Raw genomic sequence first — 57671 nt, 5'->3', positions numbered from 1 at the left:
ACCTGATCGTTATTTAGATGGTGTTCGTAGTTTTACATTTGGTGCCGGTTATGTACCGCGTAAGGACTTGCTCCTTGAAGCATTCTATACATTTGATGCGAAAGGCACTAATAAACGAGATACTTTATATGGTAGTGAAAGCTTTAAGTTAGGCGATTATACACGAATTCAAGGGACCTATAGGTTCTAATGCTCAGTCTGTAAACAGGCAGAAAGGTTACAAATATGGAAAATTTAAATTATGTCATTCACTTATTTCATAGTGGTGGGTATGTAATGTATCCATTGTTACTCTTGTCTTTCATGGTTATCGCTATAGCTGCAGAACGTGCTTTCTTCTATCGTAAGTATGCAGGCAAAACATTTGTTGTAACTCATGCAGTAAATGAATTTGCAAAACTACAACATTGGGATGAAATCGATAAAGTCATTAAAGAGAACCCTTCTATTGCAAGTCGTATTGCGGAAGCAGGTTTAAAAAATGATTCTAGCGAAGAAGCAATGAAGACAGCCTTTGCTGATCAAATGGGGGTTGATGCAGTTGGCTTCCGAAAATATATGGACTACTTAAGTGCAACAGTTACAATCTCTCCATTATTGGGATTGCTTGGTACGGTAACAGGTATGATAGGTTCTTTCAGTATCCTTGACTCCGGTGCCGGTGCATCTGCCATTACTGGTGGTGTAGGTGAGGCTCTTATCGCTACAGCATCTGGTTTATGTGTAGCCATAATGGCGTTTATCGTATACACAATCTTTAGTCATCGTTTGGATTCCATTATTAACCAAATTGAAAATATGTGTGTAAATATTGTTACAGCTAAACGAGAAGGGTGGAAATAGTTATGAACTTGCAAAGCTTTCGTATGAAAACTAAGCCGGAATTCATGATTATTCCAATGATTGATATCATTTTCTTCTTGTTGGTATTCTTCATGATGAACAGCTTGCAAACAGTGGCTCAAAAAGCCTTGTCTGTACAATTACCACAGGCTACTAGTGCTTCTGCACCGGCTCAATTACCAGTGGTTCTAACATTAGATGCAGAGGGTCATATTACGATTGATAACAAGCCAATGAGCATTGACGATGCTGAGGCAATGGTAAAACAACGTATCCAAGAAAACCCTAATGCTAGTGTTATCTTACAAGCTGATAAACGAGCGGCTCATGGTCAAGTAGTAGCAATCATGGACATGTTAAAACAATCTGGCGTTAAACGCTTAGCTATTGCAGCTGAACAGAAAGGATAACTATGGGACTAGGCATATCATGGAAAAAAGCAGCCATTATATCCGCCGTAGTTCATCTTATTGCTCTCTTTATTGCTGTAATCTTTTTTGTAGTGGTTCCAGCCATTCAAGAAATGGATACCTATGAAATCGACCTCACACAAAGTGTGCTCGATGATGGTGGCAGTGGACATGCTGGTGGTGGCGGAGGCAACAGAGCCGATCTGTTCCCTAAACCATTGTCAGCAGATGAAGTAGCGGCAAGAACAAAGGCTGTTGTAGCAAATGTTGAACCATCTACCGCAACAGATATTCCTGATGCAGTAGATGTGGCAGCTAAAGCAAGCGAAAATAAAGGCAATACATCCGGTGATAATTCCGCTGTTGGTGGCACAGGCCCTGGATCTGGTGGCGGATCTGGTGGTGGTCATGGTACCGGCGAAGGCACTGGTGTTGGTGATGGTAGAGGCCATGGTACTGGTACAGGTGATGGTACCGGTGAAGGTGATGGTCATGGTACAGGTAAAGCAGCGTTCAATGTAGAGGGCTTTTATGCAGCTGTAGATAGCCAAAAACAAATTCCTTATGCGGCTATTAAGCGTAAAATGAACGTAGATGTTACAATTAATGTAATGGCTAAATTAGATACTAATGGTAATTTAATAGACGTATATCCAACTAGTGGTGGGGATGAGATATTTGTAGAAGCGGCTCTTGATGCAGTGCGACGAGCGACTCCGTATCCAAATGAAACAGGGGATATACAACCAGTAGAAGTTCCTGTACACTTTGTAGTACAGGCCGATGGCGAAGATGAAGAAGAATAAATATATCTAAGTAATAAAGGAGATAAATATGAAATCTATTATTTTATATTCTTCCCTTACGGGAAATACTAAAAGTGTAGCGGAAGCAATGGCTTCCGTTATGCCTGAGGGAACACCTTGCGTTTCTGTAAAAGATGCACCTGAAAATTTAGCTGATTATGATACGGTATTCGTAGGTTTTTGGGTGGATCGCGGTACAGCGAATAAAGAAGCGGCAAAATTGATTGAAACTTTAAAAAATCCTAATGTGGTATTCTTTGCCACACTAGGGATGTATGCTGATTCTGATCATGCACGTGAAAGTATCGAGAAAGCATCTGAATTGTTGCCTAACAAAGAAGCTCTTGTAGATGGCTTCGTATGCCAAGGTAAAATCGATCCTAAAGTAATCGAAATGATGTATAAAATGTTCCCACCTGGATCTGCACATGGTCAAAGCCCAGAACGCGATGCACTACATAAAGCGGCGGAAACTCATCCAGATGAACAAGACTTTGCAAATGCAAAAGAATTTACTAAATCTGTACTTGCAAAGTTACAAGCCTAATTTCTGAAAGGGGATTGGAGTATGAGTTTAGCAAGTTTTTTTGAATCCATTCCGGAGAAACAACGAAATCTACAATTAGGTTTTAAATGTGATAATCCGATGAGTGGTGCATTCCCTCATAAACGGGTTGTTCATGCAGGCCTTAATGGTACGCTCGTTTCACCGAAAGAAACACAATCTGTTTGGGATACATTGATGAATGGTGTTCCTAAAAAGGGTGAAATGCAATGCGCTTACATTCATATTCCGTTTTGTAAGACAAAATGCACATATTGTGGCTTCTTCCAAAACGGTACGAGTCAAAGTGTTGAAGACCAATATATTGATGGTTTAATTAGTGAATTAAAGATCGCAAGTGAACGTCCGAGATTAAAAGATGGTTTGATCCATGCCGTGTTTATCGGCGGTGGCACACCAACATCTTTATCACCGACAAACTCTGAAAGATTGCTCAAAGCCATTAAAGAGTACTTGCCATTGGCAAACGATTATGAGCTTACCTTAGAGGGTCGTATTCACGATTTGATTCCTGAAAATCTTGAAGTTTGGATGGCAAACGGCGTTAACCGTATGTCCATCGGCGTACAATCTTTCAACACAGAAGTGCGTCAAATGGTAGGTCGTTTAGATACAAAAGAAACCGTATTAGAACGGCTAGCTGCTTTAAAAGCTTATGGTCAATGCTCTGTTGTTATTGACTTAATCTATGGTTTGCCTGGTCAAACTATGGAGGTGTGGGAACAAGATTTAGCTGATTTGGTAAGTTCTGGCGTTGATGGTGCAGACCTATATCAATTAAATGTATTTGATGGTAGTGATCTCAATAAAGACATTGAAAATGGGAAAGTTCCTGCTGCAGCAACAACAGCGATGCAAGGGGATATGTTCGAGTTCGGTCGACAATACCTAGATGCGCGATCTTATCGCCGATTGAGTGCCGCACATTGGAGTGCTAATAATCGTGAGCGTAGCCTATATAACACTCTAGCTAAATCGGGTGTCCCAATGTTCCCATTTGGTAGTGGTGCAGGTGGTAACGTCGATGGCTATGGCATGATGTTACATCGCGCATTAAAACCATATGAAGATATGGTAAGCCGTGGTGAAAAACCGTTTATGGCACTAATGAAACAAAGTGAATTACAACCTATCGTTAATCAAGTAGTAAGCCAACTAGAACAAGGTTTCCTCAATATTATGAGCTTAGTAAAGATGGATTCAAGATTAGATGAATTGAACTGGCTCTATAAATTATGGGAAGAACGAGGCCTTGTTGTTTATAATGGTTTACTTTACAAATTGACTGCAGCCGGTGAGTTCTGGACTGTAAATCTTACACAAAGTACATTAGAAGCTGTTGAATATATCTTGACTGGTAAGAACTCCTTCGCTGTAGAAGCAGTAGCGGCTCAGGATACAAAAACAACTTCTAAAGAGAATCCTAATCAACAAGTACGTGGCATTGGTCAAGGAAAAGCGAATATCTCTGTGCCAACGGATGAGGATTCTGAGACACAACGTAAAGAGGCTCTTATTACTAAGGCGAAAGCTGAAATTTCCAAGAGCGGTGCTTCTGGTGAGTCTGCAGAACGAATGGTGCAAGCTATGTACAATTTGAGCGCTGACGAAATTGAATATATGATGGAACGTATGATGTCCTAAACTATTATGTTACACCTCAATTCTAACAACCTCTCCCAATAACCAACATATAATATACAAGACATATTACGTGACATATACGTGCTCTTTGTAGTACAAAGTAACCCCAGCCTTTGGTCTGGGGTTTACTTTTTATAGCGTGAAAGGTATTCTGTAGATATAAGACTAAAAGGGCTTTAAACAGTATAAGAATAGATATACAAACCTATAAGGCTATAAAAACTGATTACTGTTAAAATCATAAATTGATAAGAAAGATATTGAATTTATAAGATATAAAGTAATATTGTTATATAGCTAATTGTAGGCTTAGGGGGGTAGTATGAGTACATTTCCTCAAAAAGAAATAGATATATTAGGTATCGGAGCTAGCACATTAGACCGCTTCATCGTTGTGGATCATTACCCAACGGGACGTGAGGTGCAGCAAGTTTTATCATCTACCACCGATGGTGGTGGACCTGTAGCCACAGCATTAGCCGTTGCAGGGAAATATGGTACACGTACGGCCATGATTGATAGTATCGGTGACGATATGGTGGGGCGTCATATTTTAGATGATTTCAAAAAATATAATGTTAATACCGATGCTATCCACATTGAAAAGGGTGAAAAAAGTGGTGTTGCTACAATCCTCGTAAAGCATAGTACTGGCGAGCGTGCCGTATTTTTTGAACGTTCTACTGCGCCAGAGCCAGTATTTTTAGATACTCATAAGCAATTAATTAAAGAAGCTTTCATTTTACATGTTAACGGACGTCATCGACAACTCATGTGTTCTGCCATGGCGTTAGCACAAGAGGTTGGTACTATTATATCCCTCGATGGAGGTGCACAGCGCTACGATGAAGAGATGAAATCTATTACAGAGGCAAGTCATATTGTTATTGTTGCTCGTGATTATGCTGAAAAGTATACGGGCACTACTGATTTAGAAGTGGCCTGCCATATCATTCATGACCGTGGCGCACTTATTGCAGGGGTTACGGATGGCGCTAATGGTAGTTATTTCGTATGGCCTGATGGAACTTTCTATCGCTGCCAAGCATTTCCTCAAGAACATGTAGTTGATACAACGGGGGCTGGAGATAGTTTTCATGGTGCATTTCTTTCAAAGCTTGTTACATTATTGAGTGAGTTAGCCCCGGTGGAAGGGTTAAAGACCTCTACATATGGTATAGATTTATTACAACATTGTGGACATTCTGATCTAGAAAAGGCTGCTATTTTTGCGTCCGCTGTAGCAGCTTTAAATACGCAAGGGATTGGTGGTCGTAGCGCTTTACCAAGTTTACAAGTTGTAAATAAGTTAATGGGATTGGAGTAAATCAGTATGTGGCACGATATTTCCCATTCTCATGTACAACGGTACATGCAACAAAATCCATATCGATTATTAGCGTTTAGCTTTCTAGGCGTCATGATTATAGGTACCCTATTGCTTATGTTACCGATGGCGAGTGCTCAGGGGCAAACGACGGCTCTTGTAGATGCCGCTTTTACAGCCGTATCTTGTGTTTCGGTAACAGGGCTGGCCACTGTAGATACTTATTATCATTGGTCTTTATTTGGTAAGCTTGTAATGGTTATCCTTATTCAGTTAGGTGGTTTAGGCATTGTATCTTTCACAACCATAATTGCTTTGCTTTTAGGTAAACGAGTAGGCCTTAAAAATCGTGTGCTTTTGTCCGAGGATGTCGGACAGGATGGTATGACTGGATTACTACATATTACGAAAAAGTTAATGCTTTATACCTTTGCTATTGAAATTGTAGGAGGCATAATCTATACGATTCAGCTATATCCTTATATTGGACAGGCTGCATTATATACAGGTATCATGCAAGCTATTTCCACCTTTTGTAACGCTGGATTTGTATTTTTTGATAATGATCTACCGTATGCTATGGTAGGGGACATATTATTTAATATCAATACGGCCGTGCTAATTGTGATCGGTGGTTTTGGCTATTTAGCGGCCTTTGACATATGGTCACACCGTAAGGTGAGACGATTTGTTGACTTAAAACTTCACACTAAGATTATGTTAGTAGGCACAGCGATTCTTATCTTATTAGGAACTATCATTTTTTTAGGTGTGGAATGGTCAAATCCAAAAACCTTTGGGTCATTACCGATTTGGAATAAAATAATGGCCTCTTTATTTCAAGCGATTACGCCGCGTACAGCTGGGATTGCAACGGTTGACTATAATGCATTACATCCAATTACCTTGTTTGTTACTATTATTCTCATGTTTATTGGTGCTGGCCCAAACTCTACCGGTGGAGGCGTTAAAATTAGCACCGTAGCAGTAACTATACTTGCATCGCGTACCTTGTTTAATAACCGTCCAGATACGGAGATTTTTGAACGTCGTATTTCATTAGTAACCGTGCTTAAAGCCAACGGGATTATATTTTTATCGCTCCTTCTTATTTTAATAGCCACATGTTATCTGGCCTGGGATGAGCCTTATGATTTTATCCGATTGTTATTTGAGGTTACGTCTGCCTTTGGGACTGTAGGCCTTACGACGGGAATTACGCCTGATTTATCTGAAAGCAGTAAATGGGTGCTGATGCTTGTTATGTTTACCGGTCGTGTCGGTGTTATGACCGTTATTGGTACATGGGCTCTTAGGACATCACCAACGAAGCCAATTGGGTATGCAGAAGAGAATGTATTGTTGTAATTGAGTAGAATAGTTAGCCTATCAGGAGATATAGCATGAAATATAAAACCATTGCTGTCATTGGTCTTGGACAATTTGGTACGACCATCGCCAAGATGTTAGCCTCTATGAATCATGAGGTTTTAGGTGTAGATATTAATCCAGAAATTGTACAAAAGGTTTCCCCCTATGTAACACATGCTATCGTAGCAGATACTACTGATGAAGAGGCTATTAAAGCCTTAGCTTTGAGCCAATTTGATATAGTTATTGTTGCTATTGGGGATAATATCCAGGCAAATCTTATGACTTCGATGTTATTGAAAGAAATGAAAATGCCTCATGTGGTTTCGAAAGCTGAAAATGCACTCCAAGGTAAGATGCTCAAGAAGATGGGGGTAGATATGGTTATCTATCCAGAATACGATGTGGCACAACGGTTAGCTCAATCGTTGACACGAGAACATGTAATGGATTATTTACAGCTATCTAAAAGCATTAGCCTTATTGAAGTTGATATGCCAAAATTTTTGGTAGGCACTTGCTTAAAAGATTCTAATCTGCGTGAGAAATATAATCTTAATGCTGTAGGGATTAGACGTGGGGAGGATTTAGAAGTCCCTCCTAATCCGTTTACGATTCTTTCAGCAGAGGAAAAATTATTAGTTATAGGGAATAATTCTGATTTAGATGCATTAACAGTGTAGTAAGTATACGAAAGAGATATAAATATATCGAAAAAATATGATATAATAAGATAGAATTCAGTATAGGCCATACGTATTCGTATGGCCTTTTAATATAGAAATGAAGGTTATTATGACAGAGGAACAATATATAACGGCGCTGACCAATAACCCACATGGGATTCGAAATATTCCAAATCCTACAGAAGCTATGCAACTTACATGTGTGGGACAAAACGGCATGCTGTTACAATATATTAAAGAACCTACTCAAAAGGTTATTGAAACGGCGCTTTCACAAGCACCACGAGCTATACAATTCGTTGAAAATCCTACAGAAGAATTGTTAAAAGCCTTAGTGGAAAAAGATTGGGCGGTTTTAGAATATATCAACAATCCGTCTGATACATTAATAAAAAGTGCGTTAGCTCAATCAGGTTGGGCTATTCGCTATATTGCGAACCCATCTGAAGAATTGCAATTAGAAGCGGTGAAGGCGAATTATGATGCCTTACAATATATCAAGGCCCCAAGCGAGGCTGTGCAGTTACAAGCCGTGCAAGAGAGTTACTTAGCCTTGCGCTACATTGATGAGCCTAGCGTAGCTGTACTAGAAGCAGCAGTAAAGCAAGATCCACAGGCAATGCGTCAGATTACAAATCTCACTAAGGACTTGGCTTTGCATTTATTTAAGGTAAGTGCGGCTATCGTCGGTTATATACCTAATACATTGGGCGTTACGGTAGACGAAATCAAAGATATAATTCTAGATGCCATTTCTAGGGATACCGTTGATGAAGACTATGTACGCGAGTTAATCAATAATAAAGCTATCGGTGGACGTCAATCCAAATGGCCTATTGATATATTGTCACTTATTGATAGGTATGGTACTAGAAGTGTTAAGAAAATTGCAGTAGGCGAATATTTGAGATATTAGAACGGAGATACAATGAACTTTATAGATACAATGGCAAGCGTTGAGTTAGTGCTTGCTGCTAATCAAGTGCCCTTGCTCGTCGGTGAGACGGGTATAGGTAAAACCTCTCTCGCAGCGCGCGTTGCAGAGGTACATAATTGGGAATTAGTAACTATCGATGGAAACCTTTTAAAAGAAGGTGAAATCGGTGGCTTGCCTACCGTAGAAACGGTGACTCATACGGATGGTCATGGCAATACACGGGATGTGAAAACTACAGTATACGCTGTGCATCATACATTGGAACATGTGGCACAAGCCGTAGATAAAGGGCGCCAAGTATTGTTGTTTATCGACGAAATTAACCGTGCAGAACATGCAGTTCAACAAGAGTTGATGAACCTTATTCTAAACCGTGAAATTAATGGCTTTTCTTTAAGTGATCAAGTGCGCATCATCGCCGCTATGAACCCTGAGGATTCCTTTGATTACCAAACCATCGATATGGATCCGGCACAACAAAACCGATTCGTATGGCTTTATATGAATGCTGATTATATGCAATGGATTGACTGGGCTATTGGTGCTGGTATTGAAGAAAAGGTTATTGAATTTATTTCTTCCTATCCAGAATATTTAAATCAACGTCACGAAGACGATATCGATGCCACACCTCGTTCCTTTGAACGCGTGTCCGGTCTATATAGAATCTATAAGAATCAAGAGGGCACAAGCTATAGTCGCGACGTATTTATGAATGTTATCCGCGGTAACGTAGGTAAACTCATTGCGGAGGCTTTTGTAAACTTTATCGAGTCTGACCAAGAACCTCTTATTACTTTTGATGATGTATTAACAGCGGTTCAAAAACCAGGTGCTATTATGTCTATGGCTGAGCAGGTTAAAGGTGAAAGCCCAACTCGCCTTTATGTAGCAGCAAAAAATATGTTGCATCGTTTAAATCGCAATAGCAATGCGCAGGAAGTATATCACTTTGTGGAGTTTTTAACTTTGTATCCAGGGGATTTGCGCGTAGCGGTTATGAAAGATCTTCGTAACACGTATGGGCGTGTTTACGCTTATGCTATTGAAGATGACCTTTTTGTAGATACTTTTTTTGACGCGCAAAAATAATTTTATGTCCGTAGTTAACCAAATCGAAGCTATCTATATAGATAATCAACTGTAGTAAATTATTAGTTATGAGGTTAATTGATATATAGCATGTGACATATATTAAATTTGTTTTCTAAAGAAAAGGGGGTGTAAATATGCAACGAAACTTAGATAAGGATGATATACGTGATGCTTCGGATTTGCTGACTCATATCGATGGTTGGGAAAAGACGGGTTCTTATGATGCGGAAGCTATCGAGGCTCTTGATCGATGGCATGCGAAACGAGAGCGCATACATCGCGAAGCAGAGGCTTTGTATACGCAAATATACGCATCCTATGAGGCATATGTAGATAGCTATGAAGAACAACATCATAGCATGGCGCCTGAACGTATAGCGGCTGATCTTATGAACCATAATATGTCGGATAGCCATATAGGTACTATCGGTCGTGCTCTTGAAGACGTACAAGTGGAGGGGACAGACCTTTCCGTTATGCAGCAAGCGATAATGACACCTGCCTATGAGCAACGGTTGTGGAACATATTACATGATGTAAATAGTCTGCTCCTTGAAGAGGACCAATTCTTTGGTTACTTTTACTTACAAATGACTCATCGCATTCGCTTTGATATGGCCAGTGCTTTTGGTATTAATCTTAAACAGGGCGGATATGTATTATATGTAAATCCCTTTATCTTGTTACGCCAATCGCCTGATGTGATAAAGGATGGTATTAAGCGTGAAGTTCTTCATATCATTTCTGCTCATTTGATGCGGGTAAAAGCACTGAGCCAAGGCTTTCACAAAACAGCAGTCCATATGGCTATGGACATGGTCGTAAATGATTACCTTGAACATGTAGACCGTGATGCCGTAACGGTAGCCAATGTAAATGCGCGCTTTGGTTTGTTATTAAAGCGTTTTCGTACCATTGAATACTATGCGAAGGCTATTGATAAGGTCATGAAAGAAAAACCAGATCTCTTTGTGCCCATCGATAATGCAGATACAGCGGTTGCTATGGAGTTTGATCCTCAAACTAGCCATGATATTTGGGATGAATCTGATTCTATTGATACAGATACGATGGACCAAATCACGGAGCGCTATATCAATGAAGCATCAAAGGGGGATATGGAAGGCTATGTGAAAAGTCTTATCGATACATTCCAAAAAACGCGACGCGCTTTGCCGTGGTATTTTTATCTCAAAAAGCTGATGGGCAAGGTAGCGAGTGGATACAAAAAAACGACGATGCGTCGTAATCGTCGTCAGCCTGAGCGTTTGGAATTGGCTGGTACATTGCGCCAACATAAGGCAAATGTATGGGTAGCTCTCGACATGAGTGGTAGTATAACTGATGTAGAGTTTACGAATGCCTTAGAGCAAGTGTTACAAATCGTGCATGCTTATAACCATCGCATTACCGTTGTAGAATGTGATAATGAGGTGCGCCGCACCTATTCGATGGAATCCGTGAAAGATGTGAAGCCGCGCCTTGATGTGCGTGGTGCAACAGCCTTTACCCCTGTATTCTCTCTGGCTAATCAAAACCGTGTAGATTTACTTGTATACTTTACAGATGGCAAAGGGGAAGAGCGACTACGAGAGGCGCCAAGAGGCTATAAGGTGCTGTGGGTGTTGACCGGTGAGAACCCACAACTATCTTTGCATACCCCATACGGCCTGGTTCGTGAACTCGGCTATGTTGGTATTGATGAAACTCAAGATATTGATGAGTTTGTACGCATGGCTAACCGTGGGGGCTTTTCTATGGCAAATCAAGAGATTTAGTCTATTAGAATGCAATTTTTTATGGGTTTGATCTTGAACCAAGACGATATACAAAAATGACGCAATCCTTTGGATTGCGTCATTTTTAGGTCTGTAGATTTTGTATTAGCTATTAAGCTCAATAGAGGAACCTGGATCGATAATGAGTGCTGTTTGGTTATACTTGCCCTCTACTAGGCTTGTAAATACACCTGGTTCGCGGTCGATAACAGGCCATGTTTTGTAGTGAATTGGAATGGAAATACGTGCTTTTACATAAGAAGCAGCAAGAGCTGCATCTTCAACCCCCATTGTGTAATTATCACCGATAGGAAGAAGGGCGTAATCAATTTCACCAAAACGATTTAATAATTTCATATCGCTAAAGAGTGCTGTATCACCAGCGAAGTATAGGATATCTCCGTAGAAATCTACGATACAACCTGCAGCGTGACCGCCAGGGATACCAGAGCCGTGAAAGGCAGGAACCATTCGAACAGAACCGAATTCAAAGTCGAACTTGCCACCTAAATGCATGGCGTGTGTACGACAACCGGCAGCTGCCGCTTTACCCGCCACCTCAGCAGTGGAGATAACGAGTGCATCATTTGCTTTGGCAATAAAATCTGTGTCTCCATAGTGATCATCATGACCATGACTGACAAAGATATATTGGCATTTGATGTCTTCTTTTTTAGCGATATCCCATGTATTACCGGTCAAGAATGGGTCGAAAATCATGGATACATCGCCACGTGTGAGCATAAAGCAAGCGTGACCAAAATAAGTTAGTTTTGTTTTCATAGGAACACTTCCTTCCTTGTACATACAATTCTTAATTCTATTGTATAATATAATAAATGAAAATAAAACTATTGGTGATAATTTATACATAATTAGTAAGGATGTATTATGGATTTAACACATTTTGATCAAGATGGAAATGCTTGGATGGTAGATGTATCAGATAAGGATATTACAACTCGTACTGCCGTGGCAGAAGGCTTTATTGCTATTAATGATGCCATTTATGAGCGCATCGAGGCGAGAACAATAAAAAAAGGGGATGTTCTTAGTGTGGCTCAATTAGCAGCTATTATGGGTGTGAAACAGACGAGTAATCTAATTCCCCTTTGTCATCCATTGGCATTAACTAAGGTAGAGGTGCATTGTACTCTTGTTGATGGTGAAAGTCCTGCCTGTACAGATGCTACACATAATCGTGCTGTTAAGGTTCGGGCTACCGTAAAAACGACAGGAAAGACAGGTGTTGAAATGGAAGCACTTACAGCGGTTCAAGTAGGACTTTTAACAGTCTACGATATGTGCAAAGCTATTGACAAGGGTATGATTATAGGACCTACATACCTCGTTGAAAAAGAGGGCGGTAAAAGCGGACATTTTGTACGGTAATGTATCAAATAAATCAGTCACGATGCTTTCATGATAAATTAGTATATTGGAAATAATAATCTTTGTGAGCTTGAGCTAAAAAATATGCTTACAAAATAATTAAAATGTGTATTAAGAACGAGAATGTTATGAGGGCCTGCACATGAATAAGTTACGATCGAAATTATTTATTGCGATGATGTCAGCTATGCTATTGGTAACCGCAGCTGGATGTGGGAAGGATAATCCTATTAACAATATCACTGCCTCTATGAGTGAAGATGAGGCACAACGCGGCAAAGGTATTAATGGTGATTTAAAAGATCCAGTTTATACCTATGATGCCATTGTGAATGGTGCACCGGGTGTAGTTCATCCTCGTAAAACCCCTTATGGATTTTACTCTCAAAAAGGGACTGAAGATGAATATGCGGTTTGGAAGAGTCTTGTAGAAAAACAGTTTAAAGATGTTAAACCAGTTTCTGAGGACGCATCGGAAGCTGAGATTAATCGATTATTTAATCAAATCCTCTATGTATCTGCTTATGATTATGAGCCTATAGATGATTTGGATCGATATTCCTATTTCGTGTTCCAAAAGGATAAAATTCATCCATTTACAAAGCAACCGATTAAGGAAAATACACAATTGAATCTTGAGATTGTGTTGGATGCCAGCGGATCCATGGTCAATGAGATACAAGGTAAAAGCATGATGGATATCGCCAAAAATTCAATTAATGAAATTTTAACGACACTGCCGGATAATGCTAATGTAGGATTGCGCGTATTTGGTCACTTAGGTGATAATACGGCGGAAAAACGAGTGGAATCTTGCGGCGCTAATGAATTGTTACAACCAATAACAAAGCTTGACCGTGAAAAAATAAAATCTGTAATGTCTCCGATTCAACCGACCGGTTGGACATCCGTTGCCAAATCCATTGAAAAAGGCACCGCTGATTTAAGCCAATTTACCGGTGAGAAGGATGTTAATATTCTATACATCATAACCGATGGTATCGAGACTTGCGACGGTGATCCTGTGGCTATGGCGGAAAAATTAAAAGGCGGCAAAACCAACGTAATATTAGGTATTATAGGGTTTAATGTCGATGCGAATCAAGATGCATTATTGAGACAAATTGCTCAAGCTGGTGGTGGCTATTATGCCTCTGCTAATGAAGCCAACACTTTGACCGCTGAATTATATCGCATTCATGAATTGGCAAATGCCAAATATGAGTGGGAAACTTTAAATGTTACAGCAATTAATATGCTTAAAACTAGTCATGGAACTGGACGTCTGTTTAATAGCTTCTTAAAAGGGCAGGCGCTTTCTGAAAAAGTAAATATTGATCAAACTATTTCTGTTTTAATGAGGGATGAAGCAAAGATTATTAAACCATTTGGTAAGGTACACCAAGCATTGAGAAATAAAGCGGAAGAACGCAAAAAGACTATAGAAGCTCTTTTAAAAGATAAAATAACTGAAGTTGAAAAAGCAGATGCTGAATACATCAAGTCTGTAGAGGCAAGAAGAGGTGAAATTGTTGCTTATATGCCATCAACAAGTCGAGTAGATAAATTTAGCCGTTACTATGTTCCACGAGAAGATCGACCTGGTACGACGGAAGGGCAACAAAAAGATGGTCAAAAATTAGAAGAGGATAGACAACCTAAGAAATAAATATATGAGCCTTCTGTGTTACAATTAAGTTAAACACAGAAGGCTTATTTTTGTGTAAAATGACTGATAAAGTTATTAGCGAAACTATATTTTAATCAAGAAGTATCAACTTTTTATTCAGTAGTTTACTTCTAATGGTATAATAAATTGTTAGAAGAAACTTTTTTCTTCATCTATAGTGATAATATAAAGAGGCTTACAGTGGAAATTGTATTATATGAACCGGAGATTCCCGGCAATACAGGCAATATTGCACGCTTATGTGCGGCCAATCATATGACCTTACATCTTATCAAGCCCCTTGGCTTTTCCATCGATGATAAACATGTAAAGCGAGCCGGTCTTGATTATTGGCATTTGGTAGATGTGCAAGTACATGAAAATATTCAAGAACTATTTGAGAAATATCCTGATCGTAGATATTTCTACGCCACTACCAAGGCAAAGCATACACATTCTGAGGTTAAATACGAGATTGGTGATATGCTTGTTTTTGGCCCTGAAACAAGAGGATTGCCTGAAAGTTTATTAGATGGTAAAGAGGATACATGCATTCGTATACCCATGGTAGATGAAGCACGTTCTCTGAACCTTTCTAATGCGGTGGCAATCATAGCTTATGAAGGTATGCGCCAACTTGATTATCCAGACCTTAAGGCTGAAGGCAATTGGATTCAATCAAAATAAATAGACTTTTACAATTGAGGAATATATTATACTTATGTGTTAGGAGACCTACCAAATCTATATGACCGGTAGCGATTTTAACGGTGTTGTTTGGAGGAGGATATTATGAACTACGATAAAGCTCATGATTTAGCTCACGCAATGCGTGAATCCGAAGAGTACAAAGAGTTAATGGCTGCTCAGGAAGCAGTGAAAGCAGATGCAGTAGCAACGGGGTTGGTTCGCACATTTATGGCACAACAAATGCAATGGGAATATGCTAAGTTGTCTGGTGCTCCAGAAGCGGACGAGTTGCAAAAGAAACAAGAGGAATTGATGCCTCAAATTCAAGAAAATGCTGCAGCGGCTGCTTATTTGCAAGCGCAAATGCGTTGGAGCCAGATTTCTAATGATATTTACAAAATCATTAGCGAACCAATCACTGAGGGGATGAAAGTGTTAGATCATGGCGAACAACAACCACAACATTAAGGTATTACAAACAGCTTTATTAGAAAAATTACCAAGTACACGTGTACGTGAGCAGGAGCTCCTTTGTCATCATACGACATTCAAAATTGGAGGACCTGCAGACTTATTTATTGAACCTACTACGATGGCAGAACTTAGTTTTACGCTTCGTACCATTCACGAATTAGATGTGCCTGTAACTATTATTGGTTGTGGATCTAATATTTTGGTGAAAGACGGAGGAATTCGTGGTGCTGTTGTATCAGTTCGACATATGACTCAAATCATGGACTGTAATGAAAACACATTGTGCATTGGTTCCGGATATATGTTAAAAGATGCTTCTGAATTTGCTTGGCAGAATAGTTTATCTGGTCTTGAATTTGCCATTGGTATTCCAGGTACACTTGGTGGTGCCGTATTTATGAATGCAGGTGCTTATGATGGGGAAATGAGCCACGTAGTTACTGCAGTGAGAGCCGTAGATTTCCAAGGAAATATTAAAGAGTATGATGCATCTCACCTGGACTTTGCTTATCGTCATAGTGTATTCCACGATAATCATGAGGTTATTGGAGAAGTCATTATGACACTCAAACCAGGTGATAAGGATACCATTAAGGCTCGCATGGATGAGTTGACCGAAAAGCGCGAATCTAAACAGCCTTTAGAGTATGCTAGTGCAGGTTCAACCTTTAAACGCCCACCAGGGTACTTTGCAGGTACATTGATTGAACAAACAGGACTAAAGGGGTTGTCTGTAGGTGATGCGCAAGTGTCCCACAAACATGCAGGCTTTGTCATTAATACAGGTAGTGCTAGTGCAAAGGACGTACTTGATTTGATTGCAGAAGTACAGCGTCGTGTGTACGATAGACATGGCGTACACCTTGAGCCCGAAGTACGAATGATTGGTGAAGACTAATATCAACTAAATACTAATATAAGATTTCTTATGTAACGTTACTCTTTTTAGGGATGATGGATTCATAAGAAATCTTTTTTTATGTCCATTATAAGCGTATGATATTTATATAGTTAGTCTATATTTGGGAGGCGATGATATGAATACTTTGTTGGCCCCAGAGATTCATGATAAAGCACTAGCATGTGGGTATGACGATTGTGGTATAGTATCTCTTGATGCACTTGATTTTTATAAAGAACGAATGATAAAGCGTTTAGAAGATGTACCTGAAAGTAAAAAGGTATATGCACATAGTAATGCCTTTTTAACATTGAAAGAAAACTATCCTTGGGCACAATCTATAGTGGTTTGTACTGAATATTTTGGAGCGTATAAGTTTCCTGCTTCGCTTCAAAAGCGATATGCAAAAGGCTTACTACTATCGTTAGCTAATATCCCTGATGGGGTCGAAGTCAAACAAAGGCGATCTTTTGAAACATGGTTCAATGATAAGAACATCCAATTTATTGGTGGTGAAACAGCAAAGCCTACTGGTGTTGTTCCTTTGCGCCCTGCTTCTGTAGCGGCAGGACTTGGAATTTATAGAAAAAACAATTTCTTTTATGGACCTAAAGGCTCTAATTATGAATTGGTAGCCTATTTAATTGATCAGCCTTGTGAGTATATTCGTCATCTAGAGATACCACCATGTCCAGAGACTTGCGATTTATGTCAGCAAAAGTGTAAAACGAAGTCTCTATCTGCACCTTTTACAATGAATCCATTAACCTGTGTATCTTATATCAATACCTTTGGTGATGGTAAATTGCCAGAAGGTGTGACAGAGGATATGTTGGAAGAGTGGATATTAGGTTGTGATAATTGCCAAGACTGCTGTCCGTTTAATAAAAATCATGATTGGAGTATAGGTAAAGATTATCCTGGGCTTGATGCATTAGAACTTATACTACAGCCAGAATATATTTTGAAAGCCTCTGATAAGGAGATTATAGAAAAGTTGATTCCTAAATTCTGTTTCCATTTAACAGATAAACAAATTCCGTTGTTGCGTAAATCTGCTAAGCGGGCGATAGAGCATAAATAGGTTGTGTCTTAAGATGAGTCAAAAGTATAATCGAATGTTGAAATTGCCATGATTAGAATAGGTGTACTGTTTTGACTTTTTTCTATAGACTGCGTTATAATTAACTGTTGCCAATTTTGGGGAATATACTTGCATAGCCTGTTTTATCGAGGCTATGTGATATAGAATATACTGAAAGAATTAAAGGGAGGATCTTATGATTCGCGAAAATCTTCGTAATGTAGCGATTATCGCCCACGTTGACCATGGTAAAACTACTTTGGTGGACGCGTTATTAAAACAAAGCCATGTGTTCCGTGAAAATGAAAAAGTAGCAGAACGCGTAATGGACTCCAACGACTTGGAACGTGAACGCGGTATTACTATTTTGTCTAAAAACACTGCTGTAATGCATGATGGTATTAAAATCAACATCGTTGATACTCCAGGCCATGCTGACTTCGGCGGCGAAGTGGAACGCGTACTTAACATGGTTGATGGCGTATTGCTTCTCGTAGATGCTTACGAAGGTCCAATGCCTCAAACTAAATACGTTTTGCGTAAAGCCTTAGAACAAAAATTAAAACCAATCGTAGTTATCAATAAAATCGACCGTCCTGACCAACGCGTTAAAGAGGTTGAAGATGAAGTTCTTGAATTATTCATGGAACTTGAAGCTGATGATGATCAACTCGACTTCCCTGTAGTATACGCATCTGCTCGTTCAGGTGTGTCCAAAACTAATTGGGATGATGAAGCTGTAAACATGGAGCCGTTATTCAAAACATTGATCGATGAAATTCCTGCACCACAAGGTGATATGGAAGGTCCTCTTCAATTTATGGTAACTACACTTGATTACGATAACTTCATCGGTAAAATCGCCGTAGGTCGTATCGTTCGCGGTAAAATGAAAACCAACCAACAAGTGGCTATCATGAATGGTGAAAGTACTCGTAAAGCGAAAATCGGTCGTGTGTACACATACAATGGCTTAAACCGTGTTGAAACTGATGAAGCTGAAATGGGTGATATCATTGCATTTGCTGGTATTGACGATATCAACATCGGCGAAACAGTAGCAGATGCTGAAAATCCTGAAGCATTACCATCCATCTCCATCGACGAACCAACATTGTCCATGGTATTCTCCGTAAATAACTCTCCATTCGCAGGCCGTGAAGGTGAATTTGTTACATCCCGTCACTTGCGTGATCGTTTGTTCCGCGAAGTAGAAACTAACGTATCCATGAAAGTAGAAGAAACTGATTCTGCAGATGCGTTCAAAGTATCTGGTCGTGGCGAATTGCATTTGGCAGTATTGATTGAAACTATGCGTCGTGAAGGCTACGAATTACAAGTAGGTAAACCTCGCGTAATCTTCAAAACTATTAACGACCAATTGTGTGAACCACTTGAAGCATTGACTATCGACGTGCCTCAAGAATTCATGGGAACCGTAATGGAAAACCTTGGTCAACGTAAAGCTGAGTTGACTAATATGGTTGAATTAGCTGGTTACCTTCGCATGGAATTCGTAGTTCCTGCTCGTGGTTTGATTGGTTTCCGTGCCCAATTCTTAACAGCTACAAAAGGTAATGGTATCATGAACCATGTATTCCATGGTTATGCACCATATAAAGGTGAAATTCCTTCCCGTACACGTGGTGCTTTGGTAGCATTCGAAAATGGCGAAACTACTCCATATGGTTTGAACTCTGTTCAAGACCGTGGTACATTGTTCGTTGGCCCTAACCAAGACGTGTATGCAGGCCAAGTTATCGGTGAAAATACACGTGAACTTGATATGGATGTTAACCCATGTAAGAAAAAACATGTTACCAACATGCGTTCTAGCTCCTCTGATGAAGCGGTACGCTTGACTCCACCTCGTATCTTCTCCTTGGAACAAGCTCTTGAGTGGATCAACGATGACGAACTTGTTGAAGTAACACCTGAAAGTATTCGTATGCGTAAAACAATCCTTGATCGTAACGCACGTGCGAAAGCAGCAAAGAATAAAAAATAATATCTCATGCAGATATATTAAGGCGCTCCTTAGGGGGCGCCTTTTTTATCTAATCTATAAGTTGTTATCTAACATATTCCTGCGAATTATATCTCCATGAAAATAGATGATAATTTTATCATTTATGATTAATGGGTATAAAAATATGTTAATATACTAAATACGCATAATAACTTGCTGATAGGGGTATTGGTATATACGAAATATTTGTAACGCTGTATAATAATATTAAGTTTGTTGAAATAAGTTATTGATTATGGAGGTTCTTATGAATAAGAAAATCTTAGCTTCTTTATTTGCAGTGGGTTTGGCTGCAGGTTGTGTGTGTTCTTCCGTTGATGCGCATGGCGTATTCTTTGCTAACCGCTTAGATGAAAAAGCGCTAGTACTTGGCGAAGGCCCTGTTGATGATGCGTATAGCCCAGAAATGGTAAAAAGTATCATTGGTTTAGATAACAATGGCATGGTAATTCCTGTACAAGTTATTAAACATGAAAAAAATGTAGTAGTTGTACCAAATGATAAATTGGGTATTACAGTAACTGACTTTGACTATGGCTACTGGACAAAAGACAAAGATGGTAAAACTGTTCATAAACCAATCTCTGAAGTACCAGGTGCTCAAAAAAGTACACATGCCATTAAATATGACGTTCACTACTGGAATGCAGAAGCAAAACCTTTCAATAATAAAGATGCTTTCATTCAAATCATTCCATCTGTTAACCCATTAACTCTTAGAAAAGGTGATACATATGAAATCCAAGTCTTGAAAGACGGTAAACCATATGCAAATGCACCTCTTATTAAAGACGTAATTAATGATCTTACTAACGAAAGCCAAGCAGATGCTAATGGTAAAGCAACTGTTACTGTAAGTGCTAATGGCCTTAACGTAGTAGGCGTTGAAGTGGGCTTCCCAACTCAAACTAAAGGTGAGCAAAATAAATACTTCAGTGCATTGTCCTTCATCATCAATCCTGAATAATATAGGATATACTATTTACTAAGTGTGTGAAATAAAAAGACCTCCTAAGTTGGACTTAGGGGGTCTTTTTATAATTTTAGGGTGTACGTATAAATGCGTTCTGTGAGAGCCTCGTATTGGGTGAGGTAAGAAAGAGAGATTTTTATGAAATTACAACGAAATGTATCGGCTGTGATGGCTGCATTTGTATTAACTGGAATGACCTGCTCTGTATTTGCTACAGAAATTAATGCCACAAGCGATAAAGCGGAGGAATTGCTTGGCTTAACAATGGGGTCACCGGTACAAACACAACCAGAAGTTAAGCATATAGAAGATACCTTGACGGTTAATGTGCATGGTAAAAGCTTAACAGATACAGGTAAAACTAAAAATGTATCAGGTATTTATAATGGATTTGGATCACAATTGACGGTGGATAAAGATTTGATTGTACGCCTTAAAAATGATGCACCAGCCTCAAAAAGGGAACTCGGTCATTACTATATGAGCGCTGTGTATGCTGGTTACGGTGGTAAAGTGCCAAGACTCAGCAAGGACAATCCTGATAGAGATTATGGAGATACTAATATTCACGTCAAAGGCAATGTAGATATCGATGCTATCGGTGTCGGTTTACAAGCTAATCAACGTGGTCATATTATTGTTGATGGTGGTGGACGTATCATCACGCATCCTTTAGAAACTTCTGATACTTACTCTGTGGTGGCAGAAGAGGGTGATGTATACGTTAATACTGGCTCTGATGGTAAACATCCGGGTTCTAAAGAATTGGTCGCTGTTGGGAATGTAGGGTTAATTAATAAGGATTATGGTCGTGATCCAAATCATAACGAAATGCCAACGAATATAGCATTAGCTTTTACAACACCTAATTCTAAACTTACGGGTGCTGTATTAAATGAATATGCCGAAAGCAATAAGAACCCTCATAATTCTGGTGCTGATATTTACTTACAAAATGGAGGAACTTGGAATAATGAATGGATTGGTATGGAGCGTCCTACCCCTAAAAAAGAACGTCCATCTGGGGATAATGCAGCATATCTATATAAGGGTAGTAAGGTTCGTAACCTTGTAGGTGGTGTTAATCCAACGGCAGCTGGTAATATTCATCCTATCGATGCACGTCCTATTACGATTCAGAACTATAGCGGCTATGTGAATGCTATTTATAAATCTGGAGTACCTGCTAGTGAAGATGGAAAAGGGCAAATTGTAGTTGAACATGCAGCAGACAATAGCCATATTACCGTTCAAGGTGAACATTCCGGTAATACCATTGATGAGGCAAGTTATAAAAAGGAAATACAAGCCTTAGCCAATAAATTACAATATACGGGCAATGATAAGAAACTGAGCACAACAGTTCAAATTAATGAAGGTATTACTAGTCCTGGTGCTGTTGCAGAACTAGGTGCAGATCATTTTGACTCACAGGGGCGTCTTGTTGTAAATGATACAACAAAGATTAATCGTGCTAGTGAATCATCCTTAGTGAGTGGTTCAAAATCTGCTCTTACATCGACCGCTATGGCATGGAAGAGTAATACCAATGATTTACAACGCCGTTTAGGAGATCTTCGTCTAGCTAATACAAATCAAGGTGTATGGGCGAAATATATAGGCGGTAAATCTAAAATCACAGACGGTGCTGATGCACATATGACGTATAATGGCGTACAAGTTGGCTACGATCATAAAGTATCTAATGGTTGGATTTTTGGTGGTGCTATTGATTACAGTACTTCTAGTAATTCATACGTTAATGGTAGTGGGGACGGTAAACTTGGTGGTATTGCCTTATATGGTACAAAACATCATGTCGATGGTCGTTATTTAGATATCATTGCACGTGGTAATAGATTATCCAATGATTATAAGCTCTACTCCGTAGGTGGACAACGTGTGAACGGTAATTACCATACATATGGCACATCCTTAAGCGCTGAATATGGTAAACGTATTAAGAAGGAAAATGGCTTCTACATCGATCCTAGTGTAGAATTTATTGTAGGCCGTTTGAATGGTGTATCCTATGATGCGTCTGTTGTGGGTGGTGGTTCTATGCATGTGAAAGCTGATGCTGTGAACTCTGCTGTAGGCAGACTTGGTATTGGCATTGGAAAAGAAACAGAAAAATCCAATATCTTCGTTAAATTAGCGTTAGCGCATGAATTCTCTGGTAAGGCAAATACAACATATTCCGCACCAGGCAATCCAACAGTACAAACAACAGTAGATTTGAAGGATACATGGCTTGATGCTGAAATTGGTGGGTCTTGGAGTGTCCGTCCTAGTACATATCTATATGGTACATTCACTAAAAACTTTGGTGCTATCGTAGAAAATACATGGCGCATTGATGCTGGGATACGGCATAATTTTTAATTGAATATTGCATTAATGGTCCTTATAGCGTATGCTGTAAGGACCATTAGTATATAAGGAGTTTTTTATGATTAAGTTTCTATTCATTAGGAGTTATAATGGTTAATATTTTATTCATCTGTCATGGCAATATTTGCCGTTCTACGATGGCAGAGTTTTATATGAAGCATATTGTTGAGCAGGCTGGACTAAGTGATTCTATTTATATTGAGTCTGCAGCTACATCTCGTGAGGAGATAGGGAACGACACTCATTATGGGACTAAACAGAAATTAGATGAAATGGGTATTCCCTATACTCGTCGTAAGGCACGTCAAGTGATGATGGAAGATTATTATAACTTTGATTATCTCATCATTATGGATGAAAATAATGCGCGTAATTTAAAGCGTATTATTGGGGATGACGTAGATGCTAAGGTTTACAAGGCAATGTCTTTTGTTGGTGAAAGCCGTGATGTAAAGGACCCTTGGTATACGGGAAACTTTGACGAAACCTATGATGATGTCAGTCGTAGTTGTGATGCTCTACTAGCAGTGCTTAAAGAGAAACTTTAAGCGAAATATATATACTGATAGGTCCTCAATGGTAGCTGAAATTTTAATCTACATTGAGGGCTTTTTTATAAGCCTATCTGCCTCATATACTTTATACTATCGAAGCATAGCGTAATATGGTATAATTTTTAGGTATTCATGCGCCTATAGCTCAGGGGATAGAGCGCCGGTCTCCGGAACCGGGTGCGCAGGTTCGAATCCTGCTAGGCGCACCAAATAAAAGGCTTCTCGAAATTTCGAGAAGCCTTTTTGTATGTCTATAATTAGTCTATAGGACAGAGAATTATATATTCGAATATCATAATTTAGCGTACTTTAGTGTTTTAACTTTACTATCTATATTTATTACACTGAATTCCTCTAGATCTAAATTCATTCATGAGTAGGTCTATTGATTTATCAATGATTTCTTCATTTGTTATATATACCATCTTTTTGTAATAGACAGTACCATCAAATTCTATCCAACGACTTGTCTTACCATTTAGTTTGCAAATCTTCATTCTGCCTGCCCAGCTTCCCATACTACGGAATTTTTTTCCCTTGGAGAAACGCACTTCTCGAATATCTTTTAATTTATAGGTTCTTTTTACTAATCCAATGCCTATAGAAACTTGATCATCCTTAAAGTAAAGAAGTTTATAACGCTCTTCAGGAGGCATCGATCTAATTATAGATAGGTTATAAGTAGCAAAAACTACAGTAATAGCTACTAATGTAAACATTAGGATTATCATATATTTTCCCATACTATTAAGTCCTCCTTATCGCTATTATAATAAATATAAGTAATGTATGGAATCATTTTTATAATCAAATTGCTAATAAATAGTAGAAGGACAAGATTATTTTGAAGGATAAGAATATGTAGAAACAGTAGATAGAATGCCAGTATATCGAGTAATGATTGAAGATTAATAGGATTATGTTGCTTCATGATTGAAATTTCACACTCCTTATATAGTTGGTATGATATAATGTCCTCAAAATTTACATTGTTATTTGATGTAGATCTGGAGGTGTTTTTATGCTTTCAACACTTTTATTTTTATTAATTGTATTCTTAATTTACCTATTCATTAAACAATATAACTTGTTGCAAAACTTGTCTGGAGAAATCAGAGAGACTCGTACTAATATTATGGCTTTCTATGAGAAAAAGGTGTCTATCATAAATGAGTTTATTAACCTTGTAAATGAGCTAGATGGTTATGAAAAATTAACTCCTTTAAAATTGTCCAATACCTTTGTAGAGATGGCTCGTGAAACATCCAAAGCGGTAGAAAATATTACTGCCTTAGTAAATCAATTTCCGGATTTGAAGGCCCATACTCAATATGCTGAATTCCAGGAATCTCTTAGAGAAAATGATATATTGATCTCAAATAAGCGTGAAGTTTATAACTATCAAGTGAAACAATACAATAGTACTTTGGCACAAATTCCAATGGTATTTGCTGCATCATTATTGGGCTTTAAAGAAGCGCCGTTTTTTGAGCCAAATAGAGAAGGTGCGTTTTCTGAGTTCAGTGGTGCTGATTCTAAAGCTATTAAAGATCTAGCTAAAAAAGGTTGCAATAAATTAAAGGAAACTGCTGAAAAAGTTAGTGAGACCTTACAAAAGAAAGAACAAGAGGCACAAGCTAAGAGAGAAGAACGCATTAGACAAGAGCGTGAAGTTGCTTCTAATAATGAAAATGTAACGGCTGAAGAAAACAATGACCAAGAAATAGCAAAAGCTGAAGATACTTCTGAATCAGAAGCATCAAAAACTGGTGATAGTTCTACAGCTTTAGAGAAGCAAGAAGAAAAATAGTTATATAGAATAGATGTATACAAGCAGGTAGAATTTAATTCTGTTAGTAATAAAATATGAGATAAAAAAACTCCACTTTTTTAAGTGGAGTTTTTCCGTATATGACGTATGAACGTATTTTTGCTACTGAGTTAGTTTTAGATATGGATAATTCGTTTATTGATGTGAAATTATATATTCAATAATATCGAAATAACATAATAAATGTGATTTGGGTAACACATTTTGTTTTGAGAATGATGTACAATAAGGACAGCTATATGAAAATCTGAACATCCTAGCCGGAACACTAGGACATATAGGGGAGCGTTAAATTACGTAGTGAATTTAACTAAGTGAATATTACTTATATATGTATCTATAGCCCATCCATTTAGGGATGTGGCTATTTAGAGGGGATAATATGACAAATAAAATAAAAGAGCTTACCGTCAACGAAGTTTGGCGTGATGAGCAAGACGCATGGAACCATCGTTCTGAGTACTTTGTAGAAATGCACAATCGCGAGGATCGCAAGGCACAGGTCACTGATTTTTTAGCCTTCTTAAAGGATGAAAATTTATTACCTGCAGCGAATGGTCGTACACTTGATGTAGGCTGTGGTGTTTGTGATTATGCATTGGGCTTAGCTCGTGAAGGCTATAAAGCGACTGGTATTGATTTATCTGATGGTATGATTCGTGGTGCTAAACAATTGGCAGAGTCAGAAAGTTTAGACCTTAGCTTATATATCGGCCCTTGGTCTGATGAAACTCGTCAAGAACTAGGTTGGGATAAAAGTTTTGACTTGGCCTATAGTATCTTCTGCCCAATTATGTTTGATGTAGAAAATATTCGCGCCATGCATGATGCAAGTAAGGATAAATGCTTGTGGATTGCATTCAGCGAACGCAGTGACGAAATGGTAGATATGCTATCTGAACATTTCTTTGGTCGTGATTCTTTTCCGTGGGATGGTAAGATGAAAGAGTGTTTAGATGCAATCCATGAGATGGGGCATAATGTGAAAGTAACTTACAAAACGGTTCCTGAAACAGAGGTTATGTCTCTTGAAAAGGCAGTTAATTATTTTACCATGCGACTTCATAATAATGGATGGGGAGACATGGAAGACATGAAAGAAGAGATTAGAAATCTCATTGAACCACTAGCTATTGATGGAGAAATCCATAATAAGACCGTTGATAAGGTGGCATGGGTTTCTTGGTCTGTGAAATAGGAGAAAAACATGACAGTTGATGAGAAACGTAAGTTAGAATTAAAAACTATGTACCAAATTATTGGCATCTATTGTCATAATAAGCACCATACCCCTAAAGGGCAACTTTGTGAGGAGTGTCAGAAAGTTTGGCAGTATGCAGAACATCGTATAGATGTATGTCCTCATATGGAAAGCAAAACCTTCTGTAGCGTATGTAAAACGCATTGCTATGCTTCTACATATCGTGAAAAAATACGAGAAATCATGCGCTATGGTGGACCTAGAATGTTGTTTGTATCACCAATCCAAGTCATTAAACATATGTATTTTGAATGGAAAGATAAAAAAAGAGGCTAGCATTGCTAGCCTCTTTCTTAATGGTTTTATCATATTTTCATGTAATACTATGTTACGCGATTGCTTTGTCCAATACCGCTTTAATTAAAGCTTTTGTTTGGTCATAGCTTTCACCAGGTTGAGCCTCGTATTGTTTGTCGAGGTCGAACCATAAATTTGGATAGTATTCATATGGGTGAGTTTTGAAGAGCTCATGAGCGTCTTGATCTTCAACCCAGTTGATGTGAATATCTGCGTATGCAGGGTTTTCTGCAACGAGTTCATCGATAGCACGGAATGCATTTGCGCAATAAGGGCAACCGTTCAAGTGGAAACCTAAGATTTCTTTCATGTTACACAGTCCTTTCCAGATAGAATCTACAGATATTTCTATAATTTGAGATTTTATACATACTCATGTACCACAACATATGGTACACTACTGAGTATAACATATCTATATGAGATATTCAATTTTTTAGATATATCTAACGAGAATATTGAGAATGCAATATGCATGTATTACATAGATAAGGAGAGACCTATGATTTCAGGCGCACAGTATTTGGTAAAAGCCCTTCAAGAGGAGCAGGTAGAGTTTTTATTTAACTATCCTGGGGCCGCAACCATCGACATCATGGATGAATTATATAAACAAGATCAGGTAAAGGTTATCTTGCCTCGTCATGAGCAAGCATTGGCTCATGCTGCAGATGGATATGCCCGCAGTACTGGTAAAGTAGGGGTGTGTATGGTAACCTCTGGACCTGGTGCTACAAATCTTGTGACTGGTATTGCTACAGCTTATGCAGATAGTGTGCCTCTCGTTTGTATCACTGGTCAAGTTGATTTAGGTCTCATGGGCAATGATGCTTTTCAAGAGGTAGATACTGTTGGCATCGTGCGCAATATTTGTAAATATGCCGTTACTGTTCGCGACCGTAAAGATTTAGGTCGTATTTTGAAAGAAGCTTTTTACATTGCTCGCACAGGTCGTCCAGGTCCTGTTGTAGTAGATATTCCTAAGAATATTCAGAAGGCTATGGGGTCTGATGAGTATCCTACAGAGGTTAATATTCGCGGTTACAAACCAAATACCACTGTTCACGTAGGTCAAGTTAAAAAGGCCTGTTCTATTATTAGTAAAGCTAAAAGGCCTCTATTCCTATTAGGCGGTGGGGTAAGCATTAGTGGTGCCAACGACCTTATGATGGAGTTGGTTGAAAAAACAGGGATACCTGTTGTAACAACCTTGATGGGGAAAGGTGCTATTGACAGCCGTCATCCATTGTATCTTGGTAATGTAGGGATTCACGGTGGCTATGCTCCTAATGTAGCTATAACTGACTGTGACGTGATGATTTCTATTGGTACGCGCTTTAATGATCGTATTACGGGGAAACTAAGTACCTTTGCACAAAATTGTAAGATTATCCATATTGATGTAGATGCGGCATCTATTTTTAAAAATATTAAGGTTGATATTCCAATCGTAGCAGATGCTAAATTGGCTATCGAAAAAATCTTAGAATATATTGAACCTCACGATCTTGGCGAATGGCCAAAACAATTACAGCAACTTAAGGCAGAGCGCCCTGTCACTCAAACTGACGAAGAGGGGTTAACACCTCAAACTGTTATCGAGTACATCAATCATCACTATGAACATCCTATCGTTACAACCGATGTAGGTCAAAATCAATTGTGGACTACCCAGTTCCTTGATGTGAAAGGGCAATATCAAATGTTGACGTCTGGTGGCTTAGGGACTATGGGCTATGGTTTCCCTGCTGCATTAGGGGCGCAAATGGGAAATCCAGATAAGCGTGTTTTTGCCATCTGTGGTGATGGTGGCGTGCAAATGAATATCCAAGAGTTTGCCACTGCTATGCACTACCGTTTGCCTGTGACGTTAATTATTTTAAATAATGGCTTCCTCGGAAATGTACGCCAATGGCAGCAATTATTTTACGATAAACGATATGCATGCACGAATTTATTGATGGATGAAAGTGCCCTAGTAACACGTGATATAATCGATAATGATGAGTTTGAATATGTACCGGATTTTGTGAAATTGGCGGAAGCTTATGGCGCAAAGGCAATGCGTATTACTAAGGTAGAGGACATCGAAAAAGGGTTCCAATTGGCAGATACTTTCAAAAATGGTCCAACCCTACTTGAGTTCATCATTCCAACGGAGCTCAATGTGTTGCCAATGGTACCAGCAGGTAAGTCTTTAAGTGATATGTTGTTGAAGGATAAAAAATAGGAGGGGCTATGGAAGTACAAATGAAAAAACGCTGTATTTCAGCGTATGTAGAAAACCAAATTGGTGTACTAGCTAAGATTTCAGGCCTCTTCGCAGGCAAAAATTATAATCTTGACACATTGACGGTAGGGGAAACTGAAGACCCTACTATGTCTCGCATGACTATTGATCTTACTTGTGATGATTTGACGTACGAACAAATTATTAAGCAACTAAATCGCAGTGTGGAGGTTATTAAAGTTATCGACTTTACTGACATGCGAATTACGAAAAAAGAATTACTATTTATCAAGGTCAATAGCTGTAAAGAAGCGGACAAACAAGAAATTTTCCGCATTGCCCAAACCTTTGATCTATTAGTTGTGGATTATAATCGTAAATCTGTACTAGTACAATGTGTAAAGACCGTATCTAAAAATAATGACATGATTGCCTTATTTAAAGATATGTTCGTCAATCGTATTGAAGTTGTACGCGGTGGTAGCGTAGCTATCGAAGCATTATCTACACCTGATAGATAAGGTGTGTACTCAAGCACTTTAAAAGCGATTTAGGTCTATTCAAATATATAATACATGTATTTGAATAGACCTATTTTTTGTGGCTTAAAGCGTGTACAACTTAATATGATATAATATGTATATCGAGCATTATTGATATAGAGACCTTGGTTGTATGCCAAAGTCTTTTTATATAGGAGGTACTATGAGCTTATTAGATGATATTTTAGCCCATAATCGAGAATATGTAGAAGATCAAAATACAGGTTATGTAGATACAGATACAAAGTGTAGTAAAATGCCTAGTCGTGAAATGGCAATTGTTACATGTATGGATACACGTCTTGTTAACTTCTTAGAAGATTCCATGGATATTGGGCGCGGTGAAGCGAAAATCGTAAAGACTGCAGGCAACTGTATTACAGGTCCCTTTGATGGCGTTGTACGTAGTTTACTTGTTTGTATTTATGAGCTAGGCGTTAACGAAATTTTTATCATTGGTCATCACGAATGTGGTATGGCAAAAACTACGGCAAAAGATCTAACAGAAAAAATGTTGGCTCGTGGTATTGCACCAGAAGCGATTCATATGGTCCGTAAAGAAATGGAACGCTGGGCGGATGGGTTTATACATCCAGCGGAAAATGTAGAGGATACAGTGGACGAATTGCGCATGAATCCTTTGATTCCAAAAGACGTGCCAATTCACGGACTTATCTTCCATCCTAGAACGGGCGAAATCGAAGTCATTGTTAATGGCTACACTCAAATGAAACAATTTTACGAAAAATAATATTGGGACTATATGAATAAAAAAAGATTAATTACATCTATATTAGCTATTGTTGTCTTAGTAGGCGTATCTGTAGGCGGCTATGCCTATAAAGATGCCATACAAAGTCGAATAGCTAGGACGGCCGCTGTAGTGAGTGGGCAAGAGATTAAGCCCTTACTTGACTCTGAAATCCGTTATATTCGGCAAATCGTAGCTCAAGATAACAGTACGAGCCGTACCATAATGTGGCAATCAGATAGCAGTGAAAGTGATGCGGTAATAGAGTATCGCCTAGCAGGTTCTGAAACTACTCAAACGATAGGGACAACGGATAAAGTTTTTACCGATGACGGTAGCACTACTTATATTCATGAGGCTACATTGACAGGTCTAACGCCTAATACAAAATATGAATATCGTGTTGGTTATAGTAATGATCGTCGCAGTGATTGGTATTCATTGGAAACTGCAGGCGCTAAAGAATATGATGTTCTCATCTATCCAGATTCGCAGTCTGGCGATTACTCTGAGTGGGAACGAATCGTAAAAGATTCAGCAAAACGCAATCCGAATACAGCCTTGTATATTAGCATGGGGGATCTTGTAGATAATGGCGAACAAGCCTATCAATGGCGCACTTGGTTAAATTCCATCAGACCATTGAGTGCTAATGTGCCGTTAGCAACGACCTTAGGCAATCACGAGATGTATACATTAGATTGGAAAATGCGTGAACCGCGTGCATATCTAAATTATTTTGATGTACCACCTAATGGAAACGAAACCTTTAATCGACGTTATTATTCCTATGATTTTGGCGATGTGCATTACGTTGTATTAGATACGATGTTGTATGAAAGTAATCATGAGGATAATCATGATACTCATCATCCTGATTTGTACGATGTAGAGGTTCAGTGGCTACGTCAAGATTTAGCAGCTAATACTAAAAAGTGGACTGTAGTCCTCATGCATCGTGATCCATTCCAATATGCCTTTGACCGACCAGGTGCTAGTCGAGATGTAGGTTTCGATGATGAGGGAGTACTATTTATGCCTATCTTCGATGAGTTTAACGTGGACTTAGTATTATCTGCTCATTTACATACATATCGCAACCGCGGTCATGTACGAAACTTTGATCGAAATCCAACTGGTCCATTATATATCCTTACAGGGATAGCTGGTGATGCACGACGTCCTAAGTGGAAGCAACATCCCTTAGATGTATATGTAGCACCTCAGCCTGAAACGAATAATTATATGTCTATGACCGTAACACCAAATAAGCTGATTATAAAATCATTCTTACCTGATGGTACCCAGATCGACGAATCAGTCATTGAAAAATAAGAGAAAGACACCTCCTTTGGGCGGTGTCTTTTTTGTCTAATAAAAAGCATTAAGCCTTTATGAGTAAAGTTAATGTACAATATAACAAATAAAAATACGAAAAATACGTATAAAAACTTGCTTATTATAAAATGTAGTATTATAATACGTATATAGGTTATAAAAATACGCTAAATATGTATAAAGTATGCATATAGTGTATAAAGGAGATAGAGTAATGAATGCATTACAAGACTTAATAAAAACATATGCCTCCCAATATAAAGAAAAGGTTGTGGAATGGCGTCGACATATTCATAGCCATCCAGAATTGTCGGGTGAAGAAAAAAATACATCTTTATTTATTCAAAAGGTATTTGGTGAACTAGGAATCTCTTTTGTAAACGATGTTTCTGATTATGCTGTAATCGGTAAGATAGAAGGTGCTCATACAGGCCCTGTTATTGCATTGCGTGCCGATATGGATGCCTTACCCATACATGAGATAACAGGATTGCCCTTTGCTTCACAAAATGAAGGCGTTATGCATGCCTGTGGTCATGATAGCCACATGGCAATTTTACTTGGTGCAGCAGCGATTTTACAGTCTATTAAAGATCAATTGCACGGCACCGTAAAGCTTGTATTCCAACCTTCCGAAGAGGAAGCGTTATTCCCAGGAGCACAAGGTATTGTAGATAGCGGTATCCTTGATGACGTAGATGAAATATATGGACTTCATGTATGGCCACAATTACCCATTGGCACTATAGGTCTAAAAAAAGGTAATTTGATGGCTGCATCAGACCACTTCCTTGTACATATTAAGGGCAAATCAACCCATGGTGCGGAGCCTCACAATGGGGTTGATGCTATTGTGGCCGCAGCGAACTGGATTGTAACTGTGGAGTCCATGGTCGCTCGCGAAACGAATCCTATGGAAAATCTTGTATGTACCATAGGTGTTATAAATGGCGGTGATCGATACAATGTGGGCTGTGGCGATGTATATCTAGAAGGAACATGTCGTACCTATGCACCTGAAAAACGGGATTATATTGAGCGACGTTTAGGGGAAAGCTTACAGGCCCTCGATGTGATGTTTAAAACGGAAAGCACTTTGGATTATAAAAGGGGTCATGGTGCTACTATCAATAATCTAGAAGCCATTGATTATGCCACATCCATTGTAGAGAAATATCTTGGTAAAGATGCAGTGGTACATCCTGAGTTCCCATCTATGGCAGCAGAAGACTTCTCCGCCTATCTTCATAAAATCAAAGGTGCGTTCCTTTGGTTAGGCACTGGCTTTGAAGGCAATCCGGCTTTGCATAATGCAGCTTTCACCATCGATGAAAGTATCCTTGAACCAGGTATCACAATGATGGCAGCGTTGGCCGCCGAATTTTTACAAGAAAAAATAGTTTGAAATAAGAGGTTATCATGAAAAGTTTACAACATACATCATTTAAAACAATGCTTCAATATACACCAGAGGAAATTAAATACTTCTTGAAGTTAGCCGCAAAATTAAAAGCTGATAAAAAAGCAGGTAAAGAAATTAAAACATTAGAAGGTAAAAACTTTGTTCTAATTTTTGAAAAAGACTCCACACGGACACGTTGTGCCTTTGAAGTCGGGGCTGCTGATCAAGGGGCTTTTACAACATATCTTGGTCCTACAGGTTCTCAAATGAATAAGAAAGAATCCTTAAAGGATACGGCTCGTGTTCTTGGTTCCATGTATGATGCTATCGAGTTTAGAGGATTTGACCAAGAGGACGTAGATACATTGGCGGAATACTCTGGTGTACCAGTTTGGAATGGACTTACCGATATGGATCATCCTACACAAACATTAGCCAATTTTTTAACACTTCAAGAGAATATCGACAAACCATTGAATGAAATTTCCTTTGCTTATGTTGGACATGGTCAATCAAATATGTGCAATGCTTTGATGAGCGGTGCCGTTAAAATGGGGATGGATTTCAGACTTATTGGTCCTAAACAATACTGGCCAGCTGGTCCATTCTACGAAGAGTGCTTAAAGGTGTCTAAAGAAACAGGTGCTACTATTACTTGTACAGATGATGTAGCTGAAGGTGTTAAAGGCTTAGATGTCATTTACACTGGTGTGTGGGTAACGATGGGCGATACTTACGATATGTGGGAGGAACGTATCAATACATTTAAACCGTTCCAAGTAAATGCGGAAATGATGGCATTAACAGGTAATCCCAATACTAAGTTCTGTCACTGTTTACCTGCGTTCCACAACACAGAAACACAAGTAGGTAAAGATATTTATGAACGGTTTGGCATGAATGGCATTGAGGTGACCGAAGAGGTATTCGAAGGGCCAAACTCATTGGCGTTCCAAGAAGCAGAAAATCGTCTTCATACTATTAAGGCGGTTATGGTTGCCACATTTAGTGACTATCCATTGAAGTAAGTTCATCTCCCTAGAAGGTGATGAATCGTATAGTTGGTTTTCTATTTATACTGGTTCAAGGGATGTATAAATAAGTGTGAGTTACCAATAGGTGAGAATTGAGGTTTATTATGACACCCCACAGAGTATTTATTGTTGGTCATGAAGGCACAACGGGTCTTAGAATTCATGAACGATTATCCGATCGAAAAGATATAGAACTCTTAGCGACTACTGATGAGGACCGCAAAAATGTAGAGGCCATTAAAGTGGTTGCAAAAAAGGCAGACATCGTATTTCTCTGCTTACCTGATGCGGCATCTAAAGACATTATGGCGGTTATCGGTGACTTGCCGTGTAAGGTAATCGATACATCTACTGCTTTTAGAACTGATTCTGATTGGGCCTATGGTTTCCCAGAGCTTGGTACTAATTATAAGACAGCTATTGCTACTAAAAAACATATTGCAAATCCTGGATGCCATGCAAGTGGTATGATAGCTTGCATAGCACCTCTTGTAAAAGCAGGGCTTGTGCCAGCGGATTATCCTTTCACCATTACATCCTTAACAGGCTATAGCGGTGGTGGTAAGAAGATGATTGGTCAATATGAAAGTAGTCCTAAGGACTATTTCCTTTATGCTCCTCGTCAATATGGGCTTGGGCAAGAACATAAACATTTACCTGAAGTACAACATGTATGCGGCCTTAGTGAAGCTCCAATTTTCATGCCAATCGTTGATGATTACTATTCTGGGATGGAGGTTACAGTAGGTATTCATAGTCGTTTATGTCATAAACCTGTTTGCATTGATAGGGTGCAACAAGTATTAGAAGACTTTTACAAACATAGTACGATTATTACGGTCGCACCATTTACTGAAAATAGTAATACTGGCATGTTAAACGCTAATCAATTGAGCAATACGGACAGCATGAAAATCTATGTGACTGGTAACGATGAACGCATTATGGTTCACGCTATATTCGATAATTTAGGTAAAGGTGCATCTGGTGCAGCTGTTCAATGCATGAATATCGCATTAGGTTTGCCAGAAGAGACTGGATTGGTATTGGGGTAGAGGTAATACTATGAAGGACGTAACAAATGCAATGCGGGCGCAGATACTAACTGCGGCCGTTCCATATATAAAACAATATACCGATCAGTATGTTGTCGTTAAATACGGCGGCAATGCTATGATTGATGAAGAGTTAAAAAAATCTGTTATGAAGGACCTACTGCTACTCCAATTGGTAGGCGTAAAAGTAGTTCTCGTTCATGGTGGAGGGCCAGCTATTAATAGTACCTTAGAGGCGATGCAAATTGAGTCTCATTTTTCTAATGGCTTGCGCGTTACCGACGAAGCGACGATGGATGTCGTACAAATGGTGCTAGCCGGCAAGGTGAATAAAGGTCTCGTGGCGGATTTAACGGATCTTGGTGGTAAGGCTGTTGGCCTCTGTGGTGTGGATGGCAATATGATTCAAGTTCATAAGCAAAACGAAGAACTTGGTTATGTAGGTTATATTGATACTATTGATACGAGCATTATTCATGATGTAATTAGCTGTGGCTATATTCCAGTTATTTCTTCTATTGGCATGGGAGCCGATGGCAAGACATATAATATTAATGCTGATACGGTAGCTGCAAAGATTGCGGGCGCTCTCAAGGCGGAAACCATGGTGGCTATGACCAATATTGATGGTGTACTGCGAGATGTGCATGATCCAGATTCTTTAATTCCTAAAATTACAATGGCTGAGGCGGCTCAGTTAAAAGCCGATGGTATTATTGCAGGAGGTATGATTCCAAAGGTGGATTGCTGCTTAGAGGCCATAGAAGCAGGGGCACAAAAGGTATTTATCATCAATGGCGAGATTCCACATGCTATTCTTATCGAGTTATTAACCGATGAAGGCCTTGGCACCATGTTTATTGCTTAATATAGTAGACATAATACGGTAATCATCTACTAGTTATCTTTTATATAGATAGACGACGGCAAGGCCGTACGTTTGGAGGATATAATGAGTAATACAATCGATTTTGAAAAACAAGATAAAGAATATATAGCCAATACGTATGGTCGGTTTAACGTATGCTTTGAAAAAGGGAAGGGTTCCCTTTTGTGGGACGTAGATGGTAAAGAGTACATCGACCTCGGCTCTGGTATTGGCGTAACCGCTTTTGGTGTTGACGATGATGAGTGGACTGAGGCTGTTACTAAGCAGTCTCATGCGTTGAATCATATTTCTAATTTATACTATTCTTTGCCACAAATTGAACTAGCGAAACAGCTCTGCTCAAAAACGGGGATGAAAAAGGTGTTTTTCTCTAACTCTGGTGCGGAGTCTAACGAATGTGCTATTAAGGCAGCGCGTAAATACAGCCATGACAAATACGGCAAAGGTCGTCATGTAATCGTTACCCTAGTCAATAGTTTCCACGGTCGTACTATTACCACCTTGTCTGCGACAGGACAAGATGTATTCCATCAACATTTCTTCCCATTTACGGAAGGTTTTATTTATACCCCTGCCAATGATATTGATGCGGCTTTGAAAGTCCTTGCTAATCCAGCTGTTTGTGCCATCATGATGGAACCTATCCAAGGTGAAGGTGGTGTTATGCCATTAGATAAGGAGTTTGTCCAAGCGGTAACAAAATATGCGCATGAACATGATCAACTGGTACTCATCGATGAGGTACAAACTGGTAATGGTCGTACCGGTAGTCTATATGCATACCAACAATTTGGCATTGAACCAGATGTGGTATCTACTGCAAAAGGCTTGGCGGGAGGGCTACCAATGGGTGCAATCTTATTTAATGAAAAAATGCAATACGTTTTAAATGCTGGCGCCCACGCTACTACCTTTGGGGGAAATCCAATCTGCGCGGCTGCAGGGAACACTATTATTAGCCGGTTAACTCCTGAATTTCTCGATTCTGTAAAAGTAAAAGGGGAATACGTAAAGGCTACCTTAACTGGTAAACCTGGTGTCATTGGTGTTAGCGGTATGGGCCTCATGCTCGGTATTGAAACTACGGTTGATGCTAAAGCTGTTATAGCTAAATGCCTTGAAAAAGGTGTTGTATGCTTATCTGCTAAAAATAAGGTACGACTTTTACCAGCCCTTAATATTCCACAAGAACAATTAGAAAAAGCTATTGCTATTTTAGCTGACGTGATTGAAGAATTAGCGGCACAGTAAGATTTTGTTTAACTTTCATAAATATTGTTTACTATAGTTATGTAACATTGAACTATGGAAATAAACCGATGATTATATAGACTTTACTCCGTATTCGTGTTACCCTAAAAGAAACAGTCTATATTGGAGGAGTAAATATGAATACAGAATCCTTACGTAATGAAGTATTGGTTCCAGCGGTAGCAAAAACGTTGGACATTGCAGCTAAAGCAAAACCTACAAAAGAAGAACTTATCACAACGGCGAAAATCACCGCTGCTGTGACAGTTGCAACAGCTGTTGTATCCTTAGCGGTACAAGCAGTATTGCGCAACCGATAAGAAACTAAGAAAACGACATGGCGTTGCCTGTCGTTTTCTTTTACATTTATCCTGTTATTCCCCTAAATAAGGGGTTTTTCTTGGTGCAAGCAGGTTGTGTATTTATAAATTCGTAGACTGTATAATCGTTATATATTAGCGATGCATATTAATATGCAATTGATATACTGATATTAGAGGAGGCGATACGATGCATAGTCGCGATTTAATAGAGCAATATAAAGGCTACGTTCAAGATTGGCGTAGATATTTTCATAAACATCCAGAGCTTAGTAATGAAGAGTTTGAGACGACGAAGACCTTGGCTAAAGAGCTAGAATCTATGGGCGTAGAGGTTCATGTAGATACAGAACGTGGTATCGGCTTAATCGGCATTATCCATGGTGCTAAGCCTGGAAAGGCTATCGCGTTGCGCGCCGACATCGATGCACTGCCTGTTCATGAACATAATACAGTGGATTATAAATCTGAAGTAGAGGGTAAAATGCATGCTTGTGGTCATGATGGACATATGGCTATTTTGCTTGGTGCGGCTAAGATGTTAATGTCTATGAAAGACTGTATTGAAGGCGATGTGTATTTAGCATTCCAACCTGCGGAAGAAACTGGAGCAGGGGCTCCGGATTTTATTAAGTTTGGTGATTGGTATGATAAGGTAGATGCTATCTTTGGCGGGCATGTGTGGATCGATTTGCCAGCGGGCCTCATGTCTGTTGAGGAAGGCCCTCGTATGGCTGCAAGTAGCCAAATTACTATTAACGTAACAGGCAAACAAGGTCATGGTGCGCAGCCTCACCAAGCAGTCGACGCTATCGTGGTGGCTAGTGCCATCGTTATGAATTTACAAACCGTGGTTTCTCGCAATGTAAGTGCCCTTGATTCCGTAGTTGTTACGATTGGTAATATTCATTCTGGATCCGAATGGAATGTCATTCCAGGGGAAGCTTCCATGGGCGGTACAGTTCGCTTCTTTGATCCAAACCAAGAACAATACATTATAGATTCCATTCGTCGCATTGTGGAACACACTGCAGAGGCTTATGGTGCTACGGGTACATTAGAATATGTAAAAAAAGTGCCTCCTACTATTAATGATCCTGAATCCAGTGAACTTGCAGAACGTGTTGTTATTGATACATTGGGGAAAGACAAGCTTTTTAAGATGCGTAAAGTCATGCCAGGAGAAGACTTTGCTTGGTATTTACGAGATAAACCAGGCTGCTTTGCCTTTATTGGTATTCAAAACCCTAAAGTAGAAGCTACATACGATCATCATAATAATAGATTTAATATGGATGACTCTGTACTCTCTGCGGCGTCAGCAGTATATGCGGAATATGCTATACAGTGGTTGAAAGAGCATAAATAGAATTAATTTTAAAAATGAATTTTAACTTATTAAATGTAAAACTTAATGAGTTAATAATGTTTTATTAAGTAAATAACTCTTTTCAGGATGTCTAAAAAGACTTTATCTTAATTTCTCTAAGATAGAGTCTTTTTATGGTACAATGAAATTAATAAAAGAGGTGTTTTTTACTTATATTGTTTGTTGTAGTAGTTTTGTTAAAAGGATGCATTATGGAATAATTACAACCTATGTTATCCATATCAAATCATATAATTTGTTGCTCGTTCGTTATTAATATAGTGATTGTAGTTGATATTGGGGTTCTCTAATTATCTAAACGATAAGGTTATATTTTAACAATTTAGATGGAGAGGGGTTGATAGTATGTTTAAACGTTTTTTGCTTTTACTTGTTATGATGGCATCTTTTACTATGCCAGCAGAGGCTATTAGTCTTCAAGAATTACAGTCATTACCTAATTTTAAGTTAGTAACTTATGAGGAATATCCTTTAGAATCGAGTAATCATGTAGATAAGTTTTATTCATTTATTAATTTGGATTCGATTCATATTGTTGAGTATAATCCTCCAAAGTATGTATTGCAGGGGACCTCGTACATGGTATTTGATTACGAAAATAGTCCTTTTATCAGAGAGACTGAAATGACAGTTTATTATGATATCAATTATTCTCTAGCTAGCTTGATTCATTCTAATCGTGAGAAACAACAAAATTCATCGTTAGTTGATGTAATTTCGGCTGCTGAAAATCAATCTGGAATTGTTGCAAAGTTAAAATCCAGTGGTAAATACAAATTGAATGGAGAAAAGTGGCATATTGAAAACCGTTCTATTTTCACAGATGCGGAATGGATGGGACCAGTTGGCCGAAGCCGATATGATGAAAATACCTATAATAATGCAGATGCACTATTTAAGGCCATATATCTTCAAAATTTTGATGATATTCTAGTACCGTGAGGTGGACTATGAGACGCATATTTTTACTTTTACTATGGGTGTTACCATTCCTTATTTTGCCAATATCTAGTCACGCTATATCTCAAACTGAATTAAGAGATTCTTCTAAATATGTGCAGTTTAAGTCTATAAATGATTCTCGGACGTACTATGTTGATATGGAGTCTATTACTCCTATATCGGCTCCTGAAGGGCATAGACGTATTAATGTTATATTATATGCACTATCAGATAGGGCAGATTATATTACTACTATTAACATGGAATATGACTATCGACTAGAACGCTCTTTAGGTCAGCTCATCAGTCGACATGATGTATTACGTCATCAGGGGAGCAATAAGCCACTTATTTCCGTATGGCGTGATAAACGAGATAATATAGGTATTACTTGTCGTATTATCAATGTAAAGAGATACACTCTTTCGGGTGAAAGCCTTGTAGAACCATATGAAAAAAATGATGAATATGAAGATCTTGTTGAACTTAGATTTAAAGGTAGTCAATATAGCATACTCAATACAATGTATAAACAAGTGTACGGAATTAATTTTGATGATGAAATGTCGTCAAAACGACTTTGACAATTTTAATTTAATTTTAGATTTATATACCCCTCTTTACATTGTTCGTAAAGAGGGGTATTATATCTTTCATATCATATTTATAGTTAAAATGGTTTCCTGCAGGAATGCAAGTTAACGCACTCTAGCAGATACAAAGGACCTTTCTTCGCCGGACGGTTCTAGAAGCCAGAAAGGATGTAATGAACGATCAAGTTTCTATTTCAACAGCAAATATTCGTGGTGCTTTTGGGGCATTCTTTATCCCTGGTATGTACACAGCTTTATGGGCTGGTTTCGTACCATATTTAAAAGCAAAGCTTAGTATTGGTGAAGATGTATTAGGCTCCATGATTTTGTTGCTCGGTGTAGGTTCTTGTTTATCCATGGCTATAGCAGGTAAGCTTGTAGAAAGCTTTGGGTGTAAGAGAGTCGTTTTGTTAGCAAGCTTTATGGGTATGGTATCTCTTGCCATCGTTACTATGTGTCCTACTATTGCTACAACAACAGTAGCCCTGTTCTTTTTTGGTATTGGTGTAGGCCTTAGTGGTGCTTCTGCTAATTTACAAGCTATCCTAACGGAAAAGGTGAGCAAAAAACATTTGATGGGTGCCTATCACGGTGGCTGGAGCTTAGGTGGTTTTGCTGGTGCCGGTGTTTTACTTGTGCTTTTAAAAATCTTATCTTTTTCTGTTAATGAAAGTATTTGGGGGCTACTCATCGTATTATTTATTGCGATGGTCATAGTTAGCCAATTTATGTTGACCTTTGGTAGTGATCCAAATGCAAAGATTACTAAAAAGTCTAAAAGCCCATTGTCCTTCCATCCAATCGCTCTTATTTTTGGTCTATTGTCCTTTGTGTCTTACTTGGTAGAAGGTGCTGTAGGGGACTGGAGTGCATTATATTTATTTGAAGATAAAGGGATTGTTATTGAAGAGGCTGTTATGGGTGTAATGCTCTTTAATGGTACTATGTGCATAGGCCGTTTGCTTGGTAATAGATTAGGTAAACACTTAACATCTAAGCAAGTTGTTGTTGGTGGCTACTTACTTGGCTCTATTGCGATGGGGCTGATCGTATTCTTACCAGGACATGCCTCCATGTATACTTACTTATTATTGGGTATTTCATTAGCTATGATAGTACCAAACTTATTCTCTGCGATGGGGGAACAAAATGTTATTCCTATGACACAAGCGGTCGCAACATCCACAATGCTCGGTTATATGGGTATTTTGATGGGACCTGCCTTAATTGGTTTCATTGCGCACGGTACAAGTCTTACAGTAGCATTTATCGTATTGACTACATTGCTTGTTGTAAGTGCAGGTATTGGTAAATACGCATACCATTTAATGAGTAAAGACTGTGGTCTTAGCGAAGAAGAAATGTAATATATAATTATTAATTGAAAGAGCTATGATTCTAAGAATTGTAGCTCTTTCAATTAATAAAATAAAGCCACAGGTCAAAGACCTGTGGCTTTTACATGTATCGTTTATATTAGCGATCGCCGTTGAAGATAGAATTTTTAACAAGCACATAGTCTACTTTGCGGATTGCTTGTAGAGTTGTACCGCCAGCGTAAGAGATAGCGGATTGTAAATCTTGTTCCATTTCAGTTAATGTATCAAAGATAGAACCTTTGGAGTCGATGAAGATTTTTTTGCCTTCTACGTTTTTGCGCTCACCTTTTTGGAACTCAGAAGCGGAACCAAAGTATTCTTTTACAGCTTTGCCGTCAACGATTTTTTCTTCCCCTGGGGATTCTTCATGACCAGCAAATAGGGAGCCAATCATAACCATAGTAGCGCCAAAGCGAATAGATTTGGCGATGTCACCATGGTCACGGATACCACCGTCAGCTATGATAGGCTTAGTAGCTGCTTTTGCACACCAACGAACTGCAGCCAATTGCCAACCGCCAGTACCAAAGCCAGTTTTTAATTTAGTGATACATACTTTACCAGGACCGATACCTACTTTCGTAGCATCAGCACCAGCATTTTCAAGTTCACGAACTGCTTCTGGAGTACCAACATTACCAGCGATAATGAAAGTTTCAGGCAAGTTCTTTTTAATGTATTGAATCATTTCGATGACTGCATTGGAATGACCATGTGCAATATCAATAGTGATATATTCTGGGGTTAAGTTTGCTTTCTTGAATTCATCAACTAAGGCAAATTCTTCAGCTTTTACGCCGATAGAAATAGAAGAATATAAGTTAAGGTCGTGCATGCGTTTTACAAAGTCCATACGACGTTCTGGTTGGAAACGATGCATGATATAGAAATACCCTTCACGAGCTAATTTTTCAGCCAACTCTTCGTCGATGATAGTTTGCATATTAGCAGGTACTACTGGCAAGCGGAATGTGCGTTTACCTAATTTTACATGTGTATCACATTCGCTACGACTGGAGACAATACATTTATTAGGAATTAATTGCACGTCTTCATAATCAAAGATGTTAGTTGTATTAATCATAGTTTCTATATCTCCTTCGAGTATTACATATTGAACCTGTACCATTATACAAGAGACTCATAAAATTTTCAATACGTTCCGAATATTTTGTTTGGTGTAAGGGATAAACTGTAGTACAATACAAGTAGATTGTGTAAATAATATATTCATTTATAGATATATGGTAAAAGGAGGTTGATTAATGTGGAACAGTCTAAAATCCGTATGCTTGCTGAAGCTGGCGTAGCAATTGCCATTGCTCAAGTGTTGTCATTTATTACGATTTTCCATATGCCACAGGGGGGCTCTATTAAGGCGGCAGCATTGGTACCACTCATGATTTATGCGTATCGTTGGGGCGGAACACGAGGTATCTTCGCAGGTGTTGTATATGGTATATTACACTTTATTTTAGGCTTTAAATCATCTGTTCATTATTTAAGTATTATATTAGACTACCTGGTTGCTTACGGTGCTATTGGCGTTTGTGGTTATTTTAAAGATTCTCTTTCTGGTCTTATCGCTGGATCCATCGTAGGTATTGTATTGCGTTGGGGAGCATCTGTTACGAGCGGTGCTGTAGTCTTTGCTAGCTATGCTCCACAAGGGCAGAATCCTTGGGTTTATTCCATGATTTATAATGCATCCTATATGGTGCCAGATGGCCTTTTAAATATTGCAGTTTTACTATTCATCTATCAAGGTGTCAAACGAGGTTTACAACGTCGTGGATAAATTAGGTTTAATTATTTTGGCTGGAGGACTCAGTACTAGAATGGGGCAACCTAAAGCTTTGTTGCCTTGGATTAATGGTGAAAGTCTTATATCTCATGCACTTCGTAAGGGATTAGATGCAGATGTTCAAGATATTCTTATCTCTATCGGTGATGACGAGCAATTAGGACTTGCTATCCAGACTCATATTATAGATACATTATCGAACGATGAGAAAAATAAGGTTTCTATTGTTCGGGATTCTGTTGGGCGATGCGGACCTTTAGGCGGGCTGTATAGTACTCTAGCTGTTGGCACTAGTTCTGCTTATGCGGTAATGGCAGTAGATATGCCATTCATGGAAATGGATTTGTATTATGATTGGCTCTATCAAGTAGATCATAATGATTGGAATGCCATTGTCCCATATAGTGAAAGTGGTAAATCTGAGCCGATGGCGGGTATTTATAGGCCATATATTGCGTCCTTAATTCAATCTATTCTTGTTGGCGAAAATGTATCGTTGCATCATGCCCTCGATGTTATTGGTCATGTAGAATCTATTGATGCTACTGATTTTAGTTGGGAGCTAAGCAATATTAATCGATTTGAAGACTATCAATGGGCGCGAGCTTTAGCGGAAAATGAATTCCGCCGTGTACCTTTAATTAGTGTGGTCGCATCGAAACGTAAAACAGGTAAGACTACTGTTGTAACGCGCCTTGTGTATGAGTTACAAAATATCGGTTTATCGGTTGGTGTAGTAAAAAGCGATAAGCATGGCTTTCAGATGGATCATGAAGGAACAGATACAGACCTTGCCTATAAAGCTGGAGCTGATGCGGTTGCAATTGCAGGGCCTACTGAAACAGCGATTCGTATACGTACGAAAGAACAATCCAACTTGTATGAAATATCACAGTTTATGCCTGTAGATATAGTTATACTAGAAACGAGATCCCAAGGGATTGCCCCAATTATAGAGGTTACTCAAGAGGGATATACGGAAGAGCTGATCTCGGACCCAATGGACCGAGTGGCGACGATAGAAATTGGCAAATTGGATCAAGACGTACCTGAATTGGTACGCCACATACAGAAAATGATGAGGAGTTTAAATGGCCGTCGTTACTGTTGAGAAGGCTCTCCAATTATGGGATGAGGCCTTACAAACGCAAGTTCATAAAGTTGAAACGATTGCAGTTAAAGCTGCGAAGGGATACGTACTAGCAGAGGATATTATTGCGCCAACGGATGTACCTGCTTTTTCAAAATCTGCAATGGATGGGTATGCTATCGCCTATGAAGAAGGTCGTAATGAATATATCGTTGACGGCATCATTGGAGCTGGTGTTGTATGGAAACAGCCTGTAAAGCCTGGCCATGCAGTACGGATTATGACTGGTGCACCAGTACCAGATACATGTGATACCGTTATCATGCAGGAACAAGTAGTAGGCACAGGTGAACCGCATACATCGATTACAATTCAAGGTAAATATCGTTGTGGTGATCATATTATTCCACAAGGTGAAGAGTGTAATGTCGGTACTATTGTGATTCCGCACGGTACAGAGGTAACATCTACAGTACAAACCATTTTGACGGGACTTGGCATTATTGAGATCTCTGTTAATGCCATGCCTCGTGTATTAGTTCTTACCTCTGGTCATGAGGTTATTGAACCTGGTGAAAGCTTAACGCCTGGTAAAATTTACAACTCCAATCGAGCTATGATTTGTGGACTCTTAGAGGACTTAGGTTTTCACAAGATAACACATTATCATGTAAGTGATGCTCCAGAGGCGTTAGACTCTGAAATCAATCATGTTTTAAAACTTAGTGAAGAAGCAGATGTTATAATCAGTTCTGGTGGTGTATCGGTAGGTCTTTTTGATACGATGCCTCTTATTTATGAAAAATTGGGGGCAGAATCTATCTATGCCCGTATTCAAATGCGACCGGGTGCAGCATCCTATGGTGCGGTTACCCCGAAAGGTCAGATTATCTTTGGCTTGTCCGGTAATCCAGGGGCTGCTTTTAATGGATGGCATTTAATCGTAGCGCCTACCTTGAAGCGTTATAAAGGGTTGGCTAATTGGACGACTCCAGTGGTGGCTTGTGTAATGGATACAGAAATCTTCAAACGTAATGCCTTTGATCGCTATGTACAAGGAAAAGTGGTGTTCGGCGGTGGTGTACCACGCTTTGTGGCTAACCGTCATTTTAATAGTAGTAGCATGTTAGGGCTATATACTGTGAATGCGTTGGCATGTATTCCACGAGGAACTCATGAAGTACATCCTGGTGATACATTAAATGTGTATCTATTAGGCTTGCTGCCTGCAGTTTAGACCCTTTTGATTTTTAGACCCTTACTCTAAGGCATTAGATTTTTTAGAGTTATAGCGTTTTAGAGTTTTAGATACAAATATACTAGTTAAAAAACTATAATATTTATGCTAACCATAATGTAAAAAAGACGAGGTTTCTTAGGAGGCCTCGTCTTTGCGTTTATTCAAAACATTTCGTTTATCCAAAAATAATTTTAATTTTGTTACCAAAGATACTGAAATTAAATCTCAATTAAATTATAATAAAATTAAGGGAAGGATATTTTTTAGTTATATCAATTGGTTTTGATAAAATTGTTTTAATCTACTTTTTATTTACTTTTACTATTATATAGCTATATAAGGAGTGATTTCTATGAGTAAGACTTTCACAAAAAATATCCCAGTAAACGAAATTTTACATCTAGGTGAGCACCTAGAGTATAAAGAGGGGCAAGTGATTAGTATTACAATTGCTCAAAATGAGCGACTCAGCATTACACTATTTGCACTGCCTAAGGGGGAAGAAATCTCTACGCATGTAACGGTCGGGGATGCGATTGTACAAGTTCTCGATGGAGAAGCACATATCGTTGTTGGTGATACAGAGCATAATGTGAAGGCTGGTGAAACCTTGATCATGCCGTCTGAAGTGCCTCATAGTTTGGATGCACGAGAAAGTTTTAAGATGCTGTTGACCGTAGTTAAATAAATATATCATAATAAATGCATCCCTTGGATTAGGAAGGGATGCATTTTTATATGCTTTGAAAAATGAAACCGTTAAGATGTGCCTCATAATTAGTTGTACTCGGGAGAATGCTAGATGGATTACTTTCATTATACCTATAAACACAATCATATAGATTTCAATAGTGATATATATAAGGTTAGTACATATCATTACAACTGGCACAGTGGCGTTGAAGTCTTGATCTTGTTAAAGGGCAGAATTGACATGAGTTGTAATAGTGAGGTTTTTACAATGGAACCTCTTGATACCATTATTATTTCCCCTCAAGTGGGTCATGCTACGTTGGCGTTGGAAGAAGATACGACAGCTCTTGTTATTCATGTCGGAAAGGATTTCTTTCAGCAGTTTGATCCTAACTTTGGAATGTATCAATTTGTATTACGTTCTGATGAAAGTAATCGGTACAACTCTTTCTTTACCACATTGCGTCATCATGCGGCTATGATGATGTTATTGATGGTGAATGGTGAAAGTCCTACTAATCGATTAGATGTGGAGTATCATTATTTATCTTTAGTTAGCGATATATATAAAGAAATTAATAAGGTTAAATCTATTCATGTACATACAAAGCCTGTCGATATAACAGTAGCCACCTTCGATAAAATGATTGCTTATATAGATGAGAATTATCAGCAAAAAATTGAATTAGAAAATCTTGCAAAAATAGGTGGCTATAATGTGAACTATACATCACAATTTTTTAAACGCCAATTAGGTGTCTCCTTCCTTGAATATGTATTACGATTAAGATTGAGGGAGGCTACAGTTCGTTTAGTTAATTCTAATGATGCAGTTGCACATATTGCAAGTAGCTGTGGTTTTGCGGATATTAAAGCTTTTAATGTAGCTTTTAAAAAACATTTCCATACCACGCCATCTGAATATCGTAAGCAAGCAAACGAAATAGGACGTAAAACAAAATTACATGATTGGAAGGAAATTATATCAACACAAGAACAGGATATTATAGAGATACTACAATCTTGTTTACCATATCAAGATGATTCTACTAATAAGATTAGATTAGAAGTGGCTAATCAAAAGTTAAATGACGTTAGAGAACAACTTGAGATGGTTGTAAAAAAATTACAAGATTAACTGATATTGTTATATACCATTGTAACTGATTATAGTTGCATATTTTTGAGATTAAATTTGAGCGGATATACAATCATTAGGTTTAGGTGATTTTGTATATTTGTTAATCCTATTAAAATATATGGTGAAAGAGCACTACGATCCGATGGTAGTGCTCTTTTTTTGTACAATCATATAGGTGAAATTGTATTTTTTTTATGGGTTAAAAGAGAATAATTAAGGAAATTTTGTATGTGTTTAACAGACTTTTACCATTGAAAATGAACTTGTAAATTGGATAGTTATATCCTAAAAAAAGAGTACAATGAAATCATCGAAAGGAGCTAAGGTTTCGAAACATAAATAATCACGTCTTAAATAATGAAGTCCATTTGGAGGTTTACGATGAGTACGAAGGAACAACAAGTACAAGAAATGACTAATAAGATAGCTAATTTCATTTCTTATATGGCAAAGGTATTGCCTGATGATGTACAAGAAAAGATTCATGAATTAGCACAGGATGAAAAAAATCCTATGGCCAAATCTATTTATGAAACAATGCAATATAATATGGATTTAGCAGCTCAGCTTAATCGTCCTTCTTGTCAAGATACAGGTGTCTTACAATTTTGGGTAAAGGTTGGATCTAATTATCCCTTAATAGGCGAATTAGAAGATATTCTAAGGGAAGCAACTTATAAGGCTACACAAGAGGCTCCATTACGATTGAACTGTGTAGAAACTTTTGATGAGTTTAATACTGGTAAAAATATTGGCCTCACTGCACCTTATATTCACTGGGATATCATTCCTGGTCGCGATGATGTAGAAATCTTCCCTTATATGGCTGGTGGCGGGTGTTCCTTGCCAGGGTCAGGTAAAACATTGATGCCAGGCGAAGGCTATGAAGGTGTTGCTAAGTTTGTTCTTGATTTGATGACAAGCTATGGATTGAATGCGTGTCCTCCACTATTGGTAGGTGTAGGGATTGCTACAACTATTGATACCGCTGCGGGATTATCTAAAAAGGCATTAATGCGTCCTGTATCTTCAAAAGCACCTAATGAAAAAGCGGCTTACATGGAACAATTATTAGAGGATGGCATAAATAAAATTGGTATTGGACCTCAAGGTATGGGTGGGGATAAAACTGTATTAGGTGTGAATATTGAACATGGTACACGTCATCCATCTGTTATTTCTTGTGCTGTTAGTGTAGGTTGTTGGAATCATCGCCGCGGCGATCTCGTCTTTGACAAGGATGGTAATTGCACAGTTAAATCTCATAAAGGAGTGACATTATAATGGCTAAGAAAATATTAACTACACCAATTCAAAAATCTGATTTAGAAGGCATTAAGCCAGGTGATGTGATTTATTTGACTGGGCATATTACAACTAGTCGTGATATGGGCCATCGTCGTGTGGTAGAAGAAGGTAAAACGCTACCAGTTGATGTTAAAGATGGGGCTATACTTCATGCAGGACCAATTATTCGCACTATAAGCGATAATGAATTTGAAGTTGTATCTGTAGGTCCTACTACATCTATGCGTATGGAAAAATTCGAATATGAATTTGTTAAAAAGACGGGGGTACGTCTCATTGTAGGTAAAGGCGGTATGGGTCCTGAAACAGCACGTGCCTGCAAAGATTTTGGTGCACTACACTGTGTATTCCCTGCAGGCAATGCCGTACTTGCAGCTACAGAAGTCGAAAAAGTAGAATCTGCTAATTGGCGTGAATTAGGTATGTGTGAGACTTTGTGGACTTTTAAGGTTAAAGAATTCGGTCCGCTTATCGTATCCATTGATGCAAACGGCAATAACTACTTTGAAAATAAAAAAGTAGAATACAATGCGAAAAAAGAAGAAGTGTTAGAAGAAATCTATAAATATGTAGGCTTCATTAAATAATTGCATTGTGACATGTAACTAAATAGGAGGATTATACGGATTTTGTACAATCCTCCTTTTTTGTACCCTTTTTTAGGTATATTACACGTATTGGGAGGTATATATGGATACGAGTGTAATGATAACTCTTGGCTTCTTGGTATTTGCCATCGTCATGTTTGCGTGGGAGAAAATCCCTTTGTCTATTACCGCTATGGTTGTAGCGGTAGGCCTACACTTAAGTGGGGTATTATCCGCTAAAGAAGCGTTCGCAGGTTTTGTGGATCCAAACGTCTTACTATTTATGGGCATGTTTGTAATTGGTGAAGCTTTCTTTGCAACAGGTGTCGCTGTAGGTGTAGGTAATGTAGTTCATAAGTTTGCTAAAACTGAAACATCCTTGCTCGTTGCAGTTATGATGATTACAGGTGTTTTATCTGGCTTCTTATCTAATACTGGTACAGCTGCTGTACTGATTCCTGTAATTATCGGTATTTGTAAAAAGAGTGGTTTTAAACAAACTAAGTTATTGATGCCTCTCGTATTTGCGGCAGCCATGGGTGGTAATATCTCACTTATCGGTGCTCCTGGTAACATGATTGCTCAAGCAGGATTACAACAAGCAGGCTTAGGTTCTTTTAATTTCTTTGATTATGGTTTAGTAGGCTTACCAATCCTTATCGTAGGTACTATATTCTATGCTACAATTGGTAAACGTTTCTTACCAGATGCTCCAAGCCACCAACCAGATGGTGCTTTTGAAGGTAATGATGATTATAGTCATGTGCCATCTTGGAAGAAATGGACTGCTGCGATTATATTGATTCTGACAGTCGTTGCTATGATTTTTGAAAAACAATTAGGTGTAAAACTTTATGTAAGTGCTTGGATAGGTGCGCTTGTTTTAGTAGCTACTAATGTTATTAGCAAAACGGCAGCTGTTAAATCTATCGACATGAAAACAATTATGCTATTTGCTGGTTCTATGGCTCTCGGTGATGCAATGGTAAAAACTGGTACTGGTAGTGTAATTGCTGACATTATCGTTAATAGTCTTGGTGCAAGCCCATCTCCAATCGTTGTGTTAGTAGTAATTTTTGTGCTTGGTGTGTTTATGACAAACTTTATGTCTAATACAGCTACTTGTGCTTTACTAGTTCCTATCGGTCTTAGCCTAGCATCTCAACTTGGCTTCGATCCTAAAGCAGTTCTTGCAGCTATCGTAATTGCAAGCTCCTTGGCATATGCAACACCAATTGGTATGCCTGCCAACACTATGGTATACAACATAGCTGGCTATAGCTTCATGGATTATGTGAAAGCTGGTTTACCACTTATCGTTGTATCTAGTATCGTAGCACTTATTTTACTTCCAATCCTATTCCCATTCTAATAAGATAAGTATTTGGTATATATTGAAAGCCCTGATGTATATTTACGTCAGGGCCTTTTCTTGCTTACCTGCATATATTGTGCTTGTTTTGTTATATATTAGATAGATTACTAAATTTGTTAGACATAAGTATTAGACATTAGAGAAACTTTCACATATAATAGAGTAATGTAAGTGTACAAATATACATTCACAGTAGACATATATTACAAAATGTATACGTCTATCTAATAATTGTTATATAGGTTTATGTGGCCATGGTGCCGAGGAGGCTTTATGTTAAGCGATATTGAGATTGCCCAACAGAATACAATGGAGAAGATTCAGGTTATTGCTGATAAATGTGGTTTAACACCTGATGATATTGAACAATATGGTCATTATAAAGCGAAAATTTCTTTTGATGCCATTCGCCGTTTAGAATCCAAGCCAGATGGTAAGTTGGTGCTAGTCACAGCGATTACGCCAACACCAGCTGGGGAAGGTAAGTCTACAACGAGCATTGGTCTCGTACAAGGCTTACAAAAAATTGGTAAAAATGCTATCGCTACATTACGTGAGCCATCCTTAGGACCTGTTTTTGGGATTAAAGGTGGAGCAGCAGGTGGTGGTTATGCTCAAGTTGTACCTATGGATGATATCAATCTTCACTTTACAGGTGATATGCATGCTATTACAGCGGCTAATAATTTATTATCCGCTATGATCGATAATCACATCCATCAAGGCAATGAATTGCAAATTGATTTGCGTCAATTATCATGGACTCGTGTTCTAGATATGAATGACCGTGCTCTTCGCAATGTTACAGTTGCACTCGGTGGCAAAGTATGTGGATTCCCTCGGGAAGATCATTTTATGATTACTGTTGCTTCTGAAATCATGGCTATTCTTTGCCTCGCTAAGGATTTAGAAGATTTGAAAGCACGGTTTGGCCGCATTGTTATCGGTTGTAACTTAGCAGGTAATCCTGTTTATGTTCATCAACTTGGTTGCCAAGGTGCGATGGCTCTCCTTATGAAAGATGCTATCAAGCCGAATCTTGTACAGACATTGGAACATACACCAGCTATTGTTCATGGTGGTCCATTCGCCAATATTGCTCATGGTTGTAACTCCATTGTAGCTACAAAACTAGGACTTAAGATTGGTGATATCGTAGTTACGGAAGCGGGCTTTGGCGCTGACTTGGGTGCTGAAAAGTTCCTTGATATTAAATGCCGATATGGCGATATTTTCCCTGATGCAATCGTCATCGTAGCTACATTACGAGCTCTTAAAATGCATGGTGGTGTACCAAAACAAGAGTTGAATACAGAAAATGTTGAAGCCGTGACTAAAGGTTTCAGCAACTTACAAAAAGCAATTGAAAACATGTGTTATTTCAATGTGCCTGTATTAGTGGCAATCAATAAATTTGCTAGCGATACAGATGCAGAAATTGCTGAGTTGACTCGCCTATGTGATGAGTTTGGCGTGCCTGTAGAGCTTAATGAATGTTGGGAAAAGGGCGGCGAAGGCGGCACTGATATGGCGAAAAAAGTCGTAGAGTTACTTGAAGGTCCTAAGCCAACACCTAAATTCGTATATGATTTGGAAGATAGTTTAGAGGATAAAGTTAATAAAATCGTTAAAACTATTTATGGTGGCGATGGAGTTATCTTTACGGACAAAGCCAAAAAGCAAATTAAACAATTAGCGGATTGGGGACTTGATCGTTTGCCTGTATGTATGGCGAAAACGCAATACTCCTTATCCGATAATCCAGCTCTTTTAGGCGCTCCAACAGGCTTTACAATTACTGTATCTGATATTCGTGTTGCTAATGGGGCAGGCTTTATCGTGTGTCGTACAGGTGACGTAATGGTCATGCCAGGCCTTCCTAAACGTCCTGCTGCTCTTAATATGGATATCGAAGCAGACGGCACAATTAAAGGCTTGTTCTAATAGAAAGTGTTTTTACATGAGGCTATGTTATGAAATTAGTAGAACAACGGGTAATAGATTTTGTGGCTGCTACTGCATCGAAAGAGCCGACACCAGGTGGTGGTGCTATTGCGGCACTAACTGCCGCAACGGGGGCGGCTTTAGCAGAAATGGTAGCAAACCTAACAGTTGGTAAAAAGGGCTATGAAGCGGTTCAGCCTGAAATGAAGGCGCTTCAGGTTAAAGCGGAAGAGATTCGCAATCGTATGCTTGAATTATCTCAAGCTGATGCGGATGTGTTTAACATCTTTATGAAGGCATTGGGTCTGCCAAAGAACACAGATGAGGAAAAAGCTATACGCACAGAGGCTATTCAGCAAGCTTACAAAGATGCGGCTATGGTACCTTTTGAAATTGGAGGATTAGCGAATCAAATATTTGATTTAGCAGAACTAGCCTCTCGTAAGGGTAATCAAAACCTTATTACAGATGGTATTATTGCTGCCATTAATGCGCGTGCTGCGGTGAAATCGGCTTTTTTGAATGTGCGTATTAATTTATCTGGTATTAAAGATGAAAGTTTTGTAGCAGAACTAACATCTAAGATGTATGCCATTGAAAAAGATCTTGATGTTAAAGAGTCGTCTATCATAGGGTTATATGAATAATAAGAGATTATAATATAAATCGAATAATATAACCGAGCAAACTATAAAAGTTCGGGAAATAATATAAAGAGAGCCTATTAATACGTATAAAATAATAGACTCTCTTTTTTTATTGTTATAATCCGAACGATAGTGTAAAATAAATGGGTGATATTTCGAGGTTTTATGTAGGAGACATTATGACAGATCAGAACCAAATAAATACAGTCGATAGTATGTTGCCCATACCACAGCTCTTTGCCTTTGGTTTACAGCATGTACTTGCCATGTATGCTGGAGCTGTTGCGGTACCGATTATCGTGGCACAGGCGATGAATTTACCGGTGGAGGACTTGATTCGACTTATTACAGCAGACTTGTTTACCTGTGGCATTGCGACCTTAATTCAAACATTAGGCTTCGGTAATATAGGTGGGCGCATCCCTATGATCCAAGGTGTTACCTTTGCATCTGTCGGACCTATGACTATGATTGGGGCACAGCATGGTATGACTGCCATTTACGGCGCCATTATTGTAGCAGGTTTATTTACCTTTCTAGTAGCTCCATTCTTTAGTCGTCTAATTCGACTGTTCCCCCCCTGTTGTAACGGGAACCATAATTACTCTTATTGGGATTAACTTAATGCCAGTTGCCATTAATTGGATGGGGGGCGGCGTAGGAAATCCAGAATTTGGAAGCTATACAAACATAGGACTTGGGTTTCTTACGTTCTTAATTGTTGTATTTGTATACAAGTTTGCTAAAGGTTTCTTAAGTAATCTTTCTGTATTAATCGGTTTAATCGCAGGCACAGCAATTGCCTTTGCAATGGGCGTTGCTAATTTTGACGAAGTTGGTCGTTCTCAATGGGTTGCTTTCATTGAACCATTCTATTTTGGTTTGCCAACCTTTGACTGGGCTTCTGTACTATCTATGATTATCGTCATGCTCGTTGTCATGGTAGAGACTACAGGTGATAGTATTGCTATTGGTGAAATTGTGGATAAGCCAATAGGTCGAAAAGAATTGGCTTCTGTTATTCGTGCCGATGGTATTTCTACTTTAATAGGGGGAATTCTTAATAGTTTCCCATATACAGCCTTTGCTCAAAATGTAGGACTTATTGCGGTTACAGGTGTTAAAAGTCGCTTTGTAGTAGCTGCATCTGGAGTAATCTTAATTTTGTTAGGATTATTCCCTAAATTAGCTGCTATAGTTGCTAGCATTCCAAATGCAGTGCTCGGTGGTGCTGGCATTGCTATGTTTGGCATGATTGTTGCCAGTGGTATTCGCTCTCTTGGTAAGGTTAGCTTTGATGGTAATCATAACTTGATGCTTGTGGCGATTAGTATTGGAGTGGCTATGATCCCTATTGCGGCGCCGAACTTTTATGCTAATTTCCCTGATTGGGCACAAATTATATTAAAATCTGGCATTACCTTTGGTAGTATTATGGCAATCTTGCTTAATTTATTACTAAATGGTGTTAATAAAGGTGACGAAATTAAAGAAATGGGTCGCCGATAATAATAACTAGATGAGAACTCTACCTCTTTCGGTAGAGTTTTTTTAGTGAATAAAATCACAGGAAAAACATTAGAATATTATGCTATAATATATAGATAATTGTAGAACTATTTTGTGATGCTTTCATAAAATAGAAATATTAATTTGTATTTACAATTAAGTGTTTATAAAAGTTATGTATATGGAATGTTCCCATAAGAAGGGAAGGACTACGTGGCAGACGGAAAAATTATTGCTATCTCCATAAGTGAGAGAAAAGGGCAAAAAAAACATAATATTGAATCCGCCAATCTCATTGTTGATCATGGGATGGAGGGAGATGCTCATGCAGGAAATTGGCATCGCCAAATCAGCTTGCTTGGTATTGCGAGTATTGATCACATGAGGGCACAAGGTGCAGATGTCAAACCTGGTGATTTCGCTGAAAACATTACAGTAGAAGGCATGGTTCTTTATGAATTAGCTGTAGGGACTCACTTACAAGTAGGTGATGATGTGATTCTTGAAATTACTCAAATTGGCAAGGAATGTCATCAAGGTTGTGAAATTATGAAACAAGTTGGTTCGTGCATTATGCCTACACAAGGTATCTTTGGTAAGGTTCTTAAAACTGGTATGATTCATGTAGGTGATGAAGTATCTATTATTAAATAATTTCGTATTAGTAAATGAGGTGTGTTATGAAAGACGCATGGGGTCGTACAATTGAATATGTACGTCTGTCGTTGACAGATGCGTGTAATTTTTGTTGTCCCTACTGCCGACCTGCAGAAATTACTCCTCAAAGTCAAACACAACTATTATCTGTTGATGAATGGATGAATATATTAGGGGCCTTCCATCATATTGGTGTGAAGGCAGTACGCCTCACAGGCGGTGAGCCTTTGCTCTATCCACATATCGAAGAGTTACTAGGTCGCATTAAAGAAACAGGTTGGTTTGAAGATATTTCTATGACTACCAATGGTAGTTTATTAGCCTCACGAGCGCAACGGTTAAAAAAACTTGGCTTGAATCGTGTGAATATTAGTTTGGACTCTCTTGAAACTGAAGCTTTTGCCACCTGTGTTGGTAAAGAGGGGCAGTTGGAGTCTGTTCTCGACGGTATACGTAGTGCTATTAATGCTAACTTTAAATCCGTTAAGATTAATACGGTTTTATCTCGTTATTGGTCCGATGATGAAGTTAAATCTTTATTACAATATGTTGAAAAATGGCCTGTTGTTTGGCGGTTTATTGAATACATGCCGTTCCAAGGTGATGCCTTTCATGGGCCTACCTTTGATGAATGGAAGGAACAATTAGAACGCGTTAGTGGCGGATCTCTCACAGAGGTTCATTCTATTTATGGCTTTGGTCCAGCTACATATTTGGCACTACCTAGTGGTAAGGCTGTAGGCTTTATTTTTTCTATGTCTCATAGCTATTGTGATACATGCAATCGTGTGCGCCTTACATCTGATGGTCAAATGCGATTGTGCTTGTTGCGAGATGATGAGGCTGACCTTGTATCGCTCGTGCGCAATGGTGCCTCAGAAGAGGCTTTAGCCAAGCATATCGAACGTGCTTTGCAACGAAAACAAGAACGACATGATGGTATAGGCATGGAGCAACCAGAACGACCAATGTGGCGAATCGGAGGGTAGTATGGGATTTCTTGATTTTTTAAAGCCTAGATCAAAGGAGAATGTTGAATCATGCTGGCCGGGAGGCAAGATGCTTCAAGTCCATATAGAATACAATACACAAGAAACCGTATTTACTTATTTTGGTCGTTATGGTTTACAATTTAGCGTTCCTAAGTCTAATTTGACGAATGTTATTGTAAAAGAAGTAAGTCGCACTCATAGTGTGCTTCAACTATATAGTGGTGAAAACTGCGTAGGGACTAGTGATCTACTCCCTACTGAGGCCTGTAATATTATGAAGGACTGGGTATTACAATATTAATAATATGAATGTTGATATTTTATAGGAGTGTAATAAATTTTCTTTACATTCCTATAAAATAAGCATATAATTATTCATGTCATGGACCACTAGCTCAGCTGGCAGAGCACCTGACTCTTAATCAGGGTGTCCAGGGTTCGAACCCCTGGTGGTCCACCAAAGTAAAGAACTCACATTTTATGTGAGTTCTTTTTTTTGTGTAAATATTTTCCTTTTAGCTTTTTATATATCTTGAATTGCAATAAGTAATGCGACA

Annotated in this window: 56 protein-coding genes, 2 tRNA genes and 1 pseudogene (1 of these 59 running past the window's edge); 55 read left to right on the top strand and 4 right to left on the bottom strand. The window is 38.6% G+C overall.

The window, feature by feature from the left end; translation table 11 throughout:
- From HMPREF1865_RS06880 to HMPREF1865_RS06825, 12 genes are all read left to right on the top strand, one after another.
- Positions 1 to 190, top strand: the end of a protein-coding gene (locus HMPREF1865_RS06880; RefSeq protein ID WP_060919653.1) for a TonB-dependent receptor plug domain-containing protein. It extends 4889 nt beyond the left edge of the window; 190 of the gene's 5079 nt are visible here — the last part of the coding sequence; its start codon lies off the left edge, out of view; it ends in the stop codon at positions 188 to 190.
- Positions 191 to 225: 35 nt separating this feature from the next.
- Positions 226 to 843, top strand: coding sequence for a MotA/TolQ/ExbB proton channel family protein (locus tag HMPREF1865_RS06875; protein ID WP_060919652.1), 618 nt, complete (start codon positions 226 to 228; stop codon positions 841 to 843).
- A gap of 2 nt (positions 844 to 845) precedes the next feature.
- Positions 846 to 1253 carry an ExbD/TolR family protein gene (locus tag HMPREF1865_RS06870; protein WP_004698605.1) on the top strand — a complete coding sequence of 136 codons (408 nt, stop codon included), beginning with the start codon at positions 846 to 848 and terminating at the stop codon, positions 1251 to 1253.
- A gap of 2 nt (positions 1254 to 1255) precedes the next feature.
- Complete coding sequence (locus HMPREF1865_RS06865; RefSeq protein ID WP_004696671.1) at positions 1256 to 2059, top strand: energy transducer TonB; 804 nt, start codon at positions 1256 to 1258, stop codon at positions 2057 to 2059.
- A gap of 28 nt (positions 2060 to 2087) precedes the next feature.
- Entirely contained in the window at positions 2088 to 2606 is a 519-nt protein-coding gene (locus HMPREF1865_RS06860) for a flavodoxin family protein (RefSeq protein WP_021148425.1), read from the top strand.
- Positions 2607 to 2627: 21 nt separating this feature from the next.
- Positions 2628 to 4268, top strand: coding sequence for a heme anaerobic degradation radical SAM methyltransferase ChuW/HutW (hutW, locus tag HMPREF1865_RS06855; RefSeq protein ID WP_060919651.1), 1641 nt, complete (start codon positions 2628 to 2630; stop codon positions 4266 to 4268).
- A 322-nt stretch (positions 4269 to 4590) separates the two neighbouring features.
- Positions 4591 to 5595, top strand: coding sequence for a carbohydrate kinase family protein (locus tag HMPREF1865_RS06850; protein ID WP_060919650.1), 1005 nt, complete (start codon positions 4591 to 4593; stop codon positions 5593 to 5595).
- 6 nt (positions 5596 to 5601) lie between these two features.
- Positions 5602 to 6963: a TrkH family potassium uptake protein gene (locus tag HMPREF1865_RS06845; protein WP_060919649.1), complete on the top strand. Its 1362-nt coding sequence runs from the start codon at positions 5602 to 5604 to the stop codon at positions 6961 to 6963.
- Positions 6964 to 6998: 35 nt separating this feature from the next.
- On the top strand, positions 6999 to 7649 hold the full coding sequence (locus HMPREF1865_RS06840; protein WP_004696663.1) for a potassium channel family protein: 651 nt from the start codon (positions 6999 to 7001) through the stop codon (positions 7647 to 7649).
- A gap of 112 nt (positions 7650 to 7761) precedes the next feature.
- A complete protein-coding gene (locus tag HMPREF1865_RS06835; protein WP_060919648.1) occupies positions 7762 to 8568 on the top strand; it encodes a hypothetical protein in 807 nt (268 codons plus the stop codon).
- A 12-nt stretch (positions 8569 to 8580) separates the two neighbouring features.
- Positions 8581 to 9681: an AAA family ATPase gene (locus HMPREF1865_RS06830; RefSeq protein WP_060919647.1), complete on the top strand. Its 1101-nt coding sequence runs from the start codon at positions 8581 to 8583 to the stop codon at positions 9679 to 9681.
- Between the two features lie 137 nt (positions 9682 to 9818).
- A complete protein-coding gene (locus HMPREF1865_RS06825; protein WP_060919646.1) occupies positions 9819 to 11462 on the top strand; it encodes a vWA domain-containing protein in 1644 nt (547 codons plus the stop codon).
- 105 nt (positions 11463 to 11567) lie between these two features.
- Here the strand turns inward: HMPREF1865_RS06825 and HMPREF1865_RS06820 are convergent, their stop codons facing one another.
- Entirely contained in the window at positions 11568 to 12245 is a 678-nt protein-coding gene (locus HMPREF1865_RS06820) for a metal-dependent hydrolase (protein WP_004696654.1), read from the bottom strand.
- Between the two features lie 108 nt (positions 12246 to 12353).
- Between HMPREF1865_RS06820 and moaC the strand changes: the two genes are divergently transcribed.
- From moaC to HMPREF1865_RS06765, 11 genes are all read left to right on the top strand, one after another.
- Positions 12354 to 12854 (top strand): cyclic pyranopterin monophosphate synthase MoaC, encoded by a 501-nt coding sequence (gene moaC / locus HMPREF1865_RS06815; protein WP_060919645.1) that lies wholly within the window; start codon positions 12354 to 12356, stop codon positions 12852 to 12854.
- Positions 12855 to 12996: 142 nt separating this feature from the next.
- On the top strand, positions 12997 to 14523 hold the full coding sequence (locus HMPREF1865_RS06810; protein WP_060919644.1) for a VWA domain-containing protein: 1527 nt from the start codon (positions 12997 to 12999) through the stop codon (positions 14521 to 14523).
- A 201-nt stretch (positions 14524 to 14724) separates the two neighbouring features.
- A complete protein-coding gene (gene trmL, locus HMPREF1865_RS06805; protein ID WP_060919643.1) occupies positions 14725 to 15210 on the top strand; it encodes a tRNA (uridine(34)/cytosine(34)/5-carboxymethylaminomethyluridine(34)-2'-O)-methyltransferase TrmL in 486 nt (161 codons plus the stop codon).
- A 105-nt stretch (positions 15211 to 15315) separates the two neighbouring features.
- Positions 15316 to 15681 (top strand): YlbF/YmcA family competence regulator, encoded by a 366-nt coding sequence (locus HMPREF1865_RS06800; protein ID WP_004696650.1) that lies wholly within the window; start codon positions 15316 to 15318, stop codon positions 15679 to 15681.
- Positions 15656 to 16585, top strand: coding sequence for a UDP-N-acetylmuramate dehydrogenase (gene murB, locus HMPREF1865_RS06795; RefSeq protein ID WP_060919642.1), 930 nt, complete (start codon positions 15656 to 15658; stop codon positions 16583 to 16585). Before HMPREF1865_RS06800 ends, murB begins: the two co-directional genes overlap by 26 nt.
- Before the next feature lie 139 nt (positions 16586 to 16724).
- A complete protein-coding gene (locus HMPREF1865_RS06790; protein WP_060919641.1) occupies positions 16725 to 17672 on the top strand; it encodes an epoxyqueuosine reductase in 948 nt (315 codons plus the stop codon).
- A 196-nt stretch (positions 17673 to 17868) separates the two neighbouring features.
- A complete protein-coding gene (gene typA / locus HMPREF1865_RS06785; RefSeq protein WP_004696644.1) occupies positions 17869 to 19680 on the top strand; it encodes a translational GTPase TypA in 1812 nt (603 codons plus the stop codon).
- 268 nt (positions 19681 to 19948) lie between these two features.
- Positions 19949 to 20668, top strand: coding sequence for a DUF4198 domain-containing protein (locus HMPREF1865_RS06780; protein WP_004696641.1), 720 nt, complete (start codon positions 19949 to 19951; stop codon positions 20666 to 20668).
- Positions 20669 to 20812: 144 nt separating this feature from the next.
- Positions 20813 to 23059: an autotransporter family protein gene (locus tag HMPREF1865_RS06775; protein WP_060919640.1), complete on the top strand. Its 2247-nt coding sequence runs from the start codon at positions 20813 to 20815 to the stop codon at positions 23057 to 23059.
- A 98-nt stretch (positions 23060 to 23157) separates the two neighbouring features.
- On the top strand, positions 23158 to 23616 hold the full coding sequence (locus HMPREF1865_RS06770) for a low molecular weight protein-tyrosine-phosphatase (protein WP_060919639.1): 459 nt from the start codon (positions 23158 to 23160) through the stop codon (positions 23614 to 23616).
- A gap of 140 nt (positions 23617 to 23756) precedes the next feature.
- A tRNA-Arg gene (locus tag HMPREF1865_RS06765) sits at positions 23757 to 23831 on the top strand.
- Positions 23832 to 23948: 117 nt separating this feature from the next.
- Here the strand turns inward: HMPREF1865_RS06765 and HMPREF1865_RS06760 are convergent.
- Positions 23949 to 24365: a hypothetical protein gene (locus tag HMPREF1865_RS06760; protein WP_060919638.1), complete on the bottom strand. Its 417-nt coding sequence runs from the start codon at positions 24363 to 24365 to the stop codon at positions 23949 to 23951.
- 278 nt (positions 24366 to 24643) lie between these two features.
- On the opposite strand from HMPREF1865_RS06760, the gene HMPREF1865_RS06750 reads away from it, so the two are divergent.
- The 3 genes from HMPREF1865_RS06750 to HMPREF1865_RS06740 all read left to right on the top strand — a co-directional run bounded on the left by HMPREF1865_RS06750 (position 24644) and on the right by HMPREF1865_RS06740 (position 26990).
- Positions 24644 to 25432 (top strand): LemA family protein, encoded by a 789-nt coding sequence (locus tag HMPREF1865_RS06750; RefSeq protein WP_060919636.1) that lies wholly within the window; start codon positions 24644 to 24646, stop codon positions 25430 to 25432.
- Between the two features lie 403 nt (positions 25433 to 25835).
- Complete coding sequence (locus HMPREF1865_RS06745; RefSeq protein WP_060919635.1) at positions 25836 to 26651, top strand: class I SAM-dependent methyltransferase; 816 nt, start codon at positions 25836 to 25838, stop codon at positions 26649 to 26651.
- 9 nt (positions 26652 to 26660) lie between these two features.
- Positions 26661 to 26990 carry a nitrous oxide-stimulated promoter family protein gene (locus HMPREF1865_RS06740; protein WP_060919634.1) on the top strand — a complete coding sequence of 110 codons (330 nt, stop codon included), beginning with the start codon at positions 26661 to 26663 and terminating at the stop codon, positions 26988 to 26990.
- Positions 26991 to 27042: 52 nt separating this feature from the next.
- On the opposite strand, the gene HMPREF1865_RS06735 is transcribed toward HMPREF1865_RS06740, so the two are convergent.
- The gene (locus HMPREF1865_RS06735) at positions 27043 to 27321 is read right to left on the bottom strand and encodes a hypothetical protein (protein ID WP_005385785.1); all 279 of its coding nucleotides are present in this window, start codon (positions 27319 to 27321) and stop codon (positions 27043 to 27045) included.
- Positions 27322 to 27513: 192 nt separating this feature from the next.
- On the opposite strand from HMPREF1865_RS06735, the gene ilvB reads away from it, so the two are divergent.
- The 14 genes from ilvB to HMPREF1865_RS06665 all read left to right on the top strand — a co-directional run bounded on the left by ilvB (position 27514) and on the right by HMPREF1865_RS06665 (position 42115).
- Positions 27514 to 29241: a biosynthetic-type acetolactate synthase large subunit gene (gene ilvB, locus HMPREF1865_RS06730; RefSeq protein ID WP_060919633.1), complete on the top strand. Its 1728-nt coding sequence runs from the start codon at positions 27514 to 27516 to the stop codon at positions 29239 to 29241.
- An 8-nt stretch (positions 29242 to 29249) separates the two neighbouring features.
- Positions 29250 to 29762: an acetolactate synthase small subunit gene (ilvN, locus tag HMPREF1865_RS06725; protein ID WP_060919632.1), complete on the top strand. Its 513-nt coding sequence runs from the start codon at positions 29250 to 29252 to the stop codon at positions 29760 to 29762.
- Positions 29763 to 29946: 184 nt separating this feature from the next.
- Positions 29947 to 30534 (top strand): beta-class carbonic anhydrase, encoded by a 588-nt coding sequence (locus HMPREF1865_RS06720; RefSeq protein ID WP_060919631.1) that lies wholly within the window; start codon positions 29947 to 29949, stop codon positions 30532 to 30534.
- A 12-nt stretch (positions 30535 to 30546) separates the two neighbouring features.
- Positions 30547 to 31869, top strand: coding sequence for a purple acid phosphatase family protein (locus HMPREF1865_RS06715; RefSeq protein ID WP_060919630.1), 1323 nt, complete (start codon positions 30547 to 30549; stop codon positions 31867 to 31869).
- A gap of 217 nt (positions 31870 to 32086) precedes the next feature.
- The gene (locus tag HMPREF1865_RS06710) at positions 32087 to 33277 is read left to right on the top strand and encodes a M20 metallopeptidase family protein (RefSeq protein ID WP_060919629.1); all 1191 of its coding nucleotides are present in this window, start codon (positions 32087 to 32089) and stop codon (positions 33275 to 33277) included.
- 14 nt (positions 33278 to 33291) lie between these two features.
- On the top strand, positions 33292 to 34302 hold the full coding sequence (gene argF / locus HMPREF1865_RS06705; protein WP_060919628.1) for an ornithine carbamoyltransferase: 1011 nt from the start codon (positions 33292 to 33294) through the stop codon (positions 34300 to 34302).
- Positions 34303 to 34412: 110 nt separating this feature from the next.
- Positions 34413 to 35363, top strand: coding sequence for an N-acetyl-gamma-glutamyl-phosphate reductase (argC, locus tag HMPREF1865_RS06700; protein ID WP_060919627.1), 951 nt, complete (start codon positions 34413 to 34415; stop codon positions 35361 to 35363).
- Positions 35364 to 35373: 10 nt separating this feature from the next.
- The gene (gene argB, locus HMPREF1865_RS06695) at positions 35374 to 36231 is read left to right on the top strand and encodes an acetylglutamate kinase (RefSeq protein WP_060919626.1); all 858 of its coding nucleotides are present in this window, start codon (positions 35374 to 35376) and stop codon (positions 36229 to 36231) included.
- Positions 36232 to 36315: 84 nt separating this feature from the next.
- The gene (locus HMPREF1865_RS06690) at positions 36316 to 37503 is read left to right on the top strand and encodes an aspartate aminotransferase family protein (protein WP_060919625.1); all 1188 of its coding nucleotides are present in this window, start codon (positions 36316 to 36318) and stop codon (positions 37501 to 37503) included.
- 137 nt (positions 37504 to 37640) lie between these two features.
- Positions 37641 to 37823, top strand: coding sequence for a hypothetical protein (locus HMPREF1865_RS06685; RefSeq protein ID WP_008714368.1), 183 nt, complete (start codon positions 37641 to 37643; stop codon positions 37821 to 37823).
- 190 nt (positions 37824 to 38013) lie between these two features.
- Entirely contained in the window at positions 38014 to 39192 is a 1179-nt protein-coding gene (locus HMPREF1865_RS06680) for a M20 metallopeptidase family protein (protein ID WP_060919624.1), read from the top strand.
- A 366-nt stretch (positions 39193 to 39558) separates the two neighbouring features.
- Complete coding sequence (locus tag HMPREF1865_RS06675) at positions 39559 to 40155, top strand: hypothetical protein (protein WP_060919623.1); 597 nt, start codon at positions 39559 to 39561, stop codon at positions 40153 to 40155.
- Positions 40156 to 40163: 8 nt separating this feature from the next.
- Positions 40164 to 40739 (top strand): hypothetical protein, encoded by a 576-nt coding sequence (locus HMPREF1865_RS06670; RefSeq protein ID WP_060919622.1) that lies wholly within the window; start codon positions 40164 to 40166, stop codon positions 40737 to 40739.
- Between the two features lie 182 nt (positions 40740 to 40921).
- Entirely contained in the window at positions 40922 to 42115 is a 1194-nt protein-coding gene (locus HMPREF1865_RS06665) for an MFS transporter (protein ID WP_060919621.1), read from the top strand.
- 109 nt (positions 42116 to 42224) lie between these two features.
- On the opposite strand, the gene HMPREF1865_RS06660 is transcribed toward HMPREF1865_RS06665, so the two are convergent.
- Entirely contained in the window at positions 42225 to 43211 is a 987-nt protein-coding gene (locus tag HMPREF1865_RS06660) for a GMP reductase (protein ID WP_004696596.1), read from the bottom strand.
- Positions 43212 to 43394: 183 nt separating this feature from the next.
- Here HMPREF1865_RS06660 and thiT point away from each other — a divergent pair, with 183 nt between their 5' ends.
- The 15 genes and pseudogenes from thiT (at position 43395) to HMPREF1865_RS06585 (ending at position 57574) form a co-directional block, all read left to right on the top strand.
- Complete coding sequence (gene thiT, locus HMPREF1865_RS06655) at positions 43395 to 43925, top strand: energy-coupled thiamine transporter ThiT (RefSeq protein ID WP_060919620.1); 531 nt, start codon at positions 43395 to 43397, stop codon at positions 43923 to 43925.
- Positions 43918 to 45042, top strand: coding sequence for a molybdopterin-guanine dinucleotide biosynthesis protein B (gene mobB / locus HMPREF1865_RS06650; RefSeq protein WP_060919619.1), 1125 nt, complete (start codon positions 43918 to 43920; stop codon positions 45040 to 45042). The genes thiT and mobB overlap by 8 nt, the downstream gene beginning before the upstream one ends.
- Entirely contained in the window at positions 45023 to 46258 is a 1236-nt protein-coding gene (locus HMPREF1865_RS06645) for a molybdopterin molybdotransferase MoeA (RefSeq protein ID WP_060919618.1), read from the top strand. Before mobB ends, HMPREF1865_RS06645 begins: the two co-directional genes overlap by 20 nt.
- Positions 46259 to 46613: 355 nt before the next feature.
- A complete protein-coding gene (locus tag HMPREF1865_RS06640) occupies positions 46614 to 46949 on the top strand; it encodes a cupin domain-containing protein (protein WP_060919617.1) in 336 nt (111 codons plus the stop codon).
- A 114-nt stretch (positions 46950 to 47063) separates the two neighbouring features.
- The gene (locus tag HMPREF1865_RS06635) at positions 47064 to 48092 is read left to right on the top strand and encodes an AraC family transcriptional regulator (protein WP_060919616.1); all 1029 of its coding nucleotides are present in this window, start codon (positions 47064 to 47066) and stop codon (positions 48090 to 48092) included.
- Positions 48093 to 48476: 384 nt separating this feature from the next.
- Positions 48477 to 49379, top strand: coding sequence for a L(+)-tartrate dehydratase subunit alpha (gene ttdA / locus HMPREF1865_RS06630; protein WP_060919615.1), 903 nt, complete (start codon positions 48477 to 48479; stop codon positions 49377 to 49379).
- Positions 49379 to 49990 carry a L(+)-tartrate dehydratase subunit beta gene (ttdB, locus tag HMPREF1865_RS06625; protein WP_060919614.1) on the top strand — a complete coding sequence of 204 codons (612 nt, stop codon included), beginning with the start codon at positions 49379 to 49381 and terminating at the stop codon, positions 49988 to 49990. The genes ttdA and ttdB overlap by 1 nt, the downstream gene beginning before the upstream one ends.
- Positions 49991 to 50093: 103 nt before the next feature.
- Complete coding sequence (locus tag HMPREF1865_RS06620) at positions 50094 to 51362, top strand: SLC13 family permease (protein WP_060919613.1); 1269 nt, start codon at positions 50094 to 50096, stop codon at positions 51360 to 51362.
- A gap of 276 nt (positions 51363 to 51638) precedes the next feature.
- Complete coding sequence (locus HMPREF1865_RS06615) at positions 51639 to 53309, top strand: formate--tetrahydrofolate ligase (protein ID WP_060919612.1); 1671 nt, start codon at positions 51639 to 51641, stop codon at positions 53307 to 53309.
- 29 nt (positions 53310 to 53338) lie between these two features.
- Entirely contained in the window at positions 53339 to 53956 is a 618-nt protein-coding gene (locus tag HMPREF1865_RS06610; RefSeq protein WP_060919611.1) for a cyclodeaminase/cyclohydrolase family protein, read from the top strand.
- Positions 53957 to 54135: 179 nt separating this feature from the next.
- Positions 54136 to 55465, top strand: a pseudogene (locus tag HMPREF1865_RS06605) (nucleobase:cation symporter-2 family protein).
- Positions 55466 to 55678: 213 nt separating this feature from the next.
- Positions 55679 to 56119 carry an MOSC domain-containing protein gene (locus HMPREF1865_RS06600; protein ID WP_004698555.1) on the top strand — a complete coding sequence of 147 codons (441 nt, stop codon included), beginning with the start codon at positions 55679 to 55681 and terminating at the stop codon, positions 56117 to 56119.
- Positions 56120 to 56145: 26 nt separating this feature from the next.
- Positions 56146 to 57111, top strand: a complete 966-nt coding sequence (moaA, locus tag HMPREF1865_RS06595) for a GTP 3',8-cyclase MoaA (RefSeq protein ID WP_060919610.1) — start codon at positions 56146 to 56148, stop codon at positions 57109 to 57111.
- Positions 57112 to 57181: 70 nt separating this feature from the next.
- Positions 57182 to 57415 carry a hypothetical protein gene (locus tag HMPREF1865_RS06590; RefSeq protein ID WP_021148387.1) on the top strand — a complete coding sequence of 78 codons (234 nt, stop codon included), beginning with the start codon at positions 57182 to 57184 and terminating at the stop codon, positions 57413 to 57415.
- An 83-nt stretch (positions 57416 to 57498) separates the two neighbouring features.
- Positions 57499 to 57574, top strand: a tRNA-Lys gene (locus tag HMPREF1865_RS06585).
- Positions 57575 to 57671: the final 97 nt, after the last annotated feature.

The sequence above is a fragment of the Veillonella parvula genome, assembly GCF_001553335.1.
Taxonomy (GTDB): Bacteria; Bacillota; Negativicutes; order Veillonellales; family Veillonellaceae; genus Veillonella; species Veillonella parvula_S.
Note: the sequence above shows the minus strand (reverse complement) of the source record. Positions and strands in the feature narration are given on the sequence as shown.

Coding starts and splice junctions, on each gene's coding strand:
- HMPREF1865_RS06875 (WP_060919652.1), top strand. CDS start 226: ATGGAAAATTTAAATTATGTCATTCACTTATTTCATAGTGGTGGGTAT.
- HMPREF1865_RS06870 (WP_004698605.1), top strand. CDS start 846: ATGAACTTGCAAAGCTTTCGTATGAAAACTAAGCCGGAATTCATGATT.
- HMPREF1865_RS06865 (WP_004696671.1), top strand. CDS start 1,256: ATGGGACTAGGCATATCATGGAAAAAAGCAGCCATTATATCCGCCGTA.
- HMPREF1865_RS06860 (WP_021148425.1), top strand. CDS start 2,088: ATGAAATCTATTATTTTATATTCTTCCCTTACGGGAAATACTAAAAGT.
- hutW (WP_060919651.1), top strand. CDS start 2,628: ATGAGTTTAGCAAGTTTTTTTGAATCCATTCCGGAGAAACAACGAAAT.
- HMPREF1865_RS06850 (WP_060919650.1), top strand. CDS start 4,591: ATGAGTACATTTCCTCAAAAAGAAATAGATATATTAGGTATCGGAGCT.
- HMPREF1865_RS06845 (WP_060919649.1), top strand. CDS start 5,602: ATGTGGCACGATATTTCCCATTCTCATGTACAACGGTACATGCAACAA.
- HMPREF1865_RS06840 (WP_004696663.1), top strand. CDS start 6,999: ATGAAATATAAAACCATTGCTGTCATTGGTCTTGGACAATTTGGTACG.
- HMPREF1865_RS06835 (WP_060919648.1), top strand. CDS start 7,762: ATGACAGAGGAACAATATATAACGGCGCTGACCAATAACCCACATGGG.
- HMPREF1865_RS06830 (WP_060919647.1), top strand. CDS start 8,581: ATGAACTTTATAGATACAATGGCAAGCGTTGAGTTAGTGCTTGCTGCT.
- HMPREF1865_RS06825 (WP_060919646.1), top strand. CDS start 9,819: ATGCAACGAAACTTAGATAAGGATGATATACGTGATGCTTCGGATTTG.
- HMPREF1865_RS06820 (WP_004696654.1), bottom strand. CDS start 12,245: ATGAAAACAAAACTAACTTATTTTGGTCACGCTTGCTTTATGCTCACA.
- moaC (WP_060919645.1), top strand. CDS start 12,354: ATGGATTTAACACATTTTGATCAAGATGGAAATGCTTGGATGGTAGAT.
- HMPREF1865_RS06810 (WP_060919644.1), top strand. CDS start 12,997: ATGAATAAGTTACGATCGAAATTATTTATTGCGATGATGTCAGCTATG.
- HMPREF1865_RS06800 (WP_004696650.1), top strand. CDS start 15,316: ATGAACTACGATAAAGCTCATGATTTAGCTCACGCAATGCGTGAATCC.
- murB (WP_060919642.1), top strand. CDS start 15,656: ATGGCGAACAACAACCACAACATTAAGGTATTACAAACAGCTTTATTA.
- HMPREF1865_RS06790 (WP_060919641.1), top strand. CDS start 16,725: ATGAATACTTTGTTGGCCCCAGAGATTCATGATAAAGCACTAGCATGT.
- typA (WP_004696644.1), top strand. CDS start 17,869: ATGATTCGCGAAAATCTTCGTAATGTAGCGATTATCGCCCACGTTGAC.
- HMPREF1865_RS06780 (WP_004696641.1), top strand. CDS start 19,949: ATGAATAAGAAAATCTTAGCTTCTTTATTTGCAGTGGGTTTGGCTGCA.
- HMPREF1865_RS06775 (WP_060919640.1), top strand. CDS start 20,813: ATGAAATTACAACGAAATGTATCGGCTGTGATGGCTGCATTTGTATTA.
- HMPREF1865_RS06770 (WP_060919639.1), top strand. CDS start 23,158: ATGGTTAATATTTTATTCATCTGTCATGGCAATATTTGCCGTTCTACG.
- HMPREF1865_RS06760 (WP_060919638.1), bottom strand. CDS start 24,365: ATGGGAAAATATATGATAATCCTAATGTTTACATTAGTAGCTATTACT.
- HMPREF1865_RS06750 (WP_060919636.1), top strand. CDS start 24,644: ATGCTTTCAACACTTTTATTTTTATTAATTGTATTCTTAATTTACCTA.
- HMPREF1865_RS06745 (WP_060919635.1), top strand. CDS start 25,836: ATGACAAATAAAATAAAAGAGCTTACCGTCAACGAAGTTTGGCGTGAT.
- HMPREF1865_RS06740 (WP_060919634.1), top strand. CDS start 26,661: ATGACAGTTGATGAGAAACGTAAGTTAGAATTAAAAACTATGTACCAA.
- HMPREF1865_RS06735 (WP_005385785.1), bottom strand. CDS start 27,321: ATGAAAGAAATCTTAGGTTTCCACTTGAACGGTTGCCCTTATTGCGCA.
- ilvB (WP_060919633.1), top strand. CDS start 27,514: ATGATTTCAGGCGCACAGTATTTGGTAAAAGCCCTTCAAGAGGAGCAG.
- ilvN (WP_060919632.1), top strand. CDS start 29,250: ATGGAAGTACAAATGAAAAAACGCTGTATTTCAGCGTATGTAGAAAAC.
- HMPREF1865_RS06720 (WP_060919631.1), top strand. CDS start 29,947: ATGAGCTTATTAGATGATATTTTAGCCCATAATCGAGAATATGTAGAA.
- HMPREF1865_RS06715 (WP_060919630.1), top strand. CDS start 30,547: ATGAATAAAAAAAGATTAATTACATCTATATTAGCTATTGTTGTCTTA.
- HMPREF1865_RS06710 (WP_060919629.1), top strand. CDS start 32,087: ATGAATGCATTACAAGACTTAATAAAAACATATGCCTCCCAATATAAA.
- argF (WP_060919628.1), top strand. CDS start 33,292: ATGAAAAGTTTACAACATACATCATTTAAAACAATGCTTCAATATACA.
- argC (WP_060919627.1), top strand. CDS start 34,413: ATGACACCCCACAGAGTATTTATTGTTGGTCATGAAGGCACAACGGGT.
- argB (WP_060919626.1), top strand. CDS start 35,374: ATGAAGGACGTAACAAATGCAATGCGGGCGCAGATACTAACTGCGGCC.
- HMPREF1865_RS06690 (WP_060919625.1), top strand. CDS start 36,316: ATGAGTAATACAATCGATTTTGAAAAACAAGATAAAGAATATATAGCC.
- HMPREF1865_RS06685 (WP_008714368.1), top strand. CDS start 37,641: ATGAATACAGAATCCTTACGTAATGAAGTATTGGTTCCAGCGGTAGCA.
- HMPREF1865_RS06680 (WP_060919624.1), top strand. CDS start 38,014: ATGCATAGTCGCGATTTAATAGAGCAATATAAAGGCTACGTTCAAGAT.
- HMPREF1865_RS06675 (WP_060919623.1), top strand. CDS start 39,559: ATGTTTAAACGTTTTTTGCTTTTACTTGTTATGATGGCATCTTTTACT.
- HMPREF1865_RS06670 (WP_060919622.1), top strand. CDS start 40,164: ATGAGACGCATATTTTTACTTTTACTATGGGTGTTACCATTCCTTATT.
- HMPREF1865_RS06665 (WP_060919621.1), top strand. CDS start 40,922: ATGAACGATCAAGTTTCTATTTCAACAGCAAATATTCGTGGTGCTTTT.
- HMPREF1865_RS06660 (WP_004696596.1), bottom strand. CDS start 43,211: ATGATTAATACAACTAACATCTTTGATTATGAAGACGTGCAATTAATT.
- HMPREF1865_RS06645 (WP_060919618.1), top strand. CDS start 45,023: ATGGCCGTCGTTACTGTTGAGAAGGCTCTCCAATTATGGGATGAGGCC.
- HMPREF1865_RS06640 (WP_060919617.1), top strand. CDS start 46,614: ATGAGTAAGACTTTCACAAAAAATATCCCAGTAAACGAAATTTTACAT.
- HMPREF1865_RS06635 (WP_060919616.1), top strand. CDS start 47,064: ATGGATTACTTTCATTATACCTATAAACACAATCATATAGATTTCAAT.
- ttdA (WP_060919615.1), top strand. CDS start 48,477: ATGAGTACGAAGGAACAACAAGTACAAGAAATGACTAATAAGATAGCT.
- ttdB (WP_060919614.1), top strand. CDS start 49,379: ATGGCTAAGAAAATATTAACTACACCAATTCAAAAATCTGATTTAGAA.
- HMPREF1865_RS06620 (WP_060919613.1), top strand. CDS start 50,094: ATGGATACGAGTGTAATGATAACTCTTGGCTTCTTGGTATTTGCCATC.
- HMPREF1865_RS06615 (WP_060919612.1), top strand. CDS start 51,639: ATGTTAAGCGATATTGAGATTGCCCAACAGAATACAATGGAGAAGATT.
- HMPREF1865_RS06610 (WP_060919611.1), top strand. CDS start 53,339: ATGAAATTAGTAGAACAACGGGTAATAGATTTTGTGGCTGCTACTGCA.
- moaA (WP_060919610.1), top strand. CDS start 56,146: ATGAAAGACGCATGGGGTCGTACAATTGAATATGTACGTCTGTCGTTG.
- HMPREF1865_RS06590 (WP_021148387.1), top strand. CDS start 57,182: ATGCTTCAAGTCCATATAGAATACAATACACAAGAAACCGTATTTACT.